Source organism: Salsuginibacillus halophilus (genome assembly GCF_003014715.1).
GTDB classification, from domain to species: domain Bacteria; phylum Bacillota; class Bacilli; order Bacillales; family Marinococcaceae; genus Salsuginibacillus; species Salsuginibacillus halophilus.
Genome location: NZ_PYAV01000012.1, coordinates 1 through 57,671, shown reverse-complemented (window position 1 = coordinate 57,671; position 57,671 = coordinate 1). Strand labels below are relative to the sequence as shown.

The following is a 57,671-nucleotide window of genomic DNA, read 5'->3' as shown; positions in this document are numbered from 1 at the left end:
GGGCTATTACCATACCTTTGGCGAAGTGGAACTGCGCCGTTTGCTTCAAGCATACGAAAAGCAGGGAGGTCCGTTAACCGAAGGAGCGGTGCCTCAAATTCAAGCTTGGGCAGCAACCTCACCGCTCGATATTGCCGAGTTTGCGATCCGTTCCGGGGAAGAAGCTTATCAACAGATGGCAAAAGAGGCATTGGAGGGCCAAGACTGAACGATTCCGCAAATTTTCATCCATTATCACATAAAATTTCAATAAAAGTTCAAATTTTGAGTTTGCAGGATCTATTTGTCAGGGAAATGCGTGCATTATCGGAACATATGGCGAACGCTCGACTGGTCAATATAGATCCTTACATACTTTAAGGTAACGGTTCGTCAAAAAATTATAGAGGAGTGACCGTTTTGCGGAGAAAAGAAATTGACTACAAACGGAAACTAAACGGCCTAAAGCATCGATCTTTGAAGCGGAAGATGACGATCTTTACAACATACACGGTGGCAGCTTCAGCATTCATGTTCGCTGGACAAGCAGACGCGGAAGAAGGAAAAACCGTCGAAGTTCATAACGAAGTGAAAAATGAAGGTGACGAAATCGATGTAAACATGGAAATGGAAAACGCTGACGCAGATGCAGACGCAGACGGTGATGCGGATGCAGGCGCGGATGCCGATGCATCGGCTGATGCTGATGGTGCAGCCGATGCAGATGCCAGCGCAGATGGTGATGCCGCAGCAGATGCTGACGGGGATGCAGGCGCGGATGCCGGTGCTGACGCAGATGCAGGCGGAGACGCGGACGGTGATGCTGGCGGCACTACTGCTCAAGAACAGCAGTCATACGAGCCAGAGCCAGAGCCGGAGCCTGAACCAGAGCCAGAACCAGAGCCTGAACCAGAGCCTGAACCAGAGCCTGAACCAGAACCGGAGCCTGAACCAGAGCCAGAACCAGAACCAGAAGAAAACGAAGTTGAAGCGCAAAACACTGGAGGAGAAACTCAAGGTGAAGAGAGCAACGTAAATATTGATAGCGATATTGAGAACAAAGGAAACCAGACAAGCATAGGTACAGACTTAGAAAATCATGATGCAGATGCTTCTGCTTCAGGTGATGGGGACGGCGGTGCCGGCGCTGAAGCTTCGGCTGATGCAGATGCTGAAGGAGCTGGTGATGCTGGTGCCGACGCCGACGGAGATGGTGGCGCAGGTGCTGATGGAGAAGGAGATGCTGGAGCTGACGCTGATGGCGAAGCTGCGGCAGCTTCACTTGAGGCAAATCGCAATGACTTTGAACCTGAAGATCAAGAGATTTATGCAGCGGCGCTTGAGGATCATGACACTTCTGGCACAGAGGAAGAGCCTGAAAATGAGGGTGCCGATTTAGCGCCGGCAACGCATAACCGCGAGGAAAACAGTGAAAACATTGAAGATATAGAAAAACTTGAAGCCCAGCGTAACGATTATGGCCCGGAAACTTATAACGCAAATGATAACGACGATACCGGAGAAGTAAGCGCTGCTGATGGGGATGCGACGACACGGAATAACATTGTTGTTGAGAACAACGTTATCAATGAAGGGCATACCATTGATTTTTACTTGCATATGGAAAACGCAGACGCTGATGCAGATGCCGATGCGGACGCAGACGCTGATGCAGATGCCGATGCAGACGCTGATGCAGACGCAGACGCAGATGGCGATGGTGCAGCCGATGCCGATGCAGATGCTGACGCCGATGGAGATGCTGACGGTGACGGGGATGCCGATGCAGATGGAGATGTTGATGCTGCGCAAACAGACATGGGCGCGTCACAACAAAATAATCAGCCGTATTCTAACGCTGTAATTAATAACTCCATTGACAATCAGGGCAGCCAGCTTGATCTATTTGCGGATTGGGAAAACTATGCAGCTGCGGCTGATGCTTCTGCAGGGGCAGGTGCTGCTGGTGAAGGTGCTGCAGATGCGGATGGAGCAGGTGATGCGGGGGCAGGTGCCGATGGAGCAGGCGATGGCGGAGCAGATGCCGACGGAGATGCTGGCGCCGGTGCAGATGCCGACGGAGGTGCTGATGCTGAAGCTGCAGGTATAAGTTCTGCAAACACAACTGATCCAGGAGCTTACAACGATATTCACGTTGTCAATAACGTTATTAACGAAGGCCACACGATTGACTTTTATTTAGAAATGGAAAACGCAGACGCCGATGCAGATGCAGATGCCGACGCCGATGCAGATGCAGATGCAGATAGTGATGCTGCAGCGGATGCGGATGGAGACGCAGACGCCGATGCAGATGCGGATGGAGACGCAGACGCCGATGCAGATGCGGATGCAGATGGTGATGCGGACGCCGACGGAGACGGAGATGCCGATGCGGATGCTGACGGCGATGGCGACGGCGACGGAGATGCAGACCTTGATGCTGCCAATCAGCCAATTCCAGGATCTGTTGCAGACGGAAGCGGTGTAGATAACAATGTAGAAATTAATAATGACATTAGTAATGAAGGTCATGGTCTCGACTTCTTAATTGACCTCGAGAACTACGCTTCTGCAGCTTCAGCGGATGCCGCAGCCGACGCCGATGCCGGCGCTGATGGTGCAGGTGCGGGAGACGCTGGAGCCGGATCGGATGCCGACGGCGACGCAGGTGCTGACGGTGAAGGCGATGCAGGAGCTGGTGCCGACGCCGCAGCTGCAAGCGTACCAGAGCTGGAAGCTAAAGATGATGATTCGATCGTGAATAGTATCTTCGTAGAAAATAATGTGATCAACGAAGGGCACACGATTGACTTTTATTTAGAAATGGAAAACGCAGACGCCGATGCGGACGCTGATGCAAGTGCCGATGCAGATGCAGACGCAGACGCCGATGGTGCAGCTGATGGCGCTGCCGATGCAGATGGAGACGCCGATGCAGATGCGGATGGAGATGCCGATGGCGACGGAGACGCCGACGCCGACGCCGATATGGATGCGGCCGGAATGACAGCTAATGGTCAGCCGATCCGCTCCTTAAGTGATGTGATGCCAAACAATATCGAGATCAATAACAATATTGATAATATGGGGCATACAACCAACTTCGACATCAATCTTTATAACGAGGATGCCGCGGCTGATGCTGCAGCCGATGCGGATGCTGATGGTGCCGGAGACGCAGGTGCTGGCGCAGATGGAGACGCAGGAGCTGGAGCCGATGGTGAAGGAGATGCAGCTGGAGATGCAGGTGCCGATGGTGATGCTGGTGCAGATGGAGCAGGTGCCGGAGATGGTGCAGGTACAGCAGCAGCAAACTTTGATTCTATTGCTAACGATTCATTCTTAGACTTTGTGAATCAAGCAGCGCACATGGATGTTTACAAAACAGCAGCCTCGACAACAGAAAGCACAGATATATTTGAAACCCCTGATGTCGATGTTGAAGTCATTAATGATGTCATCAATGAGGCGCACACAATTAACTTCTTCCAGGAGATGGAGAATGCTGATGCCGACGCCGACGCCGACGCCGATGGAGATGCAGACGCTGATGCAGATGCGGATGCGGATGCAGGAGCTGATGCGGACGGAGACGCAGACGCTGATGCAGATGCCGATGGCGCTGCCGATGCGGATGGTGAAGGTGATGCCGACGCAGATGGCGCAGCAGACGGAGACGGAGATGCTGATCTAGATGCATCGGGCTCTGTAGGCGCCTCTAATAATGATCTACCAAATACAAATTTAGATATTAACGATAACATCAACAATGAAGGCCACATCACAAACATCGATATTAACGCATACAGCGAAGAATCTGCTGCTGATAGTGCAGCTTCTGCCGATGGGGATGGTGGCGCAGGTGCCGATGCTGAAGCTGATGCCGGCGGAGAAGCAGACGGGGATGCAGGTGCCGATGCGGATGCCGATGGTGAAGGTGACGCTGGAGCTGACGGTGACGGAGGTGCCGGGGCAGGCGGTTCCGGTGATGGAGATACCGACGGAGACAACGAAGATACTGAAGACAGCGAGAGCGAAGATAGTGTTGCCGACGGTGGGACGGCTGGTGCAGGTGCTCCTTATTCCGGCGGTTCTGCAGATGCAGATGGTACTCAGACACAGCGCGGTGAAGGCGTAACACAGCCATCGAGTGCAGGTTATCGTGTAGGAGCAGGTGCAGCTGGTGGCCTTCAGGCTGATGCTTCTGTAGGTGTAAGTGATCAAAGCGGATCCGAAGCAGGTGAAGTTCAGGAAGGGGACCGCCTTCCAGATACAGCAGCAGGTTATTTACCACTTGGTCTAGGTGGTATCGCGGCCTTTTTCACCGGCCTTTGGATGATGATGCGCGGACGAAAAAAATAATAAAATAAGAAAGGCGCAGGGTCGGCATTGACCCTGCGCTTTTTCGTAGTGTATTGAGAAATACGCGCTTATGTGGATAAGCGGTTAGTGTGCGAAATGATCGCTGCATAAATTAAAAAGGAGACAACACCGGTGTTTGATGGTGTTGTCTCCTCCTTTTGAATCGGGAGTAAATTTGTTTTACTCTAATTCAGCTACAATATCAACTGTTTCTTCGTCTACATCTTCTGCATCACAATCTGTTGTTTGCGAAGAGGCTGGCCCAGAGGCGTCACCGCAGACGTAAAAGTCCGCAGCGTGAGGGAGATCCATGCTATCACCGAAATCAGCATCCCCGAGGACGATGATTTCCGTCCCGGGCTTTACAAGGATTTCGTTAGCAAAGTCGGCATCGCCCCAAATAATTAAGCTGCTGTTTGGTCCGAACTCTGTTTCATTGGCAAAGTCAGCATCGCCATCGATCGTGACGTCTGTAGCGTCTTTAAAGGCAACTTCATTCGCAAAATCAGCGTCGCCTTCCACATCCATCGTCGAAGCTGCTTCAAGCTTCACTTCATTTCCAAAGTCGGTACGACCGTTAAAATACAAGTCGGATTTAGGTTTGACTTCGAGTTCGTTACCAATGGTTGTGGCGCCATCAATCGTTAAATGGGAGTTGTCTTTCACTTTTAGTTCATCATCGAAATCAACGTCTTCTTCAATATGAAAATCAGTGTTAACTCCGAACTTTACATCTTCGTGAAAGCGTGTTTCATCAGTTATGTTCATTTCAAGGTTCTTTTCACCTGACATTTCTTCATCAAATTCTGCAGTACCATCGACATGAAAAGTATTCATTGCTTCGAAAGTAACTTCGTCGTCAAAAACTGCATCGTCGGAAATATCGAGCATACTTCGGTTGGCAAAAGAAATTTCTTCAGTAAATAAAGCGGTGCTGCCAATCCTTAATTCGGAAAACTCTTCGGCATTGATCTCATCAAATTCACCGCTGCCTTCTACATGAATGGCTGAAAATTTACCAATGTCGAGTTCATCTTCAAGGGTGAGGGTATCACCGATTGAAAATTCCGATTGGCCAAGCACCCGGAGGTCATCCTCAAACAAAGCGTTGCCACTCACATTGAAGTTAGACCGGTCTTCCACATCAAACTCTTCCTCAGCTGTGAAAGTTCCTTCGATGTCTAACGTCGAGCGGTTATCAATCACGGCTTCGTCATCGTAAGTGACGTCTTGTGAGAAACTGAAACTGGCGAAAGGGTTGTCTTCTAGCTGTTGAAATGCTTGATCCACATTTGCGGATTGGACTGACGAAGCTGCGAGCAAAGTGCCGGCTGAAATAATGGCGACAGCCGAAGCGCTTTTCCAGGCCATAATGCCCCTCCTTGATCATATTAGTGTTGCTTATTAGTGGTTTCCCGGATCTCGAAAGCGTCAATCTTGTAATTAAGGCAGCAGGTTTATGAGGACTTCTCTAGTGGAACTAGTGAGGTGTTGGCGTATAAATTATAAGAGATGCTGAAAGGGTGACAGCTTGTGAAAGTACTCGTCGTAGGTGCAAACGGTCAGATTGGTAAACATCTCATGTCTGATATTGCTGAAAGTGAGCAGTTGAACGGAAAGGCAATGATTCGTAAAACTGAACAGAAGCCTTATTTTGAGGAGCTTGGAGTAGAAACAGCGATTGTCGATTTAGAAGATGATACCGAAGCCATTGCAAAAGCTGCTGAAGATGTTGAGGCAGTCGTCTTTACGGCAGGTTCCGGGCCAAATACAGGCAAAGATAAAACCATTATGATTGATTTAGACGGTGCGGTAAAAACGATTAAAGCCGCAGAAAAAGCTGGTGTAAAACGTTTTGTTATGATTAGCTCATTTGATACGACTCGCGAAGCGATTCAGGAAGCGCCGGAAAACTTTGCGCCATATGTAGCCGCAAAGCATTACGCCGATGAGTGGTTGAAATCAACGAACCTGGACTACACGATCATTCACCCAGGTGGATTAACGAATGATGAAGGTACAGGTAAAGTACAAGCTGCAGCAGAAGTTGAGCGTGGCTACGTTCCGCGTGAAGACGTGGCCGCAGTGATTGCTGCCAGCTTGGAGAACGATGCAACCATTGGCAAGGAGTTTCAAGTTGTTTCAGGAGAACAATCCGTGAAAGACGCAGTAAAGTCGTTATAAGCTGACACGAAAAAACCGGGCACTTCAAATGTGCCCGGTTTTTCATATCTTTTCGTGTCCAGCGCTCCGTTGTAAAGATGCTCTATAAAAAACCGCCGCGAGTCAGCGGCAGATGCAGCGTGTAGACAAACTTTTTAGAAAAGCGGAGGCTGACGTTGCTTTTCGGCGGACGCTTGCACCCGGAGGGCACAAGGGCGACATCGGTTTGATCTACGCTGAAGCTTGATCTCACCGTGTCTTCTTAGCCCCCGTCACCGACTCAACTTCCTCGGCAGAAAGTCACTGCCTGCGGGATTTTCGGCTCGCGCTGTTCCTGGTGGCGTCGCCGCCGATGCTCGTCAGATTTGCGTCATTTGATGGTCATGAATGGTAGAGATCTTTTTGATCAAGCAATACTTACATCGATCAATTTCATAATGAGGATTTGTGAACGTTAAAACGAACCATATACATTAGCAATGCTTGATGATTCTTAAATTGAAAAGTAACCGAAACGAAAGACGGCGACTCCCAGAGGATTAAGCGCAGGCTGAAGATCCACTTGTTCGAATGGTTTATATTCGAACAAGTTAGCTGAAGCCAAGCCCTCGGGAAAGCGCCCGTCTGAAGTGAAGGTTACGTTCATGGTTCTGCAGCCCGCGGATCGGAGCAGTAAGCCGGGCGTGAATTTTAGGTCTTGTACGTTGTTAATCATCTGAATCCGCCGCTCCTACGCGGCGGATCCGGATCCGAGGTTAATCGTGAAAATTTGTGCCGGATGTGGTGGCTGTAACATAGCCGGCACGAATGACGTAATCTCCGAATGCTTCTTTAGGCTGTCTCTCTTTTGCGTAGTTTCGAAGCATCGGGGTGAGTTCCGCTAAAATTTCAGTTTCATCAATATTTTCGCGGTACAGCTTGTTTAAGCGGTCACCATTGTGACTTGCACCAAGGTACATATTGTATTTCCCCGGGCCTTTGCCGATAAATCCGATTTCACCCAGGGTCGGCCGGGCGCAGCTGTTCGGGCAGCCGGTCATGCGGATGTTGATCGCTTCGTCATTAAGGCCGGCTTCATGGATCACGTCTTCAAGCTTATCAATCAGCACCGGTAAATAGCGTTCAGCTTCAGCCATTGCGAGACCGCAGGTTGGGAAAGCAACGCACGCCATGGAACTTTGGCGGAGCGCGGAGTTATGCGTGCCATCGGTCAATCCGTAAAAGCTTAACAGCTTATTAATCTCTGCTTTCTTGCGCTGACTCACACCTGCGATAATGACGTTTTGGTTTGGCGTTAGGCGGAATTCGCCGTTATGGATTTTAGCGATTTCGCGCAGGCCCGTCATCGATTGCGCTTCCTCTGTATCTTTCACCCGACCGTTTGGGATATAAAGGTTGAAATGCCACTTGCCGTCGCCTTTCACCCAGCCGTAACGATCTCCGTTCGTTTCAAAACTGTAATCCCGGGCCGGCTCAAGAGAGAACCCGAGCCGTTCGTTTAATTCTTGAAGCACGACATCTGCCCCAAGTCGGTCGACCGTGTATTTGAACCGGGCGTTTTTACGGACGGAGCGGTTGCCGTAGTCACGTTGGATCGTTAAAATCTTCTCGCCGACGTCGTTTACATCTTCCGGACGACAAAACCCGATGACGCGGCCGAGCTGGGGGTAAGTCTCGGTATCGCCGTGTGTCATGCCGAGCCCTCCGCCTACGGCGATGTTAAATCCAAGCAGTTGTTCGTTTTCTACGACCGCTATAAAACCAATGTCCTGAGAGAACACATCCACGTCATTGGTCGGCGGGATCGCAAATCCAATTTTAAACTTCCGCGGCAAATAGACCGGACCGTACAGCGGCTCTTCGGTGTCGCGGCTGTCTACGATTTTTTCTTCATCCAACCAGATCTCATGGTAAGCCCGCGTCTGTGGAAGCAGGTGGTCTGAAAGGGCGGAAGATGCTTGATAAACCTCATGATGAACATTGGATTGATATGGGTTGGCTGTACTCATCACATTCCGGTTGACATCACCGCATGCAGCAATTGAATCCATGAGGGCATCGTTCATTTCTTGCATAACCGGCTTCATATTCCATTTTAGAATGCCGTGCAGTTGGAAGGTCTGGCGCGTTGTCAGTTTGAGCGTTTCGTTGGCATACGTGCGGGCAAGCTCATCCATCGTAAGCCATTGCTCCGGTGTTGCCACCCCGCCGGCGAGCCGGACGCGGACCATAAATTGATAGGCAGGTTCAAGTTTTTGTTGACGTCGCTCGCTGCGCAGATCGCGGTCATCCTGCATATAACTTCCGTGAAATTTTAAAATTTTCGTCTGCGCTTCAGGAATGGCGCCAGTGATTGGGTTGGCAAAGTCAGCCTCGAGGTTGCCGCGCAAGTAATTGCTCTCTTGTTTAATCTTTTCCGTTTGATCCGGCGGGCCGAAGTGGGTTTTTGAGTATTGATCTGTCATGACGCAAGATCTCCTTTCATCGTTTAGTAGACATCACGTTGATAACGCTTTTCTTGTCGGAGGTCACTTAAGTAAGCTTCGGCCTCTTCATTGGAGCGTCCGCTTTGTTCGGCAATGACGGTAGTGAGGGCTTCGTGCACATCTTTGGCCATGTAGTTCTTGTCTCCACACACATAAATGTAAGCGCCGCCTTCGATCCAGCGATATAACGCTTCTGCCTGCGCAAGCAGCTTATGCTGCACGTACGTTTTTTCTGTGCCGTCTCTTGAGAAGGCGACATCCATATGGGTTAATGTTCCGTCCTGCAGCCAGCTTTGCCACTCGGTTTGATACAAAAAGTCGGTTAAAAAGTGCTGATCCCCGAAAAACACCCAGTTATCTCCCGTAGCTTCGGTTTCTTCACGTTCTTCTAAAAATGAACGGTAAGGTGCGATCCCTGTGCCGGCCCCAATCATAATGGTCGCTGTTTCCGGGTCGTCCGGAAGTTTGAAATTCGGGTTCTGTTGAATGAAGACCGGCAGTTTCTCACCTGGCTGCACCCGCTCGGCGCATTGTACGGAGCAGACGCCGTTTCTCGGTCTGCCGTGGGCGCTGTAGCGTAAAGCACCAATGGTTAAGTGAACTTCATCTGGATTGGCAGTCAGGCTGCTTGCAATGGAGTAAAGGCGCGGCGGGATTTTTCGCAGCATCGCAACGGTTTCTGCTGCGCTCGTCTGCCACGGCCCGTAATCTTTCATGAGATCGAGCAGGTCGCGTCCCTCGGTATAAGCTTTCACCCGGCCTCCGACAAGCTCCTTTAAACCGGGATTGCCACTGGCTTCTGCTGCTTTTTGTAAAAGCGGTTTTGTCAGCACAGTAATTTCAACCGTATCGATTAATACGTCGCGAAGCGGTCTTTCTGGACTCTCTTCATCCACTTGAATGTAGGTTGCAGGGTCCCAGCCGGCTTCAGCAATAATGTTGTCGACAAGAAGTGGATCATTTTGCGGAATAAGGCCAAGGGCGTCGCCAGGTTCATAAGTAAGGCCGGACCCTTCTAAATCAAGGACTAAATGACGTGTTTCTTTATTAGAGCCGCGACCGTTCAAGTTGAAATTCTCCACAACTTCTGCCCAAAAAGGGTTTTTCTTAGAGTACACCGGAGCTTCTGCTACTGCTGCAGCTGCTGTTTCCTCAGCTGCAGCTGGTACAGGAGAGGCGGCCCCAAGCTTATCGATGACACCGTTTAACCATGAGGCTGCAGGCGCTTCAAAATCAACATCGCAATCGACGCGGTCATGCAGGCGTTCAGCCCCCAGTTCAGCAAGTCGATTGTCAAAGTCAATCCCTGTCTGGCAGAAAAACTCATAAGAACTGTCGCCAAGTGCGAGCACAGAAAAGCGGACGCCGGTTAAATCAGGTGCTTTTTTACTGTATAAATGTTCGTACAACGTTAAAGCGTTATCCGGCGGGTCGCCCTCTCCGTGAGTGCTCGTAATGATGAGCAGATCCTCAACTTGCTTCAGCTGCTTTGGCTTGAATTGATCCATATCGTAGGCTTGAACGTCGAACGCCTTGTTTTGCAGCTTCTGTTTAAATTCCGCCGCAAGTGCTTGCCCGTTTCCGGTGTGAGAGCCTATGAGCAGCGTGATCGCCCGTTTAGGCGCTGATGTCGGTGCCGCCGCAGGTGCTTCAGGTGCAGGCTGGGGTTCAGCTGTGGCTGTGACCGCTGGGGCAAAAGCGGCGGTCAAGTAACCGCTCAGCCAGATGCGCTGCTGCTCCGAAAGTGAGGGAAGCACTTGGTTAAGGAGCGATGCTTGATCTTCTGTGAAAGGACTGTTTGTTGCATGGATGTTCAATGGGGTCACCTCTTTTTACGTTTTCGGATTGGCTTGAAAATATTGATCAAGTGCGACAACCATCGCACCCATTTTTTGTGAAGGCGGCTGGATCACCGTTTGAATACCGGCATCAAACAGCGCTTGGGCGGTCACTGTGCCGACGGCTGCTGCAGTGACATTGTCGTTGCATGCCGATACAACAGCTGACTCATCTTCAGCTAAAAGGTTTTCGACCTGCTTTTTACTTGTGAACATGACAGCATCGACTTGACGTTTGCGAAGGACGTCTGCGAGTGCAGTGACAACAGCTTCTTCCGGTGGTTCGTACGTGTACGGCTGGGAGGTATACACTTCTGTACTTGTTTTTTCAAGCTGCTGGGTAATGGTGGTGTCGTCTTGGTTGTAAAGCTGCAAAAAAGTACGTCCGGGCCGGGTAGTACAAGTTTTGTCGATTAAGTCCTCCATTGTGCCGTCTTCATCAGTTAGTAAAGGCTCAATCCCGATTTCTGTGAGCCAATGCCTCGTTTTATAACCACGAGAGGCAATTGGTGTCTTTGCAAGCGCCTGGATAAAGGTTTCCTCATAGCCGCAATCTTTTGCTGCTTTAGTTAAAGTCCGTCCGCCGATACCGGTCGTAAATACGGCGAGGTCAAATCGTTCAAAGATCAAGGTTTCTACATCTTTGATTAGTGCATCTTCATGTGTAGAAAGTTTACCTTGGAGAGGGTAATGAACGGTGGTTGCCCCTTTTTTGTGAAGGATGGTGTTGATTTCTTCACTGCGCCGTTCGGCTGCTAGTGCGATCGTCCGGCCGGTGAGTCCGCTCATATCAATCCCCTCCTTGATATAACGGTGCGTGAATCGCTTCGTGCGCGCGAGAAGCCAGTGCCTCATGCATCAAAGGGTGATGGCCGAGCTCAGCAGTCATCGTCGTTTCTGCTCTTACTTCGTCCAGCTTCTCGGCCATGTGCTGAAGCAAAATGCCTGTAAACCATAAGTAAGGGATGACAATGGTATGCGCCGCCGCTGATGTTTGTAAGTTTTCTAAGGCTTGGCTGAATGAAGGCTCACGGGCGGCTAAGTAACTGACATGGGTGTCCCTCGGTTTAAGTTGTTCATGCAACCGGCCTGTGATTGTTTCAATGGCGGTTTTTGTTTCAGGTTCAGGGCTTCCCCGGCCCACAAGCAGGATATCGGTCGTTTCCGTGACAGGTACGTGCGTCTCATGCACCCGCTCGAGCAAAATCTCAATGATACGCTCCTGCACACCGAGGGTTTTTCCATACGTGAAAGTGATGTCTGAAAAGCGTTCGGCGGCTTTGTTGATCGCTTGAGGTATGTCTTTATAGTAATGACCTCCGCTTAAAAGAAGAACGGGCACGACAGCAATGCGTGTAGCCCCGCGGGTTACGAGCGTTTCGATTCCTTCGGCGATGGTCGGTTTAGCAAGCTCTAAATAGCAGATCTCCTGTAATGGAGCTTCAACAAGCGGCATTGTTTCGTTTAGAAACTGAACGGCATGTGACCGGGCTTTAGGCACGCGGCTGCCGTGACTGATATATAAAACCCCCTGCATGTGTCAACACCTCTTTCTTAGTGGGCGGCAGCTTCCACTGTTTCCGCTTGATGTTCTGTGAACCATTGCAGTTCTTCGCGCAATTTGACCACTTCTCCTACAACAATCATGCCAGGCTGCGCCGCATCGGCTGCTTTTACAGCGATATCTGTCACCGTGCCGGTAATTGTGCGCTGCTCACCAGTTGTTCCCCATTCAATCACAGCCACCGGCGTTTCCGGTGTCCGTCCATGGCGGAGCAGGCGGTCACATATATCTTCAAGCTTTTGAATGCCCATGTAGATGCATAAAGTATCCATGCTGCCGATGATATGCTGCCAATACGATTCATCATTTGTCTTACTCACGCCGGCAACAAATGTGACAGAGGAGCTGTAGTCCCGGTGTGTGACAGGTATGCCTGCATAAGCAGGGACGGCAGCACCGGAAGTGATTCCTGGTACAATCTCAAATGAAATATTGGCCGAAGCCAGCGCGGCAGCTTCTTCGCCTCCGCGTCCGAAAATGAATGGATCGCCGCCTTTTAAACGTGTGACCACTTTGCCCCGTCGTGCGTGAGCGCAAAGCTGGGCATTAATTTCTTCTTGAGGCATAGCGTGCCGGTTTGGCTGCTTGCCGGCATAGATGAGCTGCGCATGTGGTGGTGCTTCTTCAAGCAGCGCCGGATTGACAAGCCGGTCATACAAAATGACATCCGCTGTTTGGATGGCTTTTAAGCCTTTCACTGTAATGAGCTCGGCGTCTCCCGGGCCGGCGCCGACGATATATACTTGCGTCATAAAATCCCCTCATTTCTTAATCATTTTTACGTATGGAGGCCGCATTCGGTTTTCCCCATCCCCTGCCAACGTCCGGCACGGCTGTCATCGTCATGATTTACAGCAGATGTGCAAGGCGTGCATCCGATACTCGGGTAGCCGAGGTCGTGTAATTCGTTATAAATGAGTCCGCGGCTTTCGATGTAGTTCCAGACATCATCCCAACTCCAATGAATGAGTGGACACACTTTAATCGATTCAAAGCGGTCGTCTCGGTTCACAAAATTTGTAGATGCCCGGCTGGGGGACTGGTCGCGCCGGAGTCCGGAGATCCAGGCCGGCACACCGCTTAGGGCGTCTTCAAGCGGCTTTACTTTTCGGATGTAGCAGCAAAGGTCCGGCTGCTGCTCCCATAGTTTCGCACCGTGTTTTGCTTTTTGTTCTTCAAGCGTAAGTTCCGGTTGTTTCATTTGAATATTTAAAGACGGGTATTGAGCCCTAATGCGTTCAATCAATTGATAGGTGGATTGAAAGTGCAGACCGGTGTCAAGAAATACGATGGATGCATCAGGTTGGATACGGCTGATCATATCGATAAGAACGATGCCTTCTGCGCCGAAGCTGCAGGCGTAAACGAGATCTTTTCCGTATGTTTCATACGCCCACGTGATTACCGTTTCAGCCCCCATCAACGGGTCATCAGCTGTTAAATCCGCAAATGGATTCGTTGTGAAGTTGTCGTATGTGAGCTTTTCAATTGTCATGGTTATGCCTCCTTTGACAAGTATCCGTGCACTTCAAGGTAATGGATGATCTTTTTAGCAGCTTCGGCAACAGTTGTTTCGTCCGTATTTACGGTAATCTCAGGTGATTCAGGCGCTTCGTACGGTGAATCGATACCGGTGAAATTTTGAATCTCATTGGCACGCGCTTTTTGATACAGCCCCTTAGGGTCACGTGCTTCACACGTAGATAAATCAGCCGCAACATAGATTTCGATAAAGTCACCTTTATGAAGTAGAGAACGGACTTGGTCCCGGTCTTCTTGAAAAGGAGAAATAAATGCGGCTAAGGTAAGCAAACCGGCATCGAGCATCAGCTTGCTCACTTCACCGATCCGGCGGATATTTTCCTCGCGGTCTTCATTTGAGAATCCGAGATTTTGATTTAAACCGTGACGGACATTATCACCATCTAAGCGGTACGTATGGACACCGCGTTGAAATAATAGTTTCTCGAGCTCTACGCTAATAGTTGATTTACCAGAGCCGGACAACCCTGTGAACCAAAGAACTGCACTTTTTTGCTGTTTAAGGTCTTCACGCTCTGTTCGTGTAACTTCAGAATCGTGCCAAGTGAGATGAGTTGATTGTGTCATAGAAAACCCTCCATTTTACATAATTCATATCTAATTAGTATGGTATAAGGTAAAAAAATTATTCGATCCAAAGCGTTGAGACGACAGTGACCGTAGATATGAGGTAAATGGCGTTCAACGGCAGACCGACTTTAAAATAATCACTGAAGCGGTAACCTCCGGGGCCGTAAACAATCAAATTGGTTTGATAGCCAATCGGGGTCATAAAGCTCGCAGAAGCAGCAATTGCAACGGCAACTAAAAAGCCGAAAGGGTCTTGATCCAGTCGGACGGCGATTTCCACAGCGATAGGGAACATGAGTACAGCAGCGGCATTGTTCGTAATTACCTCTGTAAAAATCGATGTGACAAGGTATATGACAATTAACGCCCCGGTAACTCCAAAAATGCTGGAGGCTGCAGTGAAGTGTTCGGCTAAAAAAACCGCAGTACCACTTTGTTCTAAGGCTTTGCCAATACCGATCGCGCATGCGATTAACAAAAGCACATCAAACTGGACCCAGCGTCGAACGCGTTCAATTGTTAAAGTCCCGGCTAAAAGTAATACTAAAACTGCAAGTACGGCTGCTTCAAACATTGATAAAACTTGAAAAGCAGCAAGTGTTACCATGGCGCAGAGGGTTGTTAGAGAGAGTATTGGCCTGCTGTTTTTTGAAATGTCCGGTTTTGAAACAGGAGAGATAAGATAAAAATCTTTCGTGTTTGCCCAACGTTGAAAGAAATCCGGTGGTGCAAGCAGCAGGATTGTGTCTCCGGCTTTCAACTTCACCTCACCGATCTTTTGCTGCATTGTTTCCTCATCACGGTGGATCGCCACTACACCAGCGCCATAATTCGCGCGAAAGCAGCTTTCTTTCACCGTTTTTTGGATGAGTGAGGAACGGTGAGAGATTACCGCTTCGTATAAAGCGGCACTGCCATTTTGTAAATCGGCAAGTTCAATGTCCGTGCCCGTTTTTACATGAAGACCGTTCATATTTTCTAAGTCTACAATGGTAGTGAATGATCCAGTAAAAATAAGGCGGTCATTTGATTGTAAGCGCGTCTCACCGGATACAGGTGCGGTTCGTTGCCCTTCACGGATGAGTTCAATTAAATACATATGCTGTAAACTGCGAAAACCGGCTTGAGCCACTGTTTTTCCGGCAACAGGAGACTGGGGTTCGATCACAGCTTCTGATAAATATGACTTTGAACTTTCTTGAAAGGATTCACTAGACGACTTACGCTCCGGAAGCATCCGGTAACCAATTGTTGTCATATAAAGTATGCCGAGCAGTCCTGCAGGAAGACCGACAAAGGCGAGCTGAAACATTGTAAAACCGTCCATCCCTTGGTCGAGCATAAAACCGTGAATAACTAAATTCGTTGAAGTGCCAATCAGTGTAAGCGAACCGCCGAAAATAGCAGCATAAGAGAGCGGGATCAGCAGCTTCGAAGGAGCGATGCCTCTCTTTTCGCACCACCTGCGTACAACCGGAGTGAACATGACAACGATGGGTGTGTTATTTAAAAATGCAGACATGCCGGCGACAGGTATCATCATTCTTGGTAAAAAGTTGCTGCTTTTTCGGCTGCTGCCGACAGCATATAAAATCATGCGGTTGAGCAAACCGCTCTGCTGCACAGCCCCGGCGACTAAAAAGAGCATCCCGACGGTGAGCATGCCTTCGTTGGAGAATCCTTGTAAAGCTTCCTCAGGGTTAAGTACGCCAATAAATAGTAAGACAGCCAAGGTAGCGAATAAAATGATTTCCGGCCGGGAAATTTCTGCGATTAAGCAGCCGAGCATGATCACGATGATCATAAGTACCAGGCCGATTTCAAAGGTCAACGTGCCCACCCTCCTTTACTTACAAGCCCATGTGATTTAAGAATTTATAGGATTTGTTCCTTGAAGCCCTTTAATTAATACCTCAGCAACTTCCGGCCGGGTAAATTCTTTCGGAGGCTTTTCGCCATTGCGAAGCATTTCCCGCACTTTCGTTCCGCTTAAGTGAACATGGTTTGAAGCGTCATGAGGGCATGTTTTTGCACTTGCCATATTTTCGCAAACTGTGCAGTAAAAGGCGTGTTCGAAGGCGAAAATCTGTATGCCGAGCTCTGATTCAAACTGCAGGGCGTAATCTTGTGCTTCGTATGTTCCGTAATAATCACCGACACCGGCATGATCGCGACCGACAATGAAGTGGGTGCAACCATAGTTTTTTCGAACAATGGCATGAAGGACTGCTTCTTTTGGACCGCCGTAGCGCATGGCTGCCGGATAAATGACAAGCCGGGTTCTGTTATGAGGATAGTAGTTGTTAAGAATGACCTCATAACTTTCCATCCGAATTTCAGCAGAGACATCATCGGATTTTGTTTCACCAACAAGAGGATTGAGAAGAAGGCCATCTACCACCTCTAACGCACTTTTTTGAATATATTCGTGTGCTCGGTGGACGGGGTTACGCGTTTGAAAACCAACGATAGTATTCCAGCCAAGTTCATCAAACAATGCACGCGTTTCTGCTGGGTCTTTGTAATAATCGGAAAACTGGCTGTGATCCGGGCGGTTTAATAGAAGGATGGGTCCGCCTAGGTAAATATCGCCTTGTTCATACAGTTTTGCGACACCTGCATGTTCAATATCATTTGTTCCGTAGATACGTAAAGCTTCTTCAGTTTTATCATACGTATATTTTTCTTCGACGAGCAGAATGGCGTAAGGGTGACCGTCGCTGCCGTATAACGAAATAGATTCACCTGTCGGAAAACGATCGGCATCAGCTTGATCTACAGATAGTGTGATAGGAATGGTCCAAAGCGTGCCGTCAGCCAGCCGGTTTTGGTGAATGACATTATGATAATCTGCTTCTTTAAGAAATCCGGTTAACGGGCTAAAGCCTCCGTTTCCAATCAGCTCTAGGTCAGATAACGTCCAATCGGAGACCGTTAAAGCCGGTAGGTCTTTTGCGTGCTTTAATGTTTCTTCGCGTTCGCTTCCGGTCAGTTCTTTATTGATGAGTTGACCGCCATGAGGTGTAATTGCCATAAAGTATTCCTCCTATATAAGAAATATAATTAAAATAAAACACATTGATTTAATAAGGATTAAGTCCAAAAAAATAACAGCGATTTGTTATTTATATACAATAAACCAACACTTCGTGAATTGCAATGAAAAATTTGAAAATACTTCTTGGTAGGCCTATTGCAGAGACTATACGATTTGAGAGTGAAGGAGTGTGTTATGTTTGTAACTTCAGGCACGTTCGAACGCTGTAAATTGATCATTTTCGAGTATCTAAATATAATAGAGTTAACAATCAATGTTTCAGGTTATCTGCAATAAAGACTGGAAAGTGATTGTTAAGTGTAGAGAAAGAAGTGACATTTATGAGTGAAGCCGCGACGCCTGATAACAATCCGGTTCCGAAAAAACGAAAAACGATGATGGCGATTTTAATTTCCGGCGCGTTTGTGGCGATTTTAAACCAAACGCTTTTAACAACAGCGCTGCCACATATTATGGCAGACTTGGAACTTGAGGCGCACATTGCCCAGTGGCTCCAGTCTGTATTTATGCTCGTGAACGGGATTATGATTCCAATTACAGCGTTTTTAATCGGCCGATTTACGACCCGTGCCTTATTTATGACAGCACTTGGCTTATTTACGTTCGGTACGATTATATGCGCGGTGGCGCTTAACTTCGGCATGCTTATGACCGGGCGGATTTTTCAAGCTGCCGGTGCCGGGATTATCCTGCCGCTCATTCAGACGGTAATGTTTCTCATCTTTCCGCCGGAACAGCGCGGCCGGGCGATGGGGATGTTTGGCCTTGTTATCTCATTTGCGCCAGCCATTGGGCCAACCCTTTCCGGTTATCTTGTAGAACAGTTTCCGTGGCGCAGTTTGTTTTACGTGGTACTGCCGATTGTTGTCATCGACTTAATCCTTGCTTATTTTATTTTGAAAAACGTAACCAACCGCACCTTTCCAAAGCTCGACCGCCTCTCAATTGTTTTATCCACCGGAGGTTTCGGTGGACTGCTTTACGGTTTCAGTATTGCCGGCGGTTTAGGGTGGGGGAGTGCCCAAGTAGTCGTTTCGCTCAGCTTAGGCGCTGTGACCCTTACGTGGTTTATTTTACGCCAGCTGAAACTTAAAGAGCCGATGCTTGAGTTTCGGATTTTCAAATACCCGGTATTTGCACTAACAACAAGCCTCGGCATGATTGTCTTCATTTCGATGATTGGCTCAGCCGTCATTCTGCCGATCTTTATGCAGGATATGCTCGGCTACACCGCGTTTGAATCCGGTTTGATGATGCTCCCGGGTGCGATATTAATGGGGATGATGAGCCCTGTAAGTGGTCGTTTGTTTGATAAATTCGGGGCCCGCTGGCTTGCGATTACCGGGTTGGGGCTTCTCTCTATTACAACGTTTATGTTTACGAACTTGTCAGACGAGACGACGTTTACGTATTTAGCGGTTGTAAATGCAGCACGTATGCTCGGGATCGCGATGGTCATGATGCCAGTGACGACAGCCGGATTAAATCAGCTGCCGGACAGCTTAATTCCGCACGGCACGGCAATGAATAATACGATGCGGCAAGTCTCCGGCTCTGTTGGCACAGCTTTACTAGTAACTGTCATGTCGACCCAGATGATTCCGGATGCCGGGATGCAAGGGATGATTCACGGGGTAAATATGTCATTTGCGACGGCAGGCGTGTTTGCGGTGGTTGGCTTTGTGCTTGCATGGTTTGTGAAGCATCCGGAAAAGCCGGCAGCGTAGTTGACCTGCAGCGTGACTTTTTGTACGATACAGCTAAGCTTAAACGTGTTTGAGCTTGAGACGAGTTGAGGAGTGTGAGAAAGATGACACAAGTAAGAGAAGAGCAAGGGTATTACGGAGAATTTGGCGGTAGCTTCGTTCCGCCGGCACTGCAGGGTGTCCTTGATGGTTTAGCAGAAACGTTTGAAGCGTACCGGGAAGATCCTGAATTCAATGAAGAATTTAAAGCATGTCTGCGCGAATTTGTCGGGCGCGAGACGCCGCTCACGTACGCGCCGCAGCTGACCGAAGCTTACGGCGGCGCGAAGCTTTATTTAAAACGCGAAGACTTGACGCATACCGGTGCACATAAAATTAACAATGCAGTCGGCCAGGCGCTGCTCGCCAAGAAGACTGGCGCTCATCGGGTCATCGCTGAAACAGGGGCCGGGCAGCACGGGGTAGCAACAGCAACAGCGTGTGCGATGCTCGGCATGGAGTGCATCATCTACATGGGCCGGCTTGATATGGAGCGCCAGGCGTTGAATGTGTTCCGCATGGAGCTTCTCGGCGCAGACGTTGTGCCGGTTGACCGGGGGCAGGGCCGCCTCAAAGATGCAGTGGACGCCGCGCTTGAAGATTTGGTCAAAAACTATGAGACGACATTTTATCTGCTTGGCTCAGCAGTGGGGCCATATCCATTTCCAGCCATGGTGAAACATTTTCAGTCTGTGATCAGCGAGGAATCAAAGCAGCAGCTCCATGAACGTGAAGGGAAGCTGCCGGATGCGGTCATTGCTGTGACCGGTGGCGGGAGTAACGCGATTGGTGCCTTCGCCCATTACATTGATGAGCCGGGGGTTCGTTTGATTGGCGCCGAACCGGAGGAAGCCGCAACGCTCACGCACGGCGTGCCGGCAGAAATTCACGGTTTCAAGTGCCTCGTCCTGCAGGATGAAAACGGTGAGCCGGCACCGACGTATTCGATTGCAGCCGGCTTGGATTATCCCGGCATCGGTCCAGAGCACAGCTACTTGAAAATGAGCGGCCGGGCAGAATATGATACCGTCTCCAAGCAGGAAGTGATGGATGCTTTTCAGCTGCTCTCCCGCACCGAAGGCATTATCCCGGCGCTTGAGAGCGCCCACGCGGTGGCGCTGGCCAAACGCATCGCGCCGCAGTACGACCGCGACGCATCGATCATTATTAATATCTCCGGCCGCGGTGACAAAGACGTTCAGCAAGTATACGAAATGTTTAAAGAAGCATAGTGTGTAAAAAAGCCGTCTCACATGAGGCGGCTTTTTACGCGATTACTGCACGGCTGGAGAGAAAGCTGCACGGCTGAGGTGAAATGTGCGCGGCTGAGGCGAAATGTGCGCGGCTGTAGAGAAATGTGCGCGGCTGTAGAGAAATGTGCGCGATTGAAGCTATTTCTGCACGTCTGGAGAGAAAACTGCCCGGCTGGAGCGAAAACTGCCCGGCTGAGGTGAAATGTGCGCGGCTGAGGTGAAATGTGCGCGGCTGAGGTGAAATGTGCGCGGCTGAGGTGAAATGTGCGCGATTGAGGTGAAATGTGCGCGATTGAGGTGAAATGTGCGCGATTGAGGTGAAATGTGCGCGGCTAAGCTAATATTAAAAAAGAAGGAAGCCGGCCGCCGGCTTCCTTCTTACCTTCCTTCTATACAGGCATTTGGTTGTAAACTTCTTCGATTAAGGTTCCAACTAAAAGGTTCACATCATCATCAGTTAAGCTGAGCGGCGGTGACAGGGTGAGGATGTTGTTGTAACCGGCGACGGTGTCGGAAGTTTTTCCGATAATAACGCCGCGTGCTTTACAAGCTGCCATCACCTTTTTCACTTCGCTTTCAGCAAGAGGTTCCTTCGTCTGCTTATCTTTGACGAACTCGATGCCGGCAAGCAGTCCTTTGCCGCGTACATCGCCGACATAAGGATGACGACTCAACTCATCGGTCAGCCGCTGCAGCATTTGCTCACCTAAACGTGCGGAGCGGCCGATCAAATCTTCCTCTTCCATAATCTCTAAGTTTTTGATCGCTGCCGCACAGGCTGCTGCATTGCCGCCGAACGTGTTCACATGACGGAAGTGGTCGTGCGCATCTGTCCCTTTAAACGCATCGTAAATATCTTTACGTACAGCTGTGGCAGAGAGCGGTAGGTAGCCGCTCGTGATCCCCTTAGCCATTGTAATGATATCCGGCTGCACATCGTAATGCATAAAACCAAACGGCTTACCGGTCCGTCCGAAGCCGCAGATGACTTCATCAACGATCATGAGCATGCCGTGCCGGTCGCAAATCTCGCGGACACGCTTCAAATAATCTTCGTGTGGAATTAAAATGCCGCCTCCGGTAATGATCGGCTCCAAAATGACTGCAGCCACAGTTTCTGAAAGCTCCCACGTTACGGCGTGTTCAATCTCATCCGCACACGCTTTGCTGAAAGATTCCGGTGTGTGCTCCGCTGGGCAGCGGTAACTATCCGGCGGGGTGACGTGCAGAAAACCTTGTCCGAGCGGCTCATATTTGTATTTGCGCTGCGGCTGTCCGGTAGCAGCAAGTGTTGCGAGCGTGTTGCCGTGATAACTCCGGTAACGGGAGATAAACTTGTGACGTGAGCCTTCGCCTTTTTGGTGAAAATACTGCCGCACAGCTTTAAACGCCGTTTCGTTCGCTTCAGATCCGCTGTTGGAATAGAAATAAACGTACTCGCCATCGAGCCATTCATTCAACTTCTCTGAAAGCTCAATCGCCGGCACGTGGCTCTGGGTTAATGGATAATACGGCAGCTTTAACATCTGCTCGTAAGCTGCATCTGCAATAGCTTTTCGTCCGTATCCGGCATTCACACACCAGATTCCGGCCATGCCGTCGAGAATTTGATTGCCATCAATGTCTGTAATCCAGGCGCCGTCTGCTTCTTCAGCGATCATTGCCGGCTGATTGGTATGCGGGCGCATCGCATGCCAAATATTTTCCTGGTCTTTCTGTTTCAATTCCTCCGCGCTGTATGAATGCTGTGTCATGAAACAACCTCCTTATTCAAAGTTATGTACGTATCCAGACGAACATTTCGCTCTGTTTTTCAAGATTTCCTGCAAGTATATCATAGAATTGAAAGAAAATTTTCAGCAATGTCAGTTTCAACAAATCTGTCTTAAGCATGCGTGTCGTAAATGACTTTGTAAAGGGCTTGAACGGCTGGGTGCATTTCTTCTGAATGTAAACCGGCAAAGCCGATAATTAACGTCGGATCCCGTTTGTGTGATGTACTGCTTTCTAGTTCAAAACGGCTTAAGCTGTACACTTCGATGTTTTGTGTAGCAGCTTCTGCAATGATGGCAGCCTCTGTTTTTTCTGTACGAAACGCTGCTACAAAGTGGAGGCCGGATTTTGCACCTGAAATTGTTACGTTGTCGCCAAAAACGTTTTCAAAGGCCGCGACACAAGCTTCACGCTTATCTTTGTAAACTTGCTTCATCCGCTTTGTGTGACGGAGATAGTGACCTTCATCAATAAACAGTTTTAAACTAATTTGCTGAATGGTACTGCAGCTTTGTATGAAGGTGGGCTGCATCTTTTGATAGGAACGGATCAGCTGTACAGGTAAGACCATGTAGCTTAACCGTAAACCTGGCATTAATGATTTGGAGAATGTCCCCATATAAATGACTTGCTCGTGCCGGTCCAGGCTTTGCAGCGAAGGGATGCTGTCTGTGTCGTATTTATATTCACTATCGTAGTCATCTTCGATAATGTAGCGACCCGGGTTTTCCGAGGCCCAGTTTAACAGCTGCATGCGGCGGGAGGCCGGCATAATGACCCCTGTTGGAAATTGGTGAGAAGGCGTTGTAAACAGCACATCGGGTTTGTAGTGCCGCAATCCTTCCGCCTGTATCCCTTTATCATCAAGTGGCAGTGTAATGACGTTTCGTTTCTCCTGCTTGAGCAGTTGATAAACTCTTTGGTACCCAGGTTCTTCTAAGCCATAAGCTGTCTCTTCCGGTAACAGCCTCGTTAAGGTCCGCATCAGTTCCTGCGTTCCGGCACCTAAAATGATTTGTTCCGGGTGAGCACGTACACCACGGTTAAAAGCGATTAATTGGGCTATTGAAGCGCGGAGCTCATATATCCCTTTAGGGTCCCCGTACTGCTTATGAAGTGAAGTGAAATTATACAATGCCTGCTGCTCGCATTTTAACCATTTCTTCAATGGAAATTCTTCAGTATCGACCTGCATATGTGAAAAAGAAACATCCATCTTCGAATGTGTATCCTCCTGCAGATCTTCAGGCAGGGAAGGCACCTGGTGCTCGGTATCTACGGTGTACTCCAAGTCTTCAGCAAAGTACCCTTGCCGCTCGATGCTGTAAATAAAACCTTCAGCGATGAGCTGCTGGTAAGCGGCGTTTACAGAGTTTAAGCTGACATTTAATTCAGCTGCTAAACTACGTTTCGCCGGGAGTTGTTCATGAGGGGCCAGCTGGTTTTTAAGCACAGCTTCTTTTAACTGTTGATATACTTGCTGGTAAATGTAGCTGCCTGGTGCGTGTCGGTCGATATTTAAGCCGATCATGCTGGCATCCTTTCTAAAATGATATATATGTTCTGGTACCATAAAAATTATAATTTTGGTTCTTTTTATTGTACCAAAAAATTTTCATAATAGAATTATAAATTCATGGGGAGGATGATTGTTGATGATGCCGAAACGGACAACAGCAGAGTGGCAGGAGATTCGTGATCAATACATTCCACAAGGTGTAGGCAATGGAAATCGTAACATTGCAAAATACGGCCGGGGTGCAGAGCTTTATGATATCGAAGGAGAGCGCTACATCGACTTTGCCGGAGCGATTGGCACAATCAACGTCGGTCACGCGCACCCTGAAGTTGTCAAAGCGATTCAGGAGCAGGCGGAAAATGTGATTCACCCAGGTTTTAACGTGATGATGTATGATTCTTATATTGAGCTTGCCAAGCAGCTGACAGAAATTACACCGGGCGAGCACGCAAAGCAGACGATTTTGCTCAATTCTGGTGCTGAAGCAGTTGAAAACGCTGTCAAAATTGCGAGAAAATATACAAAGCGGCAGGCAGTGGTAACGTTTGACCGGGCTTTCCACGGTCGAACGAATATGACTATGGGTATGACAAGCAAAGTTAAACCGTATAAATTTGAATTCGGCCCGTTTGCCGGCGAACTTTATAAAGCGCCGTATCCGTATCCGTACCGCAAACCGGATGACATGAGTGATGAAACGTATGAGGCGTTTATGATTGAAGAGTTTGAGCGTTTCTTCTTAACAACTGTAGCGCCTGAAAGCACGGCTTGTGTTGTTATGGAACCGGTGCAGGGTGAAGGTGGATTTATCGTGCCGCCAAAACGTTTCGTAAAGTATGTTGAGGAGTTTTGTAAAAAGCACGGCATTTTATTTGTTGCTGATGAAATTCAAACAGGCTTTGGACGTACAGGGGCTTTCCTTGCCAGTGAACACTTTGAAATTACGCCGGACTTTGTCACCTTGTCGAAGTCACTTGCCGGCGGTGTCCCTTTAAGCGCGGTGGTCGGCCGGAGTGAAGTGATGAACGAAGCAAGCCCTGGAGAGCTCGGCGGTACGTATGCCGGCAGTCCGCTTGGCTGTGCAGCAGCTTTAGCAGCCATTGATGTGATCCGGAATGAGAACTTAAACGAGCGTGCTGAAGTGATTGGTGAACAGATTGAGGCGAAAGGAAAAGCCTGGGCAGAAAAATATGAATGGGTCGGTGAAGTGCGTCGTCTTGGCGCCATGGTTGCGATTGAAATTGTCGAAGACCGAAAGACAAAAACACCGGATAAAATGAAAGCAGCAGCCATTGCGAAAGCAGCTAATGCTTCAGGTGTCCTGTTGTTGACTGCTGGATTGTACGGGAACGTGGTTCGCTTTCTGCCGCCGCTTGTCATGACAGATGAACAGCTTGAAGAAGGACTTGAAAAAATCGCTTCTGTTTTTGATGATCTGTAAACAAAGGAGATGAAGCCAATGTCACAAACTGTAATCACCAACCCGGCAACGGGAGAAACGATTGATGAAGTGAAAAATGACACTGCAGCAGAAGTCGAAGCCTGCATTCAAAAAGCAGAAGAGGCGTACCCTGCATGGTCGAAACAGTCAGCTGCGCACCGGGCTAAGCTGTTAAAAGCTTGGTACGAACGAATCGTTGAAAATAAGGAAGAGCTGGCCGTTTTGATTACGAAAGAAAACGGGAAACCGCTGAAAGAAGCACGAGGAGAAGTGTTGTACGCGGCGAGCTACATTGAATGGTACGCTGAAGAAGCGCGCCGGGTGTTTGGTAAAATCACACCCGGGGCTGAAAATAAGCGTCTTTTAATTACCCGCGAAGGTGTCGGCCCGGTTGCGGCGATCACACCTTGGAACTTCCCGGCGGCGATGATCACACGTAAAGCTGCACCAGCCCTTGCTGCCGGCTGTCCAATTGTTGTTAAACCGGCGCCGAGCACGCCGTTAACTGCTTACCGGCTGGCAGAACTTGCTTACGAGGCGGGGATTCCGGAAGATATTCTGCAAGTTGTAAATGGAGATGGCGAAACGATTGGTGACATCTTTACCTCAAGCCCCGCGATTAAAAAGCTGACATTTACAGGTTCAACGCCGGTAGGTAAATTGCTTATGAAAAAGAGTGCAGACACGGTAAAACACTTATCGATGGAGCTTGGCGGTCATGCGCCTTTGATCGTACATGAGGATGCGGATCTTGAGCTTGCCGTTCAGCAGACCATTGCTTCGAAATTCAGAAACGCCGGCCAAACGTGCATTTGCGCCAACCGGATTTTCGTGCATGAGTCAGTTGTCGATAGTTATGCTGAGAAACTTGCAGAGGAAGTTAGTAAATTAAAAGTCGGGTATGGTCTTGATGAAGATACAGATATCGGGCCGTTAATTAACAAGCCCGGCTTTGAAAAGGTGCAGGCGCAAATTGAAGATGCAAAAGCCAAAGGGGCCAAGGTCCTTACAGGTGACAAGTACGAAGTAGATGACGAAAAAGAAACGTACTTTGTTCACCCGACTGTGTTAACGAATGTAAGTGATGAAATGGACATCATGCATCACGAAACGTTTGGCCCGGTTGCGCCGATTGCCACATTTACTTCAATTGATGAAGCCGTCCAAGCTGCAAACGACACACCATTTGGGCTGGCGGCCTACTTCTTCACAGAAAATTATCGTACAGGTCATTACATTCATGAGCATTTAAAATATGGCATCATCGGCTGGAATGATGGTGCACCTTCTGCTGCGGAAGCGCCGTTTGGCGGTATGAAAGAAAGCGGCCTCGGCCGCGAAGGCGGACAAGAAGGCATTGAGCCTTATCTTGAAACAAAATATTTATCGATCGGTTTATAAATGGAAAAGCGGCTGCGATGTATCGATCATCGCAGCCGCTTTCGTATGCGGGAGGTTCATATTTGGGAGAGCGCGCTCCAGGGGAGGCAAATTCGCTCCACATTCGGGTGTGGGCGCTCCATTTTAGGGAAGCGCGCTCCAGAGGGGGGGAAATTCGCTCCACATTCGGGTGTGGGCGCTCCATTTTAGGGAAGCGCGCTCCAGAGGGGGGGATTCGCTCTACATTCGGGTGTGCGAGCTCCATATTAGAGAGAGCGCGCTCCGTCTTCGCGTGGCATAGGCCCATTTCAGCGGTTTAATTGTTCAAGGACGAGGTCACCTAGGACATCGACCGCTGTAACGATATCTTCCCAGCGAGATTCTTCCTGCTCATTATGGCTAACGCCATCCAGGCTTGGGATAAACAGCATGAGTGTTTCGCCAAGGTGGGACATGTACATCGCATCGTGGCCTGCGCCGCTGTAAAGTTGTGGAGCGTCAATGTTTTTCTGACTTGTGATCCGCTCGGCCGCTTGTAGAAGACGGGTAGAGAAAGGGACCGGCGGCATATAAGATAAATCACTCATCTCGCTTTTAACTCCGCGGCGGGCTGCTTCGTCCTCAATCATTTGCTGAATCGTCTCGATCCGTTCTTTCAGCGTATCGTTGAGCGGATGGCGGATATCTATGGAAAAACGGGCTTCACCTGGGACTGCATTCACAACACCAGGCGCGAGCTGGAAGCGGCCGGTTGTGAACCGTGTTTCATCTTGTAAGTTCAGCACATAATCTTCAACCCGAGTGAGCGCATGCATTGCACTAAGCCCGGCATCCCGGCGGTCTTTCATAGGAGAAGGTCCGGCGTGGTCACTTTTGCCGGTGAATTTGACGTCATGCCATGACAATCCGTGAATGCCTTGGACAAGACCGATATGGGCATTTTCATTGATTAAATACGGACCTTGCTCGATGTGAAGTTCTATAAATGAATCGATATTTGTCAATCGGTGTTCGGGTGCGCCTAAATAATTGATACGTTCAAGTTCTTCTCGGATCGTTGTACCACTTTCATCCTGTAAACTGTGCATGTCCTCTGTCGTGTACACCCCGGCGAGCACGCCGCTTGCAATCATTGGTTTTGGGAAGCGGGCACCTTCTTCATTTGTGAAGTTGACGATAATCAGCGTGCGTTGATGCGTAGTTTCAGCATCTACCAGCGTCGCGAGTACTTCTAAAGCCCCTAAAACACCGACTGCTCCGTCATATTTTCCGCCGTTAGGAACGGAGTCAAGGTGGGAGCCAATGACAACTGGTTCAGCTTCAGGATTGGTTCCTTGTTTGATTCCGTAGATGTTTCCTAAATCATCAATTTTTACCTCTGCGCCTAAGTCGTGAAGCAACTCCACGAATAAGTCCCGCGCCTGCTTATCTTCATCACTTAATGCAAGGCGGTGAACACCGCCCCCCGGCGTTGCACCGATCGCAGAGAATTGCTTGAAATATTGTAATAAACGCTCGTTATTGATATCCATATGAAAGCCTCTTTTCCTGCGCTTGTTAACTCTCTATTTTTTGAATGCCGCACCAGCGTAAAATGAAATCTGCATAAACTTTTGTAACGCGTTTTACACTTTCAAGGTCCACCCATTCATCGACCCCGTGCATACCGTCACCAGAAGGACCGTAGCAGGTGGATGGAATGCCGTAATACAAGTTATAAAACCGAGTGTCTGTTGTACATGTCACCGCTGTATAGTCTAGAGGCGTGTTGTTTACATCCTCATGCGACGCCTCTAATATCTTCATGACAGGATCTTGTTTAGAAAGTTCAGCGCCTTCAGCATGAAATCCGATAAACTCAATCGTTGGCGGCACTTCCTTCAACCAAGCGTCTGCGGCGCAAGCTTTAAGCATCCAGTCTTTAAACTCCTGTTGTACAGCTTCAATATCTTCCCCTGGATAAAGCCCAACGCGTGCCTCAAGCACAGCTTCTGAGGGGACGCTTGAAGGCCAGGCACCGGAATGCAGGGTACCAATATTTACATTCAGCGGATGTGGATGATGCAGGAAGTCAGGGTGACGTTCTTTTTCGTTCAGGTGCACCTCAAAAGATTTTAATGCGTCTATAATTACCTGTGACTTTTCAATGGCGTTTACCACTTCACTGGCCCGCTCTGTATGAGCCCCTTGCCCTTGAATCGTAAAGCGCACCCAGAACACCCCGAGTTGGGAAGTGACAGCTTTTTCACCAAAAGGCTCCGGTATTAAAGCAGCGTCTGCGGTGTATCCCCGTGCTAATGCAGCGAGGGCGCCGTTTCCTGTACATTCTTCTTCAATGACCGTTTGAAGGTATAGGTCAGCTCCAAGCTGAATGCCGGCTTTTTGGATGGCTTGATATGCAAAAATCATAGCAGCGACGCCGGATTTCATATCTTGAATACCGCGGCCATACATTTTGCCGTGGTCAATCGTGCTTCCCCAAGGATTACAGCTCCACTGGCTCAGCGGGTCTTCAGGCACAACATCAATATGTCCCTGTAATATTAAACTTTTACCGGTTTTCCCGCCGTCGTTGGTCGCTTTCCCAACGACGACAGGGCGGTTTTCGTAGTCCAGTAAAGGTGGTGAAAAGCCGGGCAAGTCCTGCAACTGCTCAGGGTCTGGGTCAAATTGATCAACTTCTAAATGGAGGGTATCGGCCAAGTAATCACTGATAAACTGTTGAATTTCAGCTTCGTTTCCGAGTGTGCTTGGGTAACGGCCGAGTGTTTGGAGAAACTCAACCTCCTGTTCCCAAAGGGCATCAATTTGTTCGTTTGCGTCTGTAACTGCTTTTGACATTTGTGCGTTCATAAGCTAACTCCTTTACACGGATGCTTTTAAAATCCGAGCATGACGAAGAAATAACCCCAAACTAGTGCTGCGATACCGATGAAAACGATAGAGATTACAACCGTCTGCTTATATTCTTTTTTCAACTTCGCAAGCCCTTTACTGCGGCCTTCTTGAAGGAATTGTTCAATGGTGTTTTTCGACATGCTCTGCTGTTTCATAAAGTCGTAGTAATCCAGTTCGTACTGATTCGGCTGAGTTGATAGAGCTATCACAACAAGTGCCAAAACAGCTACAGCAAAGGAAATCATTAATGAATCGATATGCACCGGAAGAGTAATAATTTCATTGCGGGCCAACTCATCAACAAGAATAAAAGTTGCTGTACCAATCAGCATGCTGCCGATCGCTGCTTTGCTATTCATACGGCGCCATTCTAGTCCGCCAACAACCGTAGGAAGCCAGCCAACACCGAAGATTGCACCTGCATAGATTGAAATCCAATAAATCGCGGAAGGCTGCGCAATGGCAATGGCACAAACAATTGCAGCAACAAAAATTTGTGCATAACGTCCCACGCGTAAACTCTTTTGTTCACTCAACTTTTTATCAAATAAATGCTCGTACAAATCACGGGCTAAAGCGAAGCCAGTTAAGACAAAGAGTGTGGACGCAGTTGACATAATCGATGCCATTAATCCTGCTAAACCTATGCCGCCAAGTGCATCGGGCACATGGTTTAAAAAGCCGAGCACCATAACGTTGTCCGTGTTTTCAATCCCCGGCTGCAATACCTGCATGCCACCGGCAGCGATAAATACAATCACCTGCATAAACGGTGCGAAAAATACACCAATGACTGCAGACTTCAAAATAACGAAATCGTTCTTCGCCGGGAACACACGAGAAACAAGGGCCGGTGTACATGAAAAGAATAAAATCCAAACTAAAAATTGAGAAATTGACCAGCCGAGCGGTCGTTCTTCAGCGCCGCCGATCGTCCAGTAAAACGGGATCGTCTCCGATAAAGCTTTCATTTCTGCAAAACCGGCCTGTCCGATGATCAATGGTGCAATAACAACGGAAATGGCCATCATGGTAAACAGCATGATCGTATCTGTAACAACAACGCCATACATCCCGCCAAGTGCACAAAAGACAAGTAAAGCGAGCGTAAACAGAATAATCATCATAGAAAATGAAATGCCTGTGACTTCGCTTAGAACAAGCCCGGCTCCGATTAACTGAATAACACCATAACCGAGTAGTCCGATAATCATAATAATCAGCGCAATAATACTCACGGTTTTGTTGTTAAATCGTTTTTCGAAAAAGTCCGGCATCGTTTTACAGTCCAATGCTTTCATTTTACGGCCGATATAAATGACGGCAATTAATGTACCGATCCAGGCACCGAAAGATCCAAGGGCTGCAATAACGAGGGGTCCTTCTGCATAGGATTGACCAGCAATGCCAAGCAGTGTAACAGCACTAAGGTAGGTTGCTGAAAGTGTACCTACAATTAAGACTGTAGAACCTCTTTCACCCATCACATAAAAATCATCGCGGTTTTTAATATAGCGGGCGACAATTCCGCCCAGGACAACATAAATCGCCAGTACAATAAAAAATATCGTTTGCGTCAATGGTATGCCTCCTTATCTGTTATGAATGTTCATGATGTTTTTCGTCTGACATATCTTCTTGTTCTTCTTGTTCAAGTTGTTTAATCACAGGTAAATATTGTTTTCTTAAAATCCAAACAACAGCTGCGACCGAAAGGACTGTCGTTAAAAACGAATTGAAAAACAGGATAAAAACATCGGTATTCATAAACACCCTCCAAACGTAAGTATTTTTACTGCCCATCTTACAAAGCAAGAATCATGCCAAATTTCTAAAAAATTTATCTAATTAAAAAATAGATGCAAAACTACCGTCATTACAGTCTATATACTTTCCCTTCATTTAAAAAGGTCAATATATTTTCTAGTCGAACCTTCCATTTGTGTTACGATTGAGTTGAAAATGAATCATTTTGAACCATTTAAGGTTCAGAAGAGGCAATATATCATAATTTTTGATTCAATACCGGTTCAAATGTCAGAAAATTTAACAAAATGTCAGGAGGTAACAAACGGAATGAACGACTTATTTGACACTTCAGCCTTCCAAGCGATCTTAAATGTAATCGATGATGGCTTGTTTTTTTCAACAAATGATGGCGAAGTTCTTTGGTTAAATCAAGCAAGTGAGAAGATTTTAAACGCAGATAAAGCAGAAATTATCGGGATGAATGTTTATGATTTGGAGGAGCAAGGGCTGTTAAACCCTTCGGTCAGCCGCAGGGTAATTGAATCTCAAAGCACGGTGAGTACAGTACAGTCCTCAAGTGGCGGTAACAATTATTTAGTAACAGGTTACTTTTTAGAAGTTGAAGAAAAAGAATTAATCGTCGTACAGTCCCGTGATATTACGAAAGCTTTAGAGACTTCAGAAGAGTTAGAGGAAACGCAGCACCTGCTCCGCCGGTACAGCCAGGAAATCCGCAGCATGCAGTTTGCAGCTTCTTCAGAGCAAGACGATGCACTCGTAGGACAAGGTCCGGTTTTTCAACGGCTGCTGCACTTAATGCGACAGGCGGCAAGTGTTAACACGACAGTTCTTGTCACTGGTGAAACCGGTGTTGGTAAAAATGTGATTGCAGAAAGGGTACATAATATGAGTGAACGTAAAGAGGAACCTTTCATTCATATTAATTGCAGTGCCATCCCGGAGTCTTTGATTGAGTCTGAACTGTTTGGTTACGTGAAAGGAGCTTTTACCGGTGCACATACAGGTGGAAAAAACGGTTTGGTCCAGATGGCCGACCGGGGCACATTATTTTTAGATGAGATCAGTGAACTTCCGTTGCACCTTCAACCTAAGCTGCTGCAGCTGCTGCAAAGTAAAACTTTCTTACCTGTAGGCGCAACGGCACTTGAGAAAGTAGATACACGAATTATTGCAGCGACGAATAAAGATTTGTATCAAATGGTAACGGAGGGTAAATTTCGCGAAGACTTGTACTACCGTTTAAACATTTTATCGCTTGACCTCCCGCCGCTCCGGGAACGTAAAGAAGACTTACTGCTCTTACTTCAGAAAAAAATTTCGTACTTTAACCACATCCACCGGCAAAACCGAAGCTTTTCCCAAAAAGCTCTTGAGATTTTACAAGATTACCGGTGGCCGGGGAACATTCGTGAACTGGAAAATGTAGTCGAGCGCTTAGTCATTACAGCACGCGATGATGAAATTACAAGTGATGACCTTCCGGAGACGATACGTTATGCCATTCACGCTGGCTCTTCCTTAACGATTGATCAAAACTTAACACTGCCGGAAGCGGTTGAAGATGTGGAGAAGCAGTTAGTTAAGCAAGCTTATCAGAATCACCAAACGACCCGTAAGGCCGCAGCAGCACTTGGGGTTTCCCAATCAGCTTTTATGCGCCGGCTGCAAAAGTATGGTGTTACGGCAGATAGAGAAAAGTTTTAACTTCCATGAAAAAAGCGCTGCAAGTTGTTATCAACTTCGCAGCGCTTTTTAATAGGGCTCTTATCCATGATCCTCTTCTTCCCGATGCTCTTTCACCGGGAACCAACCGGGGGTGTTACCGATCGTATTCCAAAGTGTCTCAGGAACAACGAGGTCTTCTCGCTCTTCAAGGGAAAGTTCCGTCCGAATCTCTTCCTCGCGACCATCTGCGGCTTTTTCCACCCAATCGGGATCAACAATTAATTCACGTCCGAGCGCAAGGAGCGGTACCCCTGTGGCCATGGCCCGGTTCGCATCATCTACAGTGTAAAGTGAGCCGACACCAATCACCGGGATTTGCTCGCCGACTTCGGCTTGAATCATTTCCACCCGCGAGCGCGTATCGTTTTCGTCACGCATGGAGCCGGCAAAGAAGTCCTGAACGGAGACGTGCAGGTAATCCAAGTCTTCTTCAGCCAGGTGACGGACGAGTTCAAGCGTATCATCCATTGTGATACCAGGCTCCTCCCGTTCTTCCGGTGAGAAGCGGTAGCCAACAATAAACTCCGGCGGAGCTTCTAAAGCAGCAGCAGCAACGGCTCTCGTCACAGCGAGTGGAAACGTCATCCGCTCGTAACGGGAACCGCCCCACGTGTCGTCACGCTGGTTAGAGTGCGGTGAGTAAAACTGTTGAATTAAGTACGTGTTCGCACCGTGAATTTCTACCCCGTCAAACCCTGCTTTGATGGCGCGGCGTGTAGCGTTAGCGAAAGCTTCCACAATTTCTTCAATCTCGTCATGTTCAAGTGCGCGAGGCGTGGCAGCGTTCTCCCGCTCAGCTGGGATCGCACTTGCAGAGACCGGCTGCCCATCAGGGAGCAGATCCGGCGGGCACATGCGGCCGCCGTGAAAGATTTGTAGAATCGCTTTGGCACCTTCAGCTTGAATGGTTTCAGCAAGATCAGCTAAACCATCAATTAAACTATCATCATAAACGCCAATTTCTCCTGGAAAGCCTTTGCCGTCTGCTGTTACGTTGGCACAAGCGGTAATTACAGCACCGGTGCCGGTGGAGCGTTCGCGGTAATACGCCAGTTCATCAACCGTCGTCTCCCCGTCTTCAGCTGAAGCAAAATTTGTCATTGGCGCAAGCATAATGCGGTTGCGCAAGGTTGCGCCGTTATTAAATGTAAATGGCTCGAGAAACGAGTGCATAGTAGTACCTCCAGTAAAATGTGTCCAAATAAGTGTAACAAAACTTATGTCGATGCTCGAGGGATCTGCTTACATAAAACGTCCGGCCGAGGAAGATCCCAGCCGGAGAGATACGTTTAATTCATCGGAATGTACTCTAAATACGCCAGTGCTAAAAGAGAGAATGCCAGTAGACTAAAAGCAACAAGCAGTAAACGGATGAAATTCACCATCTTGGATGCTCCTTCTTTCTTGTAGTTAACCTTTACATATATCGGAAAATATTTTATCACGTGAATTGGACTTAGAAAATATCTATTTGTGGCTATTTTCTAAAACCGGTGAAAATGTGAAGGTTGTGACCCGGGTCATGTTTTTAAACGTGATAAGATGACCGTTGAAACTCGGAGAATCTACGTAAACAGGCTATAATAAAGATATCATATGCAGAGAAGATAAAGGGGGAGGAAGATATGAAAAATCAAGAACCAGCAGGGCGGATCCAAACTCTGGACGTCATTCGCGGTGCGGCTTTAATCGGCATTTTCCTTGTCAATATTTCGTTAATGACGTCACTAGACTATTTGAAGTATATGTCCGCTGTAGAACTTGAGCGCACAGGCATTGATCGCGGACTAGAACTGTTGATTCAATGGTTGGTGGAAGGTTCGTTTATCACCATGTTTTCATTTCTATTCGGGGTTGGATTTTATATTTTTATGAGCCGAGCCGAATCGAAAGGTCACCAGGTGAAACGGCTGTTCAGCCGGCGCTTGGTCGGGTTGCTCGCGTTTGGTCTTTTACATCTTGTCTTTCTTTGGATGGGCGATATTTTAACCTTGTACGCTTTAACTGGATTTCTGCTGCTCATGTTTTATAAACGTAAAACAAAAACGATTTTGATTTGGGCATTCGTCTCTCTCGGGCTCTTTTTTCTTTTAATGCTTAGTCAAACCTTAATGCCGGCGAACATGGTGAAGCAAATTCAGACTGAAAGTAAAGGTATGGTTGAAGATGCGGCAGCTGCTTATGCTGCAGCACCGTCGCTCGAGTGGCTGACGTATCGATTAACAGTTGAAGTGCCGTTCGTTGCCGGGGGTCTTCCGTTTCTTATGTTGTTTGTGCTCGGTTTGTTCCTCTTAGGATTTTATGCCGGCCGGAAGCAGTGGTTTTATCCTAACGGCTTCAGTACAGCTTGGTTTAAGCGGTTGCGTAATGTATGTCTTGCGCTAAGTGTACCGTTTGTAGCGCTCGATGCGCTGTATGAGTTCGGGATATTTGATGCCGGGGTGCACGAGTTTTATTTGACAGATACGATCATGCGCTTAAGTGCGATCTTTTTAGGATTTGCTTATATTGCGATGTTTGCTTTGTGGGTTGAAAGCGGAAAGTGGGCCGAATTGCAGCGCACACTTGCTGCTATGGGCCGGATGGCGCTGACAAATTATTTAATGCAGACGCTGCTCGTTTACTTGATCGTCTTTAGTACCGGAACATTTGGGTCGTGGAGCTTGTGGCAGAATGTACTGCTTGTGTTTAGCATCATTATACTGCAAGCGGTACTCAGCCGGGTGTGGTTGTCGCGTTATCAACAAGGTCCGCTAGAAAACGTATGGCGTCGTTTTACGTACGCAAAGTCGTGAATTTTTCAAATATGATACGTCTGCTCCAGCCTTAAAGCGTGATAAACTAAGGAGAGTAGAAGTGAAAAGGAGAGGATGCATGTGTCCTCACAAGATCATAAACACGATCCGGATGAGCCGAAAAGTATCTTTCGTCAGATTGAAGAACGTATGAATATTGATGCCAAGTTATTCCGGTTTATTATCGCACTTGCTGTGTTTGGTACGGTTGTGACACTGCTCGTTATGTTGTATGTCATCCCGCAGTTTTTACTGCCGTAATCAAAAAGCTCAAAACGAAGTGAAAGGGATCAAGCCTCGGCTTGGTCCCAGACTGTCGACAAAGTACAAAATCTAAAATTCATGCACAGCTTACTGCTCCGAGCCGCGGGCTGCCCTTAAAAACCGAACCATGAACGTGACCGTGACCGGAACGAATGACGGACGCTTTCCCGAGGGCTTGGCTTCAGCTAACTTGTTCGATTTGATTGCCAATCGAACAAGTGGATCTTCAGCCTGCGCTGAATCCTCTGGGAGTCGCCGTCATTTTTCGGTCACTTGTCAATTGAAAGATCATCTCGTATTTCCGATGTATAGGGTTCGTTTGCACATTCATGTAGCTATTGCTTGATTAAAAAGATCTTTACAATTTATAACGATCAAATCACGCAAGGCTGACGAGCATCGGCGGCGACGCCTTCGCAGAACAACCAGTGAGAAAATCCCGCAGGCAGCAGTTGTCTGCCGAGGAAGTTGAGGAGGTACAAGAGGCTAAGAAGACACGGTGCGATCAAGCGTTAGCGCAGATCAAACCGATGTCGCACTTGTGCCCTCCGGGTGCAAGCGTCCGCTGAAAAGCGACGTCAGCCTTCACTTTTCTTAAAAGTTTGTCTACACGCTGGGATCAAGCCTTGGCTTGGTCCTTCTTTGCATCGACTTTGTGGTAAGAAAGGAGAAAAACGATGTCTTCAACAACGGCGAAACCACCTGTAGACACAAAAGCGGTAACATCACTTGTTTGTGGACTCTTGGCTCTGCTTACCGGAGCGCTAGGCTTAGCACTTCCCATTTTAGGCATTCTCGGCTTAGGGTTTGGCGCGGTATCGCTTTTAAGTATGCGCACCAAGCAAAAATCCGGCAGAGCGCTGGCGCTTGCAGGGACAGCCGCGAGCGTCATAGGCTTAGGGCTGCTTGGGTTAACAATTTAAGCAGCTGCTCCAGTTTGCCGATATTTTTGTTTTACAAAAAGCAAGGAAAGGAATAGAAGTTCAAATTAAAGGTTTTTAAAGAGGTGAAAAGATGAAGACGATCATTTTAGATGATTGGGAAATGAATATGCAGGAAACCCCGGCATTTGCGGAACTACAGCGTATCTCTGAGGTGGAAGTGTTTCATGACCAGCCGTCTGAACAAGTGCTGCTCGAGCGGATCCGCACTGCGGATGCCATTGTGCCGCTGCGCGAGCGCACAGCTTTCACGCGCGATATTCTTGCGGAGATGACTTCAAAACAATTAATTGCACAAACAGGCAAAGGCACGGCCCATATTGATATGGAGGCGGCAGAAGATTACGGGATCAGCGTAATCACAACACCTGGGGCTTCAACGCCGGCAGTTGCCGAACTTACCTTTGGACTCATGATCGATTGTGCCCGGCATATTTCACACAACACAGCACAAATGAAAGAAGGAACATGGCTGCAGGATATCGGCTTAAACTTAGAGGGGCGTACCCTGGGTCTTGTAGGTTTTGGTAAGATTGGACAACGTGTTGCCTCCATTGCGGAAGCGTTTGGCATGAACGTTCAAGTTTGGGGCCCTAAACGTGCAGAAGCACGGGCAAAGGAAGCAGGGATCACATACCAACCGCTTGATGAACTGCTCAGAACTTCAGATTTTGTATCTGTTCATGTGCGTTTAACAGCAGATACAAAACACTTGCTACAAGCTGAGCACTTTAAAAAGATGAAGCCGAGCGCTTATTTCATTAATACATCAAGAGGTAGTGTCGCGAAAGAAGAAGATTTAGTTGAAGCGTTGCGTACTAACGAAATTGCTGGTGCCGGCTTGGATGTTTTCGGCGAAGAACCGCTGCCTGAAAATCATGCCTACCAAAACCTTGAAAACGTCGTGCTCACGCCGCACATCGGCTGGAAAACGAAAGAAACTTTTGACGGCTTTTTAGGAGCTGCCACTGAAAACATACGCAAACACTACGGTTTGTAATAGAAAAAAGAGCCGCCTCTGGCAGCTCACAAACTATCGACAAAGTACAAAACCTAAGATTCACGGACGATTACTGCCCGGAGGTCCGCGGGTCTCCCCCCTATTAAGAGGAGAAAACTGGATTATGAACGTAACCGGAACGAAAACGGACGCTTTCCCGAGGGCTTGGCTTCAGCTAACTTGTTCGATTTGATTTCCAATCGAACAAGTGGATCTTCAGCCTGCGCTTAATCCTCTGGGAGTCGCCGTCTTTCGTTTCGGTTACTTTTCAATTTAAGGATCATCAAGCATTTCTAATGTATATGGTTCGTTTTAACGCTCACAAATCGTCATGATGAAATTGATTCATGTAAGTATTGCTTGATCAAAAAGATCTCTACCATTCATGTCAAAAGACGCAAGGCTGACGAGCATCGGCGGCGACGCCTTCGGGAACAGTACGAGCCGAAAATCCCGCAGGTAGTGATTTTCTACCGAGGAAGTTGAGGCCGTACCCGAGGCAAGCGTCCGCCGAAAAGCAACGTCAGCCATAAGTTTATCTTAAAAATTTCTATACAAGCTGAGAGCCGCCTATGGCAGCTCTTTTTTTGTTTCTTTAAATGGAGTGATCGTCGTCTTCGCCATTTTCGATCTGCTCGATAATTTCCTGCTGCCGCTCTTCTTCACGACGGCGGCGGGTTTCTTTATAATCAGCCCGTATCGATTTTAATAGCGATATACTGGAGATAAATAAGACAACTGTAAATGGCAGTGCACCGATCAGTGAAGCAGTTTGTAAGCCTTCAAGGCCTGCACTGATAATTAACACAACCGCCAAACCTGCGATGAGTGAACCCCAGATGATTTTTACGATCATCGCCGGGTTCGTATCACCTTTGGATGTCATCATCCCAAGTACATATGTGGCCGAGTCAGCTGATGTAACAAGAAACGTAAACAAGAGCATAATCGCAAGTACAGATAAAATGGTACCGAGCGGCAGATTCTCAAGCATAGAGAATAACGCAAGCGTTTCATCCTGTGCGACGGCACCGGCGATGTCTGTACCTTCGAACAAGTCAAGGTGCACAGCAGTACCTCCGAAGATCCCAATCCAAATCATCCCGATAAACGGTGGTGCCACCATAACCCCGAGCACGAATTCCCGGACGGTCCTGCCGCGCGAAATGCGGGCCACAAACATGCCGACAAATGGAGCCCAGGCAATGGTCCAAGCCCAGTAGTACACCGGCCAATCCTGCACCCACGTACCATCGGTGAAATGATCTAGACGCAGGCTTGCTTGGAAGAAGTTTTGTAAGTAGTCTCCAAGTCCGGTGGTGATGGTATTTAAGATAAAACCGGTAGGTCCAATGGTGATCACAACGACCATCAATGTGAGTGCAAGGCCGAGGTTAATGTTACTTAAATACTTAATACCTCGGTCCAAACCAGACAACGTTGATAATAGGAAAAACACAAACATGGTTGCGACAATAATAATCTGTGTTGTTGTCCCTGTCGGTGCGTCAAACACAAAGCCAAGTCCGCCGTTAATCTGCAGTACGCTTAAGCCAAGTGTTGTCGCAACCCCCATGATTGTTGCAAGTACAGCAATGCTGTCGATCGTATTGCGGAGCGGCTGCTTTCCGCTTTCACCAATGACAGCATTCATCGTGTCACTAATTAAGCTTCGCTCCTGCTGCCGGTAAATAAAATAAGAAATGGCAAGGCCGACGAAGGTGAAAGAAGCCCACTGGTGGATGCCGTTGTTAAAGAATGCGTTCCACATTGCTTCGCGCCCTGCTTCGGCCGTACCTGCTTCAATGCCGCCGGCAAACGGTGGTGGTGTTTCAAAGTGGGTCATTGGCTCAGCCACTCCCCAAAAAACGATGCTTACACCGAAACCACAACTGAAAAGCATGGCAATCCATGTAAATGTAGAGTATTTTGGTCTGGCATCGTCCCCGCCGAGCCGGATATTTCCGTACCGGCTGAAAGCAAGGAAGAAGTTAAAGATAATGAGAAATAAAACGAATACTAAGTAAAACCAGCCGAACGTATCAGCGATAAACCCGTATGTAAATTCCGCTTGTGCGGCCAGGGTTTCAGGAGCAAGTGCTCCCCAAATAGCAAACACAAAGATAATTGAGAACGAGACCCAGAAAATACTGTTCATAAATTTCATGTTCGGACGTTTTGATTTCACCTTAAGCCCCCCTCTGAAAGAAAAGTTTCTTATGCAATTTTGTGTGATTTTACAACGTTTCCATCAAAAAATAAATAGATTTTTGACTTTTCAATCTTTGACGGAATGTTGTCAGTAATAACCTTATCTTACCCAAATATTACTTTTTTCAATCCTTGAATATCGAAAAAGAAAACTAGTCATCAGTGTTTTTTCGTGATTCGAAACGTTGTGTGTTGTAAAATTTGGGTATGCGCATACGACCTTCTGCCTTAAGGCGGGAATGCTGCTTTGATTAACGAAGGGGTGAGCGACATCGTTAAAGTGAGGTGCATAGATTGATCGAACTTCAAGGGGTGGGCAAAACATACCGAGATGGCACACAAGCAGTTAAGCCGTTGGATTTAACAATTGAAACCGGAGAGACCGTGGTGTTGATCGGGCCATCCGGGTGTGGTAAAACGACGACGTTAAAAATGATGAATCGTCTGATTGAGCCAAGCGAAGGTCAGGTTGTAAAAGATGGAGAACCTGTTCAGCAATTAAGTGTGCAGATGTTGCGCTGGAATATGGGATACGTCCTGCAGCAGATCGGTTTGTTTCCGACGATGACGATCGCAGAAAATATTGCCGTTGTGCCGGAAATGAAAAAATGGAGCGCTGCCCGTATCAGCTCACGTATTGATGAGCTGCTTGAGATGGTTGGTTTGACGCCTGCTACATATAGAGATCGCATGCCACATGAACTATCCGGCGGACAGCAGCAGCGTGTCGGGGTCGTCCGGGCGCTTGCCGGAGATCCTGATGTGTTGTTAATGGATGAGCCTTTTTCTGCACTCGACCCGATCAGCCGCCAGCAGCTGCGTGAAGATTTAAAATCACTGCAAGCACGGATACAAAAAACGATGATCTTTGTCACTCATGATATGGATGAGGCATTAACGCTTGGCCACCGCATTGCCCTTATGAATGAAGGAAAAATTGTGCAGCTGGGTACGCCGCAGGAACTGCTGCAGCAGCCGGCAGATGAGTTTGTGCGCACCTTTATCGGTGACCGTCGGGCCCATCGTGATTTAGCGGTAGCGGAAGTGCTGAAAAGTGAAAGCCGCTGGCTCACCGTAGAAAACAGCGTGAAAACGGTCGTTCCTGCACTTGCTGAAGCACCTCCGCTGTCTCCGTCAGCATCGCTTCAAGAAGCGGCCGAAATTTTGCGGTCTACCGATGCGCCGGCTGTGCCTGTCATTGAAGCAGGGGAGCTGCTTGGTACCATCAGCTTTGAAGATATTGCGGTTTATGTGCTCGGAGGTGAAGCGTGATGGACACCTTGCAGGAATGGGGCGAGCTCTTCGTAAATCGGCAGGATCTTTTATGGATCACGCTTTGGGAGCACATTCAACTTTCACTTTTTGCACTTGTCATTGCGGTGATGATCGCGGTACCTGTCGGGGTGATTTTAACACGTTACCGCCGCTTGGCCGAGCCGGTGATTGGGGTTGCAGCTGTTTTGCAGACGATCCCTTCATTGGCGCTGCTTGGCTTTATGATTCTTTTACTTGGGATCGGCACCGGTCCGGCAGTAGTTGCACTTACCGCGTATGCGCTTTTGCCGATTATGCGTAACACGTATACCGGCATATCCGAGCTTGACCCGGCAGTGCTTGAAGCAGCAGATGCGATGGGCATGAGTTCATACGGCAGGCTCCGCAAAGTGGAACTGCCCATGGCGATGCCTGTCATTATGGCCGGTGTACGCACATCGATGGTGCTCATCGTTGGAACAGCCACCCTCGCGTCCTTAATCGGTGCCGGAGGGCTTGGCGATTTGATCATGACCGGCATTAACCGGGCGGATAATGGTTATATCCTGATGGGTGCGATTCCGGCGGCGATCCTTGCCCTGTTGTTTGACCGTCTCCTCCGGTTGATTGAATCAAAAAGCAGGGGCACCTCATTGAAGCCGGTAGGGGTTGCAGCCGCGCTCGCTGTCGCAGTTCTTTTACTTCCTATGGTCGCCTGGAATACCGAGTATGACCTTGTCATTGGCGGGAAGCATGAGGCTGAACCTGAAATTTTAGCAAACATGTACGCTGCTTTAATTGAAGAAGAAACCGATTTGTCTGTAGATGTAGAAGCAGACCTTGGCGGCACTGATTTTGTATTTAACGCGCTCAGGCAAGGGGACATTGATGTTTATCCAGAGTTTACCGGAACGGCGTTAACGGAACTGCTCGATCAATCTTTTGAAGGGCTTGCCGACCGGGAAGCTTATGAACAAGCCCGCGATTTAATGGAAGAGGAGCATGGTAAAGCCTTTTTAGAGCCGATGGCGTTTCATAATACGTATGCTGTCGCTGTCCGTGAAGATATTGATGAGACGTACGACATCGAGACGATCAGTGATTTAACAGCTTATGACCAAGAGCTCACCGCCGGATTCAGCCACGAGTTTATTGACCGTGAAGACGGTTATGCCGGCCTGCAGGAGACACACGGCCTTGATTTTGACGACTTGAACACGCTTGATGCATCGCTTCGCTCGAATGCGCTCGTGAGTGAGGATGTGGATGTGATTGATATTTACTCGACACAGGCGGAAATTGAGGAGTTTAATTTGACGCTGCTTGAAGATGCAGAGAGCTTTTTCCCGCCGTATCAAGGGGCACCGCTGATGCGCGGAGAAACACTTGAGCGGTATCCAGAACTTGAGCCGGTTTTAAACACGCTCGGCGGTGAAATTACAGAAGATGAAATGCGTGAAATGAACTATGCCGTTGACTTCGAGGATGAAGACCCTGAAGACGTCGCCCGCACCTATTTACATGAACAGGGCTGGATTGAAGAATAATTTCAAGTTGATGGAAGCACGGCCGGCGGCAGCCGTGCTATAATGAAATTGTTCTGAAAAGTTTTAAAATGTAAGGAAAGGGCGTGCTTTTGTGACGAACGAAGCGTTTGAAGCATATGCAGAACAACTGATGCACGAACATCACGTACCCGGCGCATTTATTGGTGTAGAGCGCCTGCAAAGTTCGGCTTATGCCGAAGGGTTCGGTTTTCGAAATGTAGCAAAAGCAAAGCCGGTGACAGCCCATACCGTATTTGGGCTCGCTTCAATTACAAAATCATTTACGTGCCTGGCCGTGCTGCAGCTGCAGGAGGCTGGCAAACTCAACGTGCACGACCCGGTAAAGCGCTACCTGCCGGAGTTTTATACAAAAGCTTCAGACATGAGCGGTGTGACCATTCACCACTTAATGACGCATACATCCGGACTGCCGCCGCTTGACTCTCATCTGGCTGCAAAAAAGCGGAGCTTTGAGCAGGATCCTTCAATTGAAGATTTCCCAGGCGTGCAGATGGAAATTACGGATCAAGACCCCATTGATACGTACAAAGAACTCATGGCTTATATTGCCTCCCTTGATATTGAACTCCTTGGCGTGCCAGGCGAGGCGTTCAGCTATTCTAATGATGGGTATGGCCTCCTTGGTGCGATCATCACCCGGGTAAGCGGTCAACCGTATGAATTGTATATGAAAGAACACGTGCTCGAGCCACTCGGCATGCACGACAGCTCGTTTTTTATCGAAGATTCTTTTGAAGATACCATGCCGTATGCCAAACGCGGAACCGGTTATGACGCCCAGGTGTACGCGGCGCCGGTATGGTGGGATGCCCCGCCAATGCGGGCAACAGGCGGATTAAAAGCTTCAGGAGCGGATATGCTCCGGTACGTGAACCTCTTTTTAAACGGTGGGATTGTCGATGGCACGCGGCTGTTGAGCGAAGAAAATATTGAACTGATGATGACACCGCACGTCGAGATGGAGCCCGGCCGCTGGTACGGTTACGGCTTTATGATCCGGCCTGATTATTACGGTGCGAAACTTGTGGAGCACGGCGGCAGTTTAAAAGCCATCTCCTCACTGCTCGCACTTATACCGGAGCGGGGGCTCGGTGGTGTTACACTTACAAACTTGGCTGGAGTGCCGGCATCTGCGCTTCTTCACGGTGCGCTTAACGCTGAAGAAGGTCGTGCACCTGAAGAAAGCCACGTCGTGTATCCGGCCGGAGACGAAGCGACTGCACCGTTGACCGATTACGAAGGTGAATTTGCCTCGCTCGAAGGCATGCGTTTAAAAGCGCATCTTGAAGAGGGCGAACTGCAGCTGACGTATCAAAATGAGACATTTACAGCGGAAACAGCCGGCGTTGACGGCTTTTTAATTGAAGTGCGCGGTGAAACCGAATACGTCCGCTTCGTCCGCGATGTAAATGGTGATGTGAGCCACGTAGCGTTTCATTACCGCCAGTTTCCGAAAAAAGCATAGTGCGCTGCAGGTTGAAAGGAGGACCGCTCATGCCGGCATTTTTATCATCAGAAGCGCCGCATGACGTAAATGTTGCGGTTAAACATTGGATGAAGACGCCGCACATTTTTACGTGCGAGCGTCATACGCTCGGTCAGCTGATCGAGCTGCTTACATATAGCGAAGGTGAAGATTTAATAGCGATCAACCGCCACTATGAGGTTGAAGGCGTGTTGAAGCAGCAAACCGTACTTGAGCTGCAGCTTGCTGAAACGGCGCTCAATACGCGTGCGGAACCTTCCTGGCTTACGCCGGTGCCGGCGCTTCATGCTGAAGATGCCATCGTTGAGGTACAGGCAGAGACTTTCGCGTATCCTGTCGTTAATGATGAAGGAAAACTTGTAGGTACACTGCCCCCGGCGCGGCTTGCCGAGGCTGCCATTGCCTTCAGCGTACAGAACAAGCACCAGTCCGATATTGTAAATGTTGTGCTTGAAAGTGCGTATGAAGGGATTGCGGTGGTGGATGCAGATGCGAGAATTCAAAAGCTGAATGAAGCGTACCGGAGCTTTCTTGGGATTGCGCCGGAAGAGGTGGTTGAGGGGCGTCTTGTGACGGAAGTGATTGAGAATACGCGGCTGCATCATACGGTGGCAACGGGTGTGCCGGAGCGGGGTCAGCTGCAGGTGATGCAGGGGCAGAATATGGTGGTGCACCGGATCCCGATCTGGCGTAATCAGGAGCTTGTCGGGGCGATTGGCATGCTTATTTTTGAAGGGGTGCGTGAGCTGTATCACATTTTAGAGCATGCTCGTGAGGTACAAGGGAGCTCTGAGCCTCATGTGAAGTCGCAAATGGCGGAACCGGTGACGACGTATTCATTTGAACAGATGATCGGGGAAAGCCGGGCGCTGCAGTATTGTAAAAGCCGGGCCCGTAAAGCTGCGCGCACGCAGGTGACGGTGCTCTTAACGGGAGAGAGCGGCACAGGTAAGGAAGTATTTGCGCAGTCGATTCACGGTTTGAGTGAGCGGAGGCACGCCCCGTTTATGAGTATAAACTGTGCGGCGATTCCGGAGCAGCTGCTTGAAGCGGAGTTGTTCGGTTATGAGGAAGGAGCGTTTACCGGCGCAAAAAAAGGCGGTCAAGCCGGCAAATTTGAAGCAGCTTCCGGCGGCACAGTCTTTCTTGATGAAATCGGGGAGATGCCGTTAAGTATGCAGGCGAAGCTGTTGCGCGTTTTAGAGGAAAACCATGTCACCCGTGTCGGTGGGCGGCGGACGATTCCAGTCGATGTGCGGCTCGTCGCAGCGACGAACCAAAACCTGGCTGAACAAGTACGCACCGGCCGTTTCCGCCGCGATTTGTACTACCGGCTCTGTGTCGTTCCAATTGAGCTCCCGCCACTTCGTGAGCGCCGTGATGATATTCCGGAGCTTGTGCAGCATTACGCCAAGGTGCTGGCGGATAAGCACGGGGTGGAAGCGAAAGCATTTAGTAAAGAAGCGATGGCACAATTGATGCAGCATTCATGGCCGGGTAACGTCCGTGAGCTGATCAACGTGCTTGAGCAGGCATTAATTATGACGGAAGCGGAAATTGTGGTGTTAAAACACCTGCCAGCGCTTGAAGGGCCGGCACCAACAGCACCAACTGATGTTGATGCGCCTGAAGACGAAAAGGCGCGGATCGAAGCCGCGCTTGCAGAGGCAGGCGGCAATAAGGCGAAGGCAGCAAGGCTCCTGGGGATGCATCGGACGACGCTTTATAAAAAAATAGAGACGCTGAATGTGTAGTGTCTGTTTCAACAAAAGTGTAGTCAAAACTACACTTTTTTGTTTCTGTTATGAAAGCGGTATCAGTGATAGGCGCTTGGCTTACCTGCCAGCGGGGGATTTAGCCGGCGACTTCGTTTTTGGCACACGTTTTGCAATAACATGGGCAGTAACCAAAAAAGGGAGGTTCTCACGTGACGGCGAGCGTTCATTTACCAAAAACGATTCATTACGGGAGAGATAGTTTTCAAAAAGTAGGATCCGAGGCAAAAGCAGCCGGCAGCAAGGCGCTTTTAATCAGCGATGAGATCATGGCAGAGCTCGGCTTTGTTGATACATGTGAACAGCACTTAGCAGATGTCGGCGTAGAGAGCGTGCGTTATTTAGGCGTAGCTTCAGAGCCGACAGATGTCTATGTTGAAGAAGCGCTCGCCCTTGTTGAACGCAATGACTGTGATCATATCATTGCGCTTGGCGGCGGGAGCTGCATCGACACAGCGAAAGGTGTAGCGGTACTTGCTACAAACGGTGGGGAAATTAGCGCGTATATGAACAACCGCCGCAAGGCAGCCAAGCGGGCGCTGCCGTTTATTGCGATTCCTACCACCGCAGGTACCGGAAGTGAAGCAACCGATGTGACGGTAATTACGAACACGAAAAATGACGTGAAAATGATGATTAAGCAGCCGGCGTTTATGCCGGAAACAGCCATTGTCGATCCGTATTTAACAGTGACTTCTCCTCGGGGAACGACAGCAGCAACCGGCGTCGATGCGCTCACGCATGCGTTAGAAGCTTATATTTCTAAAAAAGCGCATCCGTTTACTGATGAGCTCGCGCTTTCGGCTATTGAGCGGATTTATGCTTCCATTTTGACGGCTTACAACGACGGCAAAAATATTGAAGCCCGCGATGAAATGGTGTATGCGGCGATGCAGGCAGGGATGGCGTTTTCCAACGCTTCGGTCTGTCTCGTGCACGGCATGTCCCGGCCGATCGGTGCGCTTTTCCACGTACCGCACGGCATTTCGAATGCGATGCTTCTGCCGGCAGTGCTTGAGTTTTCCGAAGACAGCTGCCGCGACCGGCTCGCAGACATCGGCCGCCGGTTGTTTCCGCAGGCGGAAGATCCGGCCCGGGTGTTTGTCGATGAAGTGATTGCGCTTTGTCGCAAGCTTGATATTCCGAATTTAGGCGGCTGGGGTATTGATGAAGCTGAATTTGAAGCAGTGTTGGAAAAGATGGCAGATGATGCGATTGAAAGTGGCAGTCCGGGGAACAACCCGCGTGTGCCGACAAAAGATGAGCTGATTGACTTGTACCGCACGGCGTTTCATTACAGTTACAAAAATTAATTGAGGGAGAGGATATTATGGCACGTACATTAAATAACTATATCAATGGACAGTGGGTCGCGGCTTCTGCGACCGAGACACAAGCGGTTCCAAATCCGGCAACCGGTGAGACACTCGCACACGTTCCAATTTCCACGAAAGAAGATGTCGATGCTGCAGCCCAGGCGGCGCGCACAGCGTTTAAGAGCTGGCGCAAAACCGCAGTTCCGAAGCGGGCGCGCATTATGTTTAAATATCACCAGCTGTTAATGGACAACTACGAAGAGCTGGCTGAACTCATTACTCTTGAAAACGGGAAAACGTATGACGATGCGTACGGCGAAGTGCAGCGCGGCATCGAGTGTGTCGAGTTTGCAGCCGGCGCGCCGAACTTGATGAAAGGTGAAATCCTGCCGGAGATTGCAACGAATATTGAGTCCGGGATGTACCGTTATCCTGTCGGTGTTGTTGGCGGGATCACGCCATTTAACTTCCCAATGATGGTGCCGTGCTGGATGTTCCCGCTTGCCATCGCCTGCGGTAACACTTTTGTGATGAAGCCGTCAGAGCAGACGCCGCTTTTAGCGGAACGTCTTGTGGAATTACTGCTTGAATCCGGACTCCCTGAAGGTGTCATCAACATTGTTCACGGTGCGCATGATGTGGTTAATGGTTTGATTGAACATGAAGAAGTCGACGCGATTTCGTTTGTCGGAAGCCAGCCGGTAGCTGAGCACGTGTACAAAACCGGCGCTCAGTACAGCAAGCGCGTTCAGGCGTTAGCTGGTGCGAAAAACCACTCGATCGTCCTGAATGACTGCGACATGGATAAAACGATCGAAGGTATTATCGGTGGTGCCTTCGGAAGTGCCGGCCAGCGGTGCATGGCAACCTCGGTCGTTGTTGTGACTGAAGATATTGCGGATGACGTCGTGAAAAATATTCGCGAAGCCGCTGATGAACTAACGCTCGGCGATGGCATCGAATCTGGTGTCAGCCTTGGACCGGTCATCCGCGACACGCATTTAAAAAAGGTGCATGACGCGATTGCCGATGGTGAAAACGAAGGCGCGACCCTTGTCCGGGACGGCCGTAAAGATGATCAAAGCAACCTGCCGGCAGGATACTTTATCGGTGCGACCATCTTTGATCACGTAACGACCGATATGAACCTGTGGGAAAAGGAGATCTTTGCGCCGGTCCTTTCGGTGATCCGGGTTAAAGATTTAACAGAAGCGATCGAAGTGACGAACCAGTCCGAATTCGGGAACGGCTCTGTATTGTACACAAATAGCAGTTCGGCTGTCCGCGAATTCCGCGAAGACATCGAAGTCGGCATGCTCGGCGTGAACGTAAACGTGCCGGCGCCGATGGCATTCTTCCCATTCTCCGGCTGGAAAAAATCTTTCTATGGCGACTTGCACGCCAACGGCCAGGACGGCGTCAACTTCTACACCCGCCGCAAAATGCTTACAAGCCGCTTCTCCTAAAGCGGAGATCAGCCCCCTCGGAGGGGCTGATTTTTTATATGAGGCACGTATTGAAGAGGGCGAGGCACGTATTGAAGGTGGCGAGGCACGCATTGAAGGAGGCGAACGCCCAATCGGAGGAGGCGAACGCCCAATCGAAGGGTGCGAACGCCCAATCGGAGAGCGCGAACGCCCAATCGGAGAGCGCGAACGCCCAATCGGAGAGTGCGAACGCCCAATCGGAGAGCGCGAACGCCCGATCGGGGGAGGCGAACGCCCAATCGAAGGGTGCGAACGCCCAATCGAAGGAGGCGAACGCCCAATCGAAGCTGATAAGGTCAAAAAGACATAAGGAAAGGTGGTGCGCCGCGGGCAGCACCACCTTGATCGTAAAGGAGATTCTAATGGTTCGCCGGCGGCCGCCGGCGTTCCTTTTTAAGGGATTTTGGTTGGCGTAAAGTTCTATTTGGCACAAACGGGGAGTGTGACAAGGTGGTATAATATAAAATAAATCATTTTATATTGAGGTGGTCTAAATGTTGTTTTCCGTAAAAACCATTGATCATGTACAGCTTGCAGCCCCTAAAGCATCAGAAGATCGGGCCAGAGCCTTTTTTTCCGGCATCTTAGGTTTTGAAGAAATTGAGAAACCTGAAGCGTTGAAGCAGCGGGGCGGGGTTTGGTTCGCTTGCGGCAGCAGCCAATTACATATTGGCATTGAAGATTCATTTTCGCCGGCGAGAAAAGCGCATCCTGCCTTCGAAGTTGAAAACCTAGAAGGCTTAAAGCAACATTTAACGAAGCACGAAATCTCGTACACCATCGATCAAAATATTCCAGAGGTAAACAGAGTTTATGTAGACGACCCATTCGGAAATAGAATCGAGCTGTTAGAACCTGTAACGTAAATTTGTTGCTCCCGGGGATTGTAAAGATCAAAAGCAGGAAGGAAAGGTGGTGCACCGCGGGCAGCACCACCTTAATCATAACGAAACGTTCCAATGGGTTCGCAGGCGGCCGCCGGCGTTTCTTAAAAATCTTCAAATCGCCCTCGGCGCGGCGTCACAGCCCCCGCCACTGGTGCGCTGTGAGGACAACCCGTCCGGCGGCATCAAACGCGACACCTTCCGCTTCGAGCTTGCTGCGCTGGTCTACAAATGCCGGGGCGGTGCTCCCGTCTTTTCGCAGCACGCGGTGGGCCGGCACATCATCCGGTGCTTTTTGCATGGCCCAGCCGACGACCCGGGCGTTGTGCGGTTGCTCCAACAGAGCGGCGATCTGGCTGTAACTCGCTACTTCGCCTGCTGGGATCTGGCGCACGATGTCATAGACGTGCTGAAAAAAGCTGGCGTTCATCTCGTTCCTCCTTTCCGCTTCTACACTAAGCCGTTCATAAACGTAGAGAAGAAACCGAAGCCGGCTCCTTCTCCCACGTGTTACTTTTCTTCTTGTTCTGAATCACTTGCTTCTGTTGTGGCTGCGGCGGTATCCTCCGTACTTTCTGCTTTATAGTTGTTCACTGCATCGGCGACGGTGTCTTTTCCTTTTGCAGCTAAAGAATTGACGATTTCGCCGATGTCCACGCCGGCAATTTCTTTGATTGGCTCTTGTAAGTCGGTCATCGTTTTGATCGTGTTGCGGGCAACTGAGGGTACGCCGTCACCACTGCCGCTGTCGATCACTTTCACCGAATCGATGTTGCTCATTGGGGCTGCGATCTTTTCAGCAAGCTCCGGCAGCATCTGCACGACTTGCTCTTTAATGATTGCTTCACCGTGTTCTTCCATGGCTTTGGCGAGCAGTCTCCGGGCTTCCGCTTCGGCAACGCCGCGTTCTTTAATGACGTGGGCGTCAGCTTCACCTTCGATCCGGGCGCGCTCGGCTTCAGCTTCAGCTCGTTTTGTCGTTTCGTAATATTCAGCATCAGCTTTTTGCTGGCGCACTTTGGACTGCTCTTCTTCAAGCTGTACGGCCCGCTCTTGTTCCATGTAGTTTAAATTTAACTCTTCTTCTTTTTGGCGCCGTGCAAGATCGAGCTTTTCCTGCTCAACTTCCTTTTCAAGCCGGGCTTTTTCCAAATCATAAGACTGTTCAGATTTTGCCCGGGCCTGCTCGGTTTCCCGCTTAAATTCAGCCTCTTGAATCTCTTTTGATTTCTTCGATTCTGAAATGGCTTTCTGCCGCTCGTATTCTTCCTGCTTTGCTTCTTGGTCCGTCTTCGCTTTATGCATCCGCGTTTCGCGCTCGCTTTCCGCTTCAGCAATCTCTGCCTCTTTACGGACTTTGGCAATCTGCGGCCGGCCGAGGTTCTCAAGGTACCCATTTTCTTCGTCATCGCGCAAATCGGTTAAGCCAAGGGAAGTGATTTTAAAGCCCATGTCATCGAGCTGCTTTTGCGCTACTTCCATCACTTGCTCGTTAAATGCCTCGCGGTCGGCGTTGATCTGCTCGACAGACATTTTGGAAAGAATCGCACGCAAGTTACTTTCAAGTACTTCTTTAATTTCTTTTTCCACATCCCCTTGATCTTTACCGAGAAACTGCTCAGCATAAATCGCGATCCCTTTTAACCCGTCAGCCACTTTTACCATCGCCACTGCATCAGCTTGGATCGGCACACCGCCATCGGCATAAATACGCGGTGTTGTCAGCTGCAGCTGAAATGATGTTAACGGCACCGGCGTTGCGGTTTGAAACCGGCGGAGCAGATGCCCGCCGCCGCGGATAATTTTTAAGGAACGACCATCTTCATCGGAAAAAACGTTGTCGCCTTCACCGAGCTTCGGGCCAGTAATAATGAGCGCTTCGTTTGAAGAAGCGGTCCGGTAGCGGATTTTCATAAAAAAGTAGTAACCAATGCCACCGAGGGCAAGGGCGCCTAAGAGAACAAACAAGATAATCATCCAAGCCATAAATTCCATAAGAGTACCTCCAATTATGTATAATGTCATAACTATTATCCGTTATGAAGAGACGTGGAAGCAAGGAACAATGATGTGTTTCGTGAAATTTTTAGATTGTTTGACAATTTGTGTAACTTGATTTAATTTATTTTTGTAAAGGATGAAAGGGAGGAGAGGATAGGTATGAATGCTGGTGAGGCTTCGGTTTTAACGCTGACGATCGTATGGCTGTTACTTTTCGCTGTTGGTGTCATGTTTATCATGGTTGCGCGCCTCATGTTCGGCAAATATGATACGTACGCTTATATTTCGCTCGTTTTGGGCGTTGTGCTGCTTACACTTAGTATTGTTACTTACTTCGCGCAGCCGATCAGTATCGGGCGGTTATTGGTATAGTCATTGCTGTTATAAAAGCGCCTGACCCCGGCCGCAGCCGGATTCAGGCACTTTATTTATTAATCTGTTGGCACCGGTGCTTCAGCTGCAATCAGCCCTTCACGCTTCAGCTCCTGCCAAAACGCTGCCGGAATCTCTTCCTTCATGGCAGCGACATCTTCACGGATGCGATCCGGCCGCGTCGAGCCCGGAATCACTGCCTGTACGGACGGGTGAGCGGAGGAAAACTGCAGGGCCGCTGCCTTCAAGCTTACGTTATGCTTAGACGTGAGCTCTTCAAGGCGCCGGACATGAGCTTGGACTTCGCTCCCTGCCTCAACATAATCATCATAATCGCCGCCAAGCAGCACGCCGGAATTGTACGGTGCACCAACGACAATTCCGCTGTTCTCCCGCTCCACAAGCGGCATCAACCGCTGAAGCGAACGCTCATGCTTTAACAACGTATAGTGCGTCGCCTGCAGCGAAAGCGATGGCGTCGTCTCCTCAAGCTCGAGTGCGAGCTCAATCGGCACCGTCGTATTCACCCCGACGCCCCAAGCCTGAATCACACCTTCATTCTGCAGCCGCTGCAACGCCTTAAACGCGCCGTTACGTGACTCTTCAAACAAACTGAGCCAATCATCTCCGTGAAAATCCGGCGAAATATCATGGACGTACACAACGTCAAGACGGTCCGTCTGCAGGCGCTCCAGGCTCTGCTCAATCGAACGGAGTGTGCCATCTTCAGTGTAATCCTCAATCAACTTGTTCTGCCGGCCCATGGCAAACAAGCCTTCCTTCGTTTCTGTCTCCTCTGAAACGAGCCGACCAACTTTTGTGCTTAACACATAATCATCACGGTTTTTATCCTGTAGAAACTTGCCGAGCCGAAGTTCTGATAACCCTGCGCCATAAAGTGGTGCCGTATCAAAATAACGAATACCTTCGTGCCATACACTCGCAAGCGTCGCCTGCACTTCCTCCTCCGGAATATCGCGGAACAAGTTACCAAGCGGCGCTGTGCCAAAACCAATTTGCTGTTGTTGTAAAGGCATCATTTATAACCTCCTGTATTTGTAAGTAAATGCACCCAAATCTATACCCGGTGAGTTCAAGGCATAATCTGAATGTGAGGTGTCGGTCTTTTGCGTATGTGAACCGCGCGCTTAGAGGGAGTGACCGATCGCTTCAGCATACGGACCGCTCACTTAGGGGGAGTGACCGGTCGTTCGAGCAAGCTGACCGCGCGCTTAGTTATATTCGCCGGCCGCTCCAGTGGTGCTGTTTCTCTTTCAATTCATATAACGCTTTGAGAGTGACTTCAAAGCGCTCGAAAAACTCACAAAAGAAAAGAAGCCGGCAGTCGACTTCTTTTAAATGTAAAACCCTTAATTTTCAGTACTTAGAAACGACATATCGCTCCAGTCGCCGGCGTCTTCAAGGAGCGCTTTTAACAGCGTGAAGCCGTGGATGAAATCGCGGACGTCTGCCATCTCCACAGGTGAGTGGGAGTAGCGGCGGGCGAAGGTGATCGCCCCGGTCAAAATTCCTTTTTGTTCTAAGTGAACGGCGGCAGCATCGGTTGTTGCCCCGCTCATCGCCGCAAGTTGATGCGGAACCTCTCGTTCATTTGCGTAACGGATGAAGAGATTTTTCATCTGCGGGCTGAGAAGGTGACCTCGGACAGCGCCGCCGGCAAGAACTGGGATAACTGGACCGTTACCGATCGCAACAGCATGCCCGCTTGCTTTTGTATCCGGCGTATCTGCGCACGGAATGGTATCGAGTACGATCGCTGCATCAGGTGCAACGTTATGGGCGGCAACGCGGGCACCGCGCAGTCCGACTTCCTCTTGGACAGCAACGACGGCGGTGATTGTACCGTTAAAGTTGCGTTCAGCTTGTAAGTCTTCAAGCAAAGCGAGAAGCAGAACGCAGCAGGAGCGGTTATCGATCGCTTTACCGGCGAAGCGATCGTTGTTTGTAAAGGTTTCGATGTCGCTCATGTAGGAGATCGGGGACCCGACGGTAATACCCATTGCTTCTACTTCAGCTTTGGATTCAGCGCCGACGTCAACAAATAGTGCTTCAATCGGGGGCACCTGCTTCTGTTCTTCAGGCGTCTGCAAGTGGCCCGGCTTTGCGCCGATCACACCGAAGTGGCCGGCGACATTGACTTTTCGTCCGACGAGAAGCGAAGCAAGTACACCACCTGTCTTCTCAATTTTCAAAAATCCATCAGCATCAATGTCTTTGACGATGCAGCCGATTTCATCGGAGTGAGCGGTGACCATCACATTTGGGCCGGTGCCGCTGCCGTGAAGTATGGCGTAAATGTTGCCCATGTGATCGACCGTCACTTCGTCTGCAACAGCTTCAAAACGTGCAGCGAGGGCGGATACGACAGGCATTTCCTGCCCGGGGGTGCCTTGTAGCTTTGCGAGCTCGGCAACGTCGCGTAAAAATCTCGTTTGATCCATGAAACAGCCTCCTTGATTGTGATACGTCGAGCATAGCACAAGCCTGTCTCCGCATAAAAAAGAAACCCTTCCGCGTGTTAAGCGGAAGGGTGCTGGGTTAAAAGACATTTTCAATAAACAGGCGGACGACATCAGCGCCGCCGATGACTGTACCTAAGGTGCTGCCTAAGTTCGCAAATACAACAATGAGTAAAATCCGGGTTACTTTGTTGTGCCAGAAGCCTTTCGCGCTCGTTACGTCATCCGATAGGGCTTCGAAATCTTCCACACTTGGCCTTCGGAAATAAGCCTGCACAAACCCGGCGAACCAACCGGCGGCAACAAAGGGGTTAAGTGAGGTAAGCGGTGCGGCGACAAACGCAGTCAGTATTGCGAGCGGGTGCCCGAACGCAATCGCTGTACCCAGTGCGGAGAACGAGCCGTTCCATAACAGCCACGTTAACATTTGCTGCATACCGACGCTTGGGTTGTTCAAGAACGTGTAACCAATGATTGATAAAATAAAAATCGGAATCGCCCATGCCAGAATCTTTGGCACTTTGGACTTTTTCACTTCATTTAAAGCATCTAAGTCTTGTTTGTTTTCGATTTCATTTAAAATGCCGGGGACGTGTGCGGCGCCGACGACAGCAACAACTTTCTCGCCTGGCGCCGTTCGTATATGTTCCGATAAATATCGGTCCCGTTCATCAATGAGCGGAATTTTTAACCCCGGAAAGTGCTGCGCCATCTCATCGAGCATGGACTGCAGCATGTCTTGAGACTTCATTCGTTCCATTTCTTCTTCAGAAATATTTTCCTTATTAAAAATGCTCATTACAATGGACATTAATAATTTCAGCTTGCCGAAAAAACCAAGCTTATGCCAAATGCGTGAAAACGTCGTTTGGATGTTCCGGTCAGCAAGAACAAGTTCCGCTTCGCATTCTTCTGCAGAATTCACACCTTGCATCATCTCTTCGCCGGCATTGATCCCGAACTGTTTCGCTGTTCGTTTTTGGAAGGAAGAAATCGCTAAGTTCATTAATAGGAGCGTTGCTTTTCGTTCCTTAATGACTTTAAAGATGTCCATGTCCTTCCATTGATCCCGGTTAACAAGTGACTGATAGCGCTGTGCGTCAAGTTCAACGGCGACTGAATCAGGTTTTTCCTGCTCAATCACTTCTTTGACTTCTTCAGTGCTTCGTTTCGAAACGTGTGCCGTGCCGATCAACACGACTTCCTTACCCTCTACATACAAACGGGTGACATTTTGACTTTGTTCACTCATGTATCTACGCCTCATTTCACCATTACGAGAAAATCTAACCGTATTTAGTATGACGAATGCCAAGCGTTTTGTAAACGCACAGACAAGGCTTGGCGGTGAATTTTTTGCGTCATCAGCAGGTTGTTTTGGATTGTGCGTAAGGGTTCGATGTATGATAATGAAAGAAGTGAAAAAAGTGTGGAGGTGCAGGCTGGTTGAATTTAACTTTTGTGGAGTTTGAAGAAAAACATTTCGAGACATTAATGAGCTGGGTGACTTCAGAAGCGTTTATGATGCAGTGGAGCGGCACGACGTTTTCCTACCCATTAACGAAAGAACAGCTGCGTACGTATCAAGCTGATCGCGAAGCGCGCATTTATATGGTTTATGATATTGAAACAAACGCCCCGGTCGGTCATATTGCATTAAGTCAAATAAGTGAAACGCATGAGCGGGCGAGAATCGGTAAAGTGCTCGTTGGCGAGCCGGCGATGCGTGGACGCGGGGTCGGCCGAATGATGATCGAGCATATGTTAAATGAAGCATTTCAAGAGTTAGGGCTGCATCGGGTGAGTCTTGGTGTCCTCGGTTGGAACGAAGCAGCTTTAAATGCGTACGAGCATATGGGCTTTCATTCCGAAGGTTTCCGCCGTGATGTGGTGAAGTTTAACGGTGAGCGTTATGGGGCGTGGGAAATGAGCATGCTGCGTCCGGAATGGGAAGAAATGAATAATGAAAGAAATGGATCTGACCGAAAAACTTTAAAAAGCTATTGACGTTAGGGGTGGTGTCTAATATTATGGGTCATCTGCTAACGAGATTAGTGAGCTCAAAGCGGGGTTGAAACAAAGATCTACTATTCGAGTCGAAAAAACTTATAAAAGTTATTGACGACAGAGATTGTGTCTAATAATATAGGTTATCCGCTGAAGAGATCAGTAAAGCTCACAGCAGAGGTTAACAACATTAGAAGAAGATTGTTGACGACAAAACAAAGATCTACTATATTAGTCAATCCGTACCGAAAAAGGCGCGGCACACATCGAGCTCAAAAAAACTTATAAAAGTTATTGACGATATGTGGTTGAAGTGATAATATAGTAAATCCGCGCTGATGACAGCGCAAAAAACAGCGAGCCGCTTCAAGCGGAGCGTCGCTGAAAAAATAGATTTCTTATAAAAGTTATTGACTTTCAAATTGATAACTACTAAAATAAGAATCCGCGCCAACAAAGCGCGAATACAATTTGCCCTTTGAAAACTGAATGAAAGCAAGTGCGCCCGTCAATATAATTGACGTTAAACGAAACACATCAAATCCCTTCGATTTGATTGATGCAAAGCATCACTTTATCGGAGAGTTTGATCCTGGCTCAGGACGAACGCTGGCGGTGTGCCTAATACATGCAAGTCGAGCGCGTGAAACCAGTTGATTCCCTTCGGGGATGACGCTGGTGGATCGAGCGGCGGACGGGTGAGTAACACGTGGGCAACCTGCCCTGCAGATCGGGATAACCCCGGGAAACCGGGGCTAATA

The 57,671-nt window shown here is 48.8% G+C and carries 45 protein-coding genes and 1 rRNA gene (1 of these 46 running past the window's edge); 23 read left to right on the top strand and 23 right to left on the bottom strand.

Going from position 1 to position 57,671, the window contains the following annotated elements:
- Both B0H94_RS11915 and B0H94_RS15255 read left to right on the top strand, forming a co-directional pair.
- A protein-coding gene (locus B0H94_RS11915; protein ID WP_106589499.1) for a macrolide 2'-phosphotransferase crosses the window boundary here: on the top strand, positions 1 to 208 show its 3' portion. It extends 683 nt beyond the left edge of the window; only the last 208 of its 891 coding nucleotides appear in the window; its start codon lies beyond the left edge, outside the window; its stop codon occupies positions 206 to 208.
- 191 nt (positions 209 to 399) lie between these two features.
- Complete coding sequence (locus tag B0H94_RS15255) at positions 400 to 4,344, top strand: hypothetical protein (protein WP_181315389.1); 3,945 nt, start codon at positions 400 to 402, stop codon at positions 4,342 to 4,344.
- A gap of 180 nt (positions 4,345 to 4,524) precedes the next feature.
- On the opposite strand, the gene B0H94_RS11890 is transcribed toward B0H94_RS15255, so the two are convergent.
- Positions 4,525 to 5,715: a hypothetical protein gene (locus B0H94_RS11890; RefSeq protein ID WP_106589498.1), complete on the bottom strand. Its 1,191-nt coding sequence runs from the start codon at positions 5,713 to 5,715 to the stop codon at positions 4,525 to 4,527.
- A 162-nt stretch (positions 5,716 to 5,877) separates the two neighbouring features.
- Here B0H94_RS11890 and B0H94_RS11885 point away from each other — a divergent pair, with 162 nt between their 5' ends.
- Positions 5,878 to 6,528, top strand: a complete 651-nt coding sequence (locus B0H94_RS11885) for an SDR family oxidoreductase (RefSeq protein WP_106589497.1) — start codon at positions 5,878 to 5,880, stop codon at positions 6,526 to 6,528.
- A gap of 734 nt (positions 6,529 to 7,262) precedes the next feature.
- On the opposite strand, the gene cysI is transcribed toward B0H94_RS11885, so the two are convergent.
- Genes cysI through sat form a run of 9 tightly spaced genes read right to left on the bottom strand, consistent with a single transcriptional unit; the run spans position 7,263 to position 17,541 of the window.
- Positions 7,263 to 8,972, bottom strand: a complete 1,710-nt coding sequence (cysI, locus tag B0H94_RS11875) for an assimilatory sulfite reductase (NADPH) hemoprotein subunit (protein ID WP_106589495.1) — start codon at positions 8,970 to 8,972, stop codon at positions 7,263 to 7,265.
- A gap of 23 nt (positions 8,973 to 8,995) precedes the next feature.
- On the bottom strand, positions 8,996 to 10,810 hold the full coding sequence (locus B0H94_RS11870) for an assimilatory sulfite reductase (NADPH) flavoprotein subunit (RefSeq protein WP_106589494.1): 1,815 nt from the start codon (positions 10,808 to 10,810) through the stop codon (positions 8,996 to 8,998).
- 15 nt (positions 10,811 to 10,825) lie between these two features.
- The gene (locus B0H94_RS11865; RefSeq protein WP_181315388.1) at positions 10,826 to 11,620 is read right to left on the bottom strand and encodes a uroporphyrinogen-III synthase; all 795 of its coding nucleotides are present in this window, start codon (positions 11,618 to 11,620) and stop codon (positions 10,826 to 10,828) included.
- Position 11,621: 1 nt separating this feature from the next.
- Positions 11,622 to 12,368 (bottom strand): sirohydrochlorin chelatase, encoded by a 747-nt coding sequence (locus B0H94_RS11860; RefSeq protein WP_106589492.1) that lies wholly within the window; start codon positions 12,366 to 12,368, stop codon positions 11,622 to 11,624.
- A gap of 17 nt (positions 12,369 to 12,385) precedes the next feature.
- Complete coding sequence (gene cobA, locus B0H94_RS11855; protein ID WP_106589491.1) at positions 12,386 to 13,147, bottom strand: uroporphyrinogen-III C-methyltransferase; 762 nt, start codon at positions 13,145 to 13,147, stop codon at positions 12,386 to 12,388.
- Positions 13,148 to 13,173: 26 nt separating this feature from the next.
- Complete coding sequence (locus B0H94_RS11850) at positions 13,174 to 13,890, bottom strand: phosphoadenylyl-sulfate reductase (protein ID WP_106589490.1); 717 nt, start codon at positions 13,888 to 13,890, stop codon at positions 13,174 to 13,176.
- 2 nt (positions 13,891 to 13,892) lie between these two features.
- Positions 13,893 to 14,504 (bottom strand): adenylyl-sulfate kinase, encoded by a 612-nt coding sequence (gene cysC / locus B0H94_RS11845; RefSeq protein ID WP_106589489.1) that lies wholly within the window; start codon positions 14,502 to 14,504, stop codon positions 13,893 to 13,895.
- Positions 14,505 to 14,562: 58 nt separating this feature from the next.
- A complete protein-coding gene (locus B0H94_RS11840; protein ID WP_106589488.1) occupies positions 14,563 to 16,338 on the bottom strand; it encodes an SLC13 family permease in 1,776 nt (591 codons plus the stop codon).
- A gap of 36 nt (positions 16,339 to 16,374) precedes the next feature.
- Positions 16,375 to 17,541, bottom strand: a complete 1,167-nt coding sequence (gene sat / locus B0H94_RS11835) for a sulfate adenylyltransferase (protein ID WP_106589487.1) — start codon at positions 17,539 to 17,541, stop codon at positions 16,375 to 16,377.
- A 344-nt stretch (positions 17,542 to 17,885) separates the two neighbouring features.
- Between sat and B0H94_RS11830 the strand changes: the two genes are divergently transcribed.
- Complete coding sequence (locus tag B0H94_RS11830; RefSeq protein ID WP_106589486.1) at positions 17,886 to 19,292, top strand: MDR family MFS transporter; 1,407 nt, start codon at positions 17,886 to 17,888, stop codon at positions 19,290 to 19,292.
- An 83-nt stretch (positions 19,293 to 19,375) separates the two neighbouring features.
- Positions 19,376 to 20,542: a tryptophan synthase subunit beta gene (gene trpB / locus B0H94_RS11825; RefSeq protein WP_106589485.1), complete on the top strand. Its 1,167-nt coding sequence runs from the start codon at positions 19,376 to 19,378 to the stop codon at positions 20,540 to 20,542.
- A gap of 410 nt (positions 20,543 to 20,952) precedes the next feature.
- Here the strand turns inward: trpB and B0H94_RS11820 are convergent, their stop codons facing one another.
- Both B0H94_RS11820 and gabR read right to left on the bottom strand, forming a co-directional pair.
- Positions 20,953 to 22,317 carry an aspartate aminotransferase family protein gene (locus B0H94_RS11820; protein ID WP_106589484.1) on the bottom strand — a complete coding sequence of 455 codons (1,365 nt, stop codon included), beginning with the start codon at positions 22,315 to 22,317 and terminating at the stop codon, positions 20,953 to 20,955.
- A 131-nt stretch (positions 22,318 to 22,448) separates the two neighbouring features.
- On the bottom strand, positions 22,449 to 23,867 hold the full coding sequence (gabR, locus tag B0H94_RS11815) for a MocR-like transcriptional regulator GabR (RefSeq protein WP_106589483.1): 1,419 nt from the start codon (positions 23,865 to 23,867) through the stop codon (positions 22,449 to 22,451).
- Positions 23,868 to 23,991: 124 nt separating this feature from the next.
- Between gabR and gabT the strand changes: the two genes are divergently transcribed.
- Positions 23,992 to 25,296: a 4-aminobutyrate--2-oxoglutarate transaminase gene (gabT, locus tag B0H94_RS11810; RefSeq protein ID WP_106589482.1), complete on the top strand. Its 1,305-nt coding sequence runs from the start codon at positions 23,992 to 23,994 to the stop codon at positions 25,294 to 25,296.
- An 18-nt stretch (positions 25,297 to 25,314) separates the two neighbouring features.
- Positions 25,315 to 26,697 carry an NAD-dependent succinate-semialdehyde dehydrogenase gene (locus B0H94_RS11805; RefSeq protein ID WP_106589481.1) on the top strand — a complete coding sequence of 461 codons (1,383 nt, stop codon included), beginning with the start codon at positions 25,315 to 25,317 and terminating at the stop codon, positions 26,695 to 26,697.
- Between the two features lie 287 nt (positions 26,698 to 26,984).
- Here B0H94_RS11805 and B0H94_RS11800 read toward each other — a convergent pair whose 3' ends face one another.
- Genes B0H94_RS11800 through B0H94_RS15250 form a run of 4 tightly spaced genes read right to left on the bottom strand, consistent with a single transcriptional unit; the run spans position 26,985 to position 31,341 of the window.
- Entirely contained in the window at positions 26,985 to 28,208 is a 1,224-nt protein-coding gene (locus B0H94_RS11800; protein WP_106589480.1) for a M20 family metallo-hydrolase, read from the bottom strand.
- A gap of 25 nt (positions 28,209 to 28,233) precedes the next feature.
- On the bottom strand, positions 28,234 to 29,529 hold the full coding sequence (locus tag B0H94_RS11795; protein ID WP_245893997.1) for a M20 family metallopeptidase: 1,296 nt from the start codon (positions 29,527 to 29,529) through the stop codon (positions 28,234 to 28,236).
- Between the two features lie 26 nt (positions 29,530 to 29,555).
- The gene (locus B0H94_RS11790; RefSeq protein WP_106589479.1) at positions 29,556 to 31,154 is read right to left on the bottom strand and encodes a sodium:solute symporter family protein; all 1,599 of its coding nucleotides are present in this window, start codon (positions 31,152 to 31,154) and stop codon (positions 29,556 to 29,558) included.
- A gap of 19 nt (positions 31,155 to 31,173) precedes the next feature.
- Positions 31,174 to 31,341, bottom strand: a complete 168-nt coding sequence (locus B0H94_RS15250; protein ID WP_181315387.1) for a hypothetical protein — start codon at positions 31,339 to 31,341, stop codon at positions 31,174 to 31,176.
- Between the two features lie 309 nt (positions 31,342 to 31,650).
- Here B0H94_RS15250 and B0H94_RS11785 point away from each other — a divergent pair, with 309 nt between their 5' ends.
- Positions 31,651 to 33,048, top strand: a complete 1,398-nt coding sequence (locus tag B0H94_RS11785; RefSeq protein ID WP_106589478.1) for a sigma-54 interaction domain-containing protein — start codon at positions 31,651 to 31,653, stop codon at positions 33,046 to 33,048.
- A gap of 60 nt (positions 33,049 to 33,108) precedes the next feature.
- Here B0H94_RS11785 and B0H94_RS11780 read toward each other — a convergent pair whose 3' ends face one another.
- Positions 33,109 to 34,242: an NADH-dependent flavin oxidoreductase gene (locus B0H94_RS11780; RefSeq protein WP_106589477.1), complete on the bottom strand. Its 1,134-nt coding sequence runs from the start codon at positions 34,240 to 34,242 to the stop codon at positions 33,109 to 33,111.
- 452 nt (positions 34,243 to 34,694) lie between these two features.
- Between B0H94_RS11780 and B0H94_RS11775 the strand changes: the two genes are divergently transcribed.
- The 4 genes from B0H94_RS11775 (at position 34,695) to B0H94_RS11760 (ending at position 38,069) form a co-directional block, all read left to right on the top strand.
- The gene (locus B0H94_RS11775; RefSeq protein ID WP_106589476.1) at positions 34,695 to 35,864 is read left to right on the top strand and encodes a DUF418 domain-containing protein; all 1,170 of its coding nucleotides are present in this window, start codon (positions 34,695 to 34,697) and stop codon (positions 35,862 to 35,864) included.
- Positions 35,865 to 35,945: 81 nt separating this feature from the next.
- Positions 35,946 to 36,125, top strand: a complete 180-nt coding sequence (locus B0H94_RS11770; protein ID WP_106589475.1) for a hypothetical protein — start codon at positions 35,946 to 35,948, stop codon at positions 36,123 to 36,125.
- 680 nt (positions 36,126 to 36,805) lie between these two features.
- Complete coding sequence (locus B0H94_RS11765; protein ID WP_106589474.1) at positions 36,806 to 37,051, top strand: DUF4190 domain-containing protein; 246 nt, start codon at positions 36,806 to 36,808, stop codon at positions 37,049 to 37,051.
- A 91-nt stretch (positions 37,052 to 37,142) separates the two neighbouring features.
- Positions 37,143 to 38,069: a D-2-hydroxyacid dehydrogenase family protein gene (locus B0H94_RS11760; RefSeq protein ID WP_106589473.1), complete on the top strand. Its 927-nt coding sequence runs from the start codon at positions 37,143 to 37,145 to the stop codon at positions 38,067 to 38,069.
- Positions 38,070 to 38,664: 595 nt separating this feature from the next.
- Here the strand turns inward: B0H94_RS11760 and B0H94_RS11755 are convergent.
- The gene (locus B0H94_RS11755; protein WP_427909953.1) at positions 38,665 to 40,236 is read right to left on the bottom strand and encodes a BCCT family transporter; all 1,572 of its coding nucleotides are present in this window, start codon (positions 40,234 to 40,236) and stop codon (positions 38,665 to 38,667) included.
- A gap of 338 nt (positions 40,237 to 40,574) precedes the next feature.
- Here B0H94_RS11755 and B0H94_RS11750 point away from each other — a divergent pair, with 338 nt between their 5' ends.
- The 8 genes from B0H94_RS11750 to B0H94_RS11715 all read left to right on the top strand — a co-directional run bounded on the left by B0H94_RS11750 (position 40,575) and on the right by B0H94_RS11715 (position 50,032).
- Positions 40,575 to 41,552: an ABC transporter ATP-binding protein gene (locus tag B0H94_RS11750; RefSeq protein ID WP_106589471.1), complete on the top strand. Its 978-nt coding sequence runs from the start codon at positions 40,575 to 40,577 to the stop codon at positions 41,550 to 41,552.
- Positions 41,552 to 43,081: an ABC transporter permease/substrate-binding protein gene (locus B0H94_RS11745; RefSeq protein WP_106589470.1), complete on the top strand. Its 1,530-nt coding sequence runs from the start codon at positions 41,552 to 41,554 to the stop codon at positions 43,079 to 43,081. Before B0H94_RS11750 ends, B0H94_RS11745 begins: the two co-directional genes overlap by 1 nt.
- A 91-nt stretch (positions 43,082 to 43,172) precedes the next feature.
- Positions 43,173 to 44,567 (top strand): serine hydrolase domain-containing protein, encoded by a 1,395-nt coding sequence (locus B0H94_RS11740; protein WP_106589469.1) that lies wholly within the window; start codon positions 43,173 to 43,175, stop codon positions 44,565 to 44,567.
- A 29-nt stretch (positions 44,568 to 44,596) separates the two neighbouring features.
- Positions 44,597 to 46,342, top strand: coding sequence for a sigma 54-interacting transcriptional regulator (locus tag B0H94_RS11735; protein WP_106589468.1), 1,746 nt, complete (start codon positions 44,597 to 44,599; stop codon positions 46,340 to 46,342).
- Between the two features lie 173 nt (positions 46,343 to 46,515).
- Positions 46,516 to 47,676, top strand: coding sequence for an iron-containing alcohol dehydrogenase (locus B0H94_RS11730; protein ID WP_106589467.1), 1,161 nt, complete (start codon positions 46,516 to 46,518; stop codon positions 47,674 to 47,676).
- 17 nt (positions 47,677 to 47,693) lie between these two features.
- On the top strand, positions 47,694 to 49,145 hold the full coding sequence (locus B0H94_RS11725; protein WP_106589466.1) for a CoA-acylating methylmalonate-semialdehyde dehydrogenase: 1,452 nt from the start codon (positions 47,694 to 47,696) through the stop codon (positions 49,143 to 49,145).
- Positions 49,066 to 49,476 (top strand): hypothetical protein, encoded by a 411-nt coding sequence (locus tag B0H94_RS11720; protein ID WP_146139947.1) that lies wholly within the window; start codon positions 49,066 to 49,068, stop codon positions 49,474 to 49,476. Before B0H94_RS11725 ends, B0H94_RS11720 begins: the two co-directional genes overlap by 80 nt.
- 184 nt (positions 49,477 to 49,660) lie before the next feature.
- Entirely contained in the window at positions 49,661 to 50,032 is a 372-nt protein-coding gene (locus tag B0H94_RS11715; RefSeq protein WP_106589464.1) for a VOC family protein, read from the top strand.
- A gap of 154 nt (positions 50,033 to 50,186) precedes the next feature.
- On the opposite strand, the gene B0H94_RS11710 is transcribed toward B0H94_RS11715, so the two are convergent.
- Together B0H94_RS11710 and B0H94_RS11705 are read right to left on the bottom strand one after the other, a co-directional pair.
- Positions 50,187 to 50,480: an MGMT family protein gene (locus tag B0H94_RS11710; protein ID WP_106589463.1), complete on the bottom strand. Its 294-nt coding sequence runs from the start codon at positions 50,478 to 50,480 to the stop codon at positions 50,187 to 50,189.
- Positions 50,481 to 50,560: 80 nt separating this feature from the next.
- Positions 50,561 to 52,045 (bottom strand): flotillin family protein, encoded by a 1,485-nt coding sequence (locus tag B0H94_RS11705; protein ID WP_106589462.1) that lies wholly within the window; start codon positions 52,043 to 52,045, stop codon positions 50,561 to 50,563.
- Positions 52,046 to 52,210: 165 nt separating this feature from the next.
- On the opposite strand from B0H94_RS11705, the gene B0H94_RS11700 reads away from it, so the two are divergent.
- Entirely contained in the window at positions 52,211 to 52,423 is a 213-nt protein-coding gene (locus B0H94_RS11700) for a hypothetical protein (protein WP_106589461.1), read from the top strand.
- A 59-nt stretch (positions 52,424 to 52,482) separates the two neighbouring features.
- Here B0H94_RS11700 and B0H94_RS11695 read toward each other — a convergent pair whose 3' ends face one another.
- The 3 genes from B0H94_RS11695 to B0H94_RS11685 form a co-directional block, all read right to left on the bottom strand.
- Positions 52,483 to 53,460 (bottom strand): aldo/keto reductase, encoded by a 978-nt coding sequence (locus tag B0H94_RS11695; protein ID WP_427909952.1) that lies wholly within the window; start codon positions 53,458 to 53,460, stop codon positions 52,483 to 52,485.
- 333 nt (positions 53,461 to 53,793) lie between these two features.
- Positions 53,794 to 54,885 (bottom strand): M42 family metallopeptidase, encoded by a 1,092-nt coding sequence (locus tag B0H94_RS11690; protein ID WP_181315386.1) that lies wholly within the window; start codon positions 54,883 to 54,885, stop codon positions 53,794 to 53,796.
- A 97-nt stretch (positions 54,886 to 54,982) separates the two neighbouring features.
- A complete protein-coding gene (locus B0H94_RS11685) occupies positions 54,983 to 56,155 on the bottom strand; it encodes a TraB/GumN family protein (protein ID WP_106589458.1) in 1,173 nt (390 codons plus the stop codon).
- 194 nt (positions 56,156 to 56,349) lie between these two features.
- Between B0H94_RS11685 and B0H94_RS11680 the strand changes: the two genes are divergently transcribed.
- On the top strand, positions 56,350 to 56,910 hold the full coding sequence (locus tag B0H94_RS11680; RefSeq protein WP_106589457.1) for a GNAT family N-acetyltransferase: 561 nt from the start codon (positions 56,350 to 56,352) through the stop codon (positions 56,908 to 56,910).
- Positions 56,911 to 57,484: 574 nt separating this feature from the next.
- A 16S ribosomal RNA gene (locus B0H94_RS11675) occupies positions 57,485 to 57,671 on the top strand; the annotation flags it as partial.

Coding starts and splice junctions, on each gene's coding strand:
- B0H94_RS11725 (WP_106589466.1), top strand. CDS start 47,694: ATGGCACGTACATTAAATAACTATATCAATGGACAGTGGGTCGCGGCT.
- B0H94_RS11755 (WP_427909953.1), bottom strand. CDS start 40,236: ATGAAATTTATGAACAGTATTTTCTGGGTCTCGTTCTCAATTATCTTT.
- B0H94_RS11800 (WP_106589480.1), bottom strand. CDS start 28,208: ATGGATATCAATAACGAGCGTTTATTACAATATTTCAAGCAATTCTCT.
- B0H94_RS15250 (WP_181315387.1), bottom strand. CDS start 31,341: ATGAATACCGATGTTTTTATCCTGTTTTTCAATTCGTTTTTAACGACA.
- B0H94_RS11795 (WP_245893997.1), bottom strand. CDS start 29,529: ATGAACGCACAAATGTCAAAAGCAGTTACAGACGCAAACGAACAAATT.
- B0H94_RS11745 (WP_106589470.1), top strand. CDS start 41,552: ATGGACACCTTGCAGGAATGGGGCGAGCTCTTCGTAAATCGGCAGGAT.
- B0H94_RS11705 (WP_106589462.1), bottom strand. CDS start 52,045: ATGGAATTTATGGCTTGGATGATTATCTTGTTTGTTCTCTTAGGCGCC.
- B0H94_RS11720 (WP_146139947.1), top strand. CDS start 49,066: ATGGCGACTTGCACGCCAACGGCCAGGACGGCGTCAACTTCTACACCC.
- B0H94_RS11765 (WP_106589474.1), top strand. CDS start 36,806: ATGTCTTCAACAACGGCGAAACCACCTGTAGACACAAAAGCGGTAACA.
- B0H94_RS11805 (WP_106589481.1), top strand. CDS start 25,315: ATGTCACAAACTGTAATCACCAACCCGGCAACGGGAGAAACGATTGAT.
- gabT (WP_106589482.1), top strand. CDS start 23,992: ATGATGCCGAAACGGACAACAGCAGAGTGGCAGGAGATTCGTGATCAA.
- B0H94_RS11785 (WP_106589478.1), top strand. CDS start 31,651: ATGAACGACTTATTTGACACTTCAGCCTTCCAAGCGATCTTAAATGTA.
- B0H94_RS11715 (WP_106589464.1), top strand. CDS start 49,661: ATGTTGTTTTCCGTAAAAACCATTGATCATGTACAGCTTGCAGCCCCT.
- B0H94_RS11695 (WP_427909952.1), bottom strand. CDS start 53,460: ATGCCTTTACAACAACAGCAAATTGGTTTTGGCACAGCGCCGCTTGGT.
- B0H94_RS11890 (WP_106589498.1), bottom strand. CDS start 5,715: ATGGCCTGGAAAAGCGCTTCGGCTGTCGCCATTATTTCAGCCGGCACT.
- B0H94_RS11860 (WP_106589492.1), bottom strand. CDS start 12,368: ATGCAGGGGGTTTTATATATCAGTCACGGCAGCCGCGTGCCTAAAGCC.
- sat (WP_106589487.1), bottom strand. CDS start 17,541: ATGGCAATTACACCTCATGGCGGTCAACTCATCAATAAAGAACTGACC.
- B0H94_RS11780 (WP_106589477.1), bottom strand. CDS start 34,242: ATGCACTCGTTTCTCGAGCCATTTACATTTAATAACGGCGCAACCTTG.
- cysC (WP_106589489.1), bottom strand. CDS start 14,504: ATGACACAATCAACTCATCTCACTTGGCACGATTCTGAAGTTACACGA.
- B0H94_RS11850 (WP_106589490.1), bottom strand. CDS start 13,890: ATGACAATTGAAAAGCTCACATACGACAACTTCACAACGAATCCATTT.
- B0H94_RS11820 (WP_106589484.1), bottom strand. CDS start 22,317: ATGACACAGCATTCATACAGCGCGGAGGAATTGAAACAGAAAGACCAG.
- cysI (WP_106589495.1), bottom strand. CDS start 8,972: ATGACAGATCAATACTCAAAAACCCACTTCGGCCCGCCGGATCAAACG.
- B0H94_RS11690 (WP_181315386.1), bottom strand. CDS start 54,885: ATGGATCAAACGAGATTTTTACGCGACGTTGCCGAGCTCGCAAAGCTA.
- B0H94_RS11865 (WP_181315388.1), bottom strand. CDS start 11,620: ATGAGCGGACTCACCGGCCGGACGATCGCACTAGCAGCCGAACGGCGC.
- B0H94_RS11830 (WP_106589486.1), top strand. CDS start 17,886: ATGAGTGAAGCCGCGACGCCTGATAACAATCCGGTTCCGAAAAAACGA.
- cobA (WP_106589491.1), bottom strand. CDS start 13,147: ATGACGCAAGTATATATCGTCGGCGCCGGCCCGGGAGACGCCGAGCTC.
- B0H94_RS11710 (WP_106589463.1), bottom strand. CDS start 50,480: ATGAACGCCAGCTTTTTTCAGCACGTCTATGACATCGTGCGCCAGATC.
- B0H94_RS11700 (WP_106589461.1), top strand. CDS start 52,211: ATGAATGCTGGTGAGGCTTCGGTTTTAACGCTGACGATCGTATGGCTG.
- B0H94_RS11685 (WP_106589458.1), bottom strand. CDS start 56,155: ATGAGTGAACAAAGTCAAAATGTCACCCGTTTGTATGTAGAGGGTAAG.
- B0H94_RS11760 (WP_106589473.1), top strand. CDS start 37,143: ATGAAGACGATCATTTTAGATGATTGGGAAATGAATATGCAGGAAACC.
- B0H94_RS11735 (WP_106589468.1), top strand. CDS start 44,597: ATGCCGGCATTTTTATCATCAGAAGCGCCGCATGACGTAAATGTTGCG.
- B0H94_RS11775 (WP_106589476.1), top strand. CDS start 34,695: ATGAAAAATCAAGAACCAGCAGGGCGGATCCAAACTCTGGACGTCATT.
- trpB (WP_106589485.1), top strand. CDS start 19,376: ATGACACAAGTAAGAGAAGAGCAAGGGTATTACGGAGAATTTGGCGGT.
- gabR (WP_106589483.1), bottom strand. CDS start 23,867: ATGATCGGCTTAAATATCGACCGACACGCACCAGGCAGCTACATTTAC.